36 protein-coding genes (1 of these 36 running past the window's edge) are annotated in these 57,671 nt (G+C 40.0%); 15 read left to right on the plus strand and 21 right to left on the minus strand.

The features are described from left to right. Positions 1–683 precede the first annotated feature (683 nt). Both PCIT_RS07520 and PCIT_RS07525 read right to left on the minus strand, forming a co-directional pair. Positions 684–2,675, minus strand: a complete 1,992-nt coding sequence (locus PCIT_RS07520; RefSeq protein ID WP_040697419.1) for a methyl-accepting chemotaxis protein — start codon at positions 2,673–2,675, stop codon at positions 684–686. Positions 2,676–2,902: 227 nt separating this feature from the next. Further along, the gene (locus PCIT_RS07525; protein ID WP_010367281.1) at positions 2,903–5,083 is read right to left on the minus strand and encodes a YgiQ family radical SAM protein; all 2,181 of its coding nucleotides are present in this window, start codon (positions 5,081–5,083) and stop codon (positions 2,903–2,905) included. 277 nt (positions 5,084–5,360) lie between these two features. Here PCIT_RS07525 and PCIT_RS07530 point away from each other — a divergent pair, with 277 nt between their 5' ends. Next, positions 5,361–6,104 carry a spondin domain-containing protein gene (locus tag PCIT_RS07530; RefSeq protein WP_010367283.1) on the plus strand — a complete coding sequence of 248 codons (744 nt, stop codon included), beginning with the start codon at positions 5,361–5,363 and terminating at the stop codon, positions 6,102–6,104. A gap of 80 nt (positions 6,105–6,184) precedes the next feature. On the opposite strand, the gene PCIT_RS07535 is transcribed toward PCIT_RS07530, so the two are convergent. Beyond that, positions 6,185–6,754 (minus strand): hypothetical protein, encoded by a 570-nt coding sequence (locus PCIT_RS07535; RefSeq protein WP_010367284.1) that lies wholly within the window; start codon positions 6,752–6,754, stop codon positions 6,185–6,187. 585 nt (positions 6,755–7,339) lie between these two features. Continuing rightward, positions 7,340–7,675, minus strand: coding sequence for a zinc ribbon domain-containing protein YjdM (locus PCIT_RS07540; protein ID WP_010367288.1), 336 nt, complete (start codon positions 7,673–7,675; stop codon positions 7,340–7,342). A 204-nt stretch (positions 7,676–7,879) separates the two neighbouring features. Here PCIT_RS07540 and PCIT_RS07545 point away from each other — a divergent pair, with 204 nt between their 5' ends. Beyond that, entirely contained in the window at positions 7,880–8,953 is a 1,074-nt protein-coding gene (locus PCIT_RS07545; protein ID WP_010367289.1) for a type 1 glutamine amidotransferase domain-containing protein, read from the plus strand. A gap of 133 nt (positions 8,954–9,086) precedes the next feature. Next, positions 9,087–10,910 carry a serine hydrolase domain-containing protein gene (locus PCIT_RS07550; protein WP_010367290.1) on the plus strand — a complete coding sequence of 608 codons (1,824 nt, stop codon included), beginning with the start codon at positions 9,087–9,089 and terminating at the stop codon, positions 10,908–10,910. A 150-nt stretch (positions 10,911–11,060) separates the two neighbouring features. On the opposite strand, the gene PCIT_RS07555 is transcribed toward PCIT_RS07550, so the two are convergent. Continuing rightward, positions 11,061–11,900 (minus strand): GNAT family N-acetyltransferase, encoded by an 840-nt coding sequence (locus PCIT_RS07555; RefSeq protein WP_010367291.1) that lies wholly within the window; start codon positions 11,898–11,900, stop codon positions 11,061–11,063. Positions 11,901–12,701: 801 nt separating this feature from the next. On the opposite strand from PCIT_RS07555, the gene PCIT_RS07560 reads away from it, so the two are divergent. Then, positions 12,702–13,121, plus strand: a complete 420-nt coding sequence (locus tag PCIT_RS07560) for a BLUF domain-containing protein (RefSeq protein ID WP_010367293.1) — start codon at positions 12,702–12,704, stop codon at positions 13,119–13,121. Between the two features lie 15 nt (positions 13,122–13,136). After that, positions 13,137–14,828, plus strand: coding sequence for a methyl-accepting chemotaxis protein (locus tag PCIT_RS07565; protein WP_010367295.1), 1,692 nt, complete (start codon positions 13,137–13,139; stop codon positions 14,826–14,828). 123 nt (positions 14,829–14,951) lie between these two features. Here the strand turns inward: PCIT_RS07565 and PCIT_RS23215 are convergent, their stop codons facing one another. From PCIT_RS23215 to PCIT_RS07605, 8 genes are all read right to left on the minus strand, one after another. Continuing rightward, positions 14,952–15,632 carry an acyltransferase gene (locus PCIT_RS23215; RefSeq protein ID WP_010367297.1) on the minus strand — a complete coding sequence of 227 codons (681 nt, stop codon included), beginning with the start codon at positions 15,630–15,632 and terminating at the stop codon, positions 14,952–14,954. After that, positions 15,625–16,389 carry a thioesterase II family protein gene (locus PCIT_RS07575; protein ID WP_010367299.1) on the minus strand — a complete coding sequence of 255 codons (765 nt, stop codon included), beginning with the start codon at positions 16,387–16,389 and terminating at the stop codon, positions 15,625–15,627. The genes PCIT_RS23215 and PCIT_RS07575 overlap by 8 nt, the downstream gene beginning before the upstream one ends. Next, positions 16,386–17,654 carry an MFS transporter gene (locus PCIT_RS07580; protein ID WP_010367300.1) on the minus strand — a complete coding sequence of 423 codons (1,269 nt, stop codon included), beginning with the start codon at positions 17,652–17,654 and terminating at the stop codon, positions 16,386–16,388. The genes PCIT_RS07575 and PCIT_RS07580 overlap by 4 nt, the downstream gene beginning before the upstream one ends. Positions 17,655–17,664: 10 nt before the next feature. Beyond that, entirely contained in the window at positions 17,665–19,275 is a 1,611-nt protein-coding gene (locus PCIT_RS07585; RefSeq protein WP_010367301.1) for a hypothetical protein, read from the minus strand. A 2-nt stretch (positions 19,276–19,277) separates the two neighbouring features. Next, on the minus strand, positions 19,278–23,987 hold the full coding sequence (locus tag PCIT_RS07590; protein ID WP_010367302.1) for a non-ribosomal peptide synthetase: 4,710 nt from the start codon (positions 23,985–23,987) through the stop codon (positions 19,278–19,280). After that, positions 23,987–30,121, minus strand: coding sequence for a type I polyketide synthase (locus PCIT_RS07595; protein WP_010367303.1), 6,135 nt, complete (start codon positions 30,119–30,121; stop codon positions 23,987–23,989). Before PCIT_RS07595 ends, PCIT_RS07590 begins: the two co-directional genes overlap by 1 nt. Positions 30,122–30,143: 22 nt before the next feature. Beyond that, positions 30,144–31,076, minus strand: coding sequence for a glycosyltransferase (locus PCIT_RS07600; protein ID WP_010367305.1), 933 nt, complete (start codon positions 31,074–31,076; stop codon positions 30,144–30,146). 820 nt (positions 31,077–31,896) lie between these two features. Continuing rightward, entirely contained in the window at positions 31,897–32,706 is an 810-nt protein-coding gene (locus PCIT_RS07605) for a sulfite exporter TauE/SafE family protein (protein ID WP_010367306.1), read from the minus strand. A 750-nt stretch (positions 32,707–33,456) separates the two neighbouring features. Here PCIT_RS07605 and PCIT_RS07610 point away from each other — a divergent pair. Beyond that, on the plus strand, positions 33,457–34,434 hold the full coding sequence (locus tag PCIT_RS07610; protein ID WP_010367307.1) for a DUF1852 domain-containing protein: 978 nt from the start codon (positions 33,457–33,459) through the stop codon (positions 34,432–34,434). A gap of 93 nt (positions 34,435–34,527) precedes the next feature. Next, positions 34,528–35,556 (plus strand): methionine synthase, encoded by a 1,029-nt coding sequence (locus PCIT_RS07615; protein ID WP_010367309.1) that lies wholly within the window; start codon positions 34,528–34,530, stop codon positions 35,554–35,556. Between the two features lie 151 nt (positions 35,557–35,707). On the opposite strand, the gene PCIT_RS07620 is transcribed toward PCIT_RS07615, so the two are convergent. The 5 genes from PCIT_RS07620 to PCIT_RS07640 form a co-directional block, all read right to left on the minus strand. Then, the gene (locus tag PCIT_RS07620; RefSeq protein ID WP_010367311.1) at positions 35,708–36,733 is read right to left on the minus strand and encodes a helix-turn-helix domain-containing protein; all 1,026 of its coding nucleotides are present in this window, start codon (positions 36,731–36,733) and stop codon (positions 35,708–35,710) included. Positions 36,734–37,072: 339 nt separating this feature from the next. Beyond that, positions 37,073–37,669 (minus strand): hypothetical protein, encoded by a 597-nt coding sequence (locus PCIT_RS07625; RefSeq protein WP_010367312.1) that lies wholly within the window; start codon positions 37,667–37,669, stop codon positions 37,073–37,075. Positions 37,670–37,694: 25 nt separating this feature from the next. Beyond that, on the minus strand, positions 37,695–38,105 hold the full coding sequence (locus PCIT_RS07630; protein ID WP_010367314.1) for a DUF6326 family protein: 411 nt from the start codon (positions 38,103–38,105) through the stop codon (positions 37,695–37,697). A gap of 530 nt (positions 38,106–38,635) precedes the next feature. Beyond that, positions 38,636–40,159: an EAL domain-containing protein gene (locus tag PCIT_RS07635; RefSeq protein ID WP_010367316.1), complete on the minus strand. Its 1,524-nt coding sequence runs from the start codon at positions 40,157–40,159 to the stop codon at positions 38,636–38,638. A 270-nt stretch (positions 40,160–40,429) separates the two neighbouring features. Further along, positions 40,430–41,893: an FAD-binding oxidoreductase gene (locus PCIT_RS07640; RefSeq protein WP_202889057.1), complete on the minus strand. Its 1,464-nt coding sequence runs from the start codon at positions 41,891–41,893 to the stop codon at positions 40,430–40,432. 446 nt (positions 41,894–42,339) lie between these two features. On the opposite strand from PCIT_RS07640, the gene PCIT_RS07645 reads away from it, so the two are divergent. Then, positions 42,340–43,548, plus strand: a complete 1,209-nt coding sequence (locus tag PCIT_RS07645; RefSeq protein ID WP_192992781.1) for an IS256 family transposase — start codon at positions 42,340–42,342, stop codon at positions 43,546–43,548. 10 nt (positions 43,549–43,558) lie between these two features. Here the strand turns inward: PCIT_RS07645 and PCIT_RS07650 are convergent, their stop codons facing one another. Further along, positions 43,559–44,782: a serine hydrolase domain-containing protein gene (locus PCIT_RS07650; RefSeq protein WP_010362564.1), complete on the minus strand. Its 1,224-nt coding sequence runs from the start codon at positions 44,780–44,782 to the stop codon at positions 43,559–43,561. 393 nt (positions 44,783–45,175) lie between these two features. Between PCIT_RS07650 and PCIT_RS07655 the strand changes: the two genes are divergently transcribed. The 7 genes from PCIT_RS07655 to PCIT_RS07685 all read left to right on the plus strand — a co-directional run bounded on the left by PCIT_RS07655 (position 45,176) and on the right by PCIT_RS07685 (position 56,304). After that, positions 45,176–46,123, plus strand: a complete 948-nt coding sequence (locus tag PCIT_RS07655) for a winged helix-turn-helix domain-containing protein (protein WP_010362563.1) — start codon at positions 45,176–45,178, stop codon at positions 46,121–46,123. Then, on the plus strand, positions 46,072–47,478 hold the full coding sequence (locus PCIT_RS07660; RefSeq protein ID WP_010362562.1) for a tetratricopeptide repeat protein: 1,407 nt from the start codon (positions 46,072–46,074) through the stop codon (positions 47,476–47,478). Before PCIT_RS07655 ends, PCIT_RS07660 begins: the two co-directional genes overlap by 52 nt. A gap of 58 nt (positions 47,479–47,536) precedes the next feature. After that, on the plus strand, positions 47,537–48,238 hold the full coding sequence (locus PCIT_RS07665; protein ID WP_010362561.1) for a response regulator transcription factor: 702 nt from the start codon (positions 47,537–47,539) through the stop codon (positions 48,236–48,238). Positions 48,239–48,240: 2 nt separating this feature from the next. Further along, positions 48,241–49,989, plus strand: coding sequence for a sensor histidine kinase (locus PCIT_RS07670; protein WP_010362560.1), 1,749 nt, complete (start codon positions 48,241–48,243; stop codon positions 49,987–49,989). 280 nt (positions 49,990–50,269) lie between these two features. Continuing rightward, the gene (locus PCIT_RS07675) at positions 50,270–50,698 is read left to right on the plus strand and encodes a hypothetical protein (protein WP_010362559.1); all 429 of its coding nucleotides are present in this window, start codon (positions 50,270–50,272) and stop codon (positions 50,696–50,698) included. An 821-nt stretch (positions 50,699–51,519) separates the two neighbouring features. Beyond that, complete coding sequence (locus tag PCIT_RS07680; protein ID WP_010362558.1) at positions 51,520–55,371, plus strand: S8 family peptidase; 3,852 nt, start codon at positions 51,520–51,522, stop codon at positions 55,369–55,371. A gap of 147 nt (positions 55,372–55,518) precedes the next feature. Beyond that, on the plus strand, positions 55,519–56,304 hold the full coding sequence (locus tag PCIT_RS07685) for a hypothetical protein (RefSeq protein ID WP_010362557.1): 786 nt from the start codon (positions 55,519–55,521) through the stop codon (positions 56,302–56,304). Positions 56,305–56,518: 214 nt separating this feature from the next. Here the strand turns inward: PCIT_RS07685 and PCIT_RS07690 are convergent, their stop codons facing one another. Next, positions 56,519–57,379, minus strand: a complete 861-nt coding sequence (locus tag PCIT_RS07690; protein WP_010362556.1) for an HvfC/BufC N-terminal domain-containing protein — start codon at positions 57,377–57,379, stop codon at positions 56,519–56,521. Continuing rightward, positions 57,376–57,671: the 3' portion of an MNIO family bufferin maturase gene (bufB, locus tag PCIT_RS07695; RefSeq protein WP_010362555.1), read on the minus strand. It continues 691 nt past the right edge of the window; 296 of the gene's 987 nt are visible here — the last part of the coding sequence; its start codon lies beyond the right edge, outside the window — the gene reads right to left on this strand; the stop codon is at positions 57,376–57,378. Before bufB ends, PCIT_RS07690 begins: the two co-directional genes overlap by 4 nt.

Raw genomic sequence — 57,671 nt, forward strand, 5'->3', positions numbered from 1 at the left:
TATTTTGCTCTTGTTGCCAAGAACGAATTGACTGTGCACTATTATTTTTACTTTTAAAAAAGTAAATTAAAAACAGCTCAAGGCTGAATCTATTAATAGCTTATGGTCACTCAGTTCAATTGAGACTCTAAATTTTTTGCTCTCCTTCAATCTAAGAAAGAAGGTTCGCTGTTAGAACTCAATCTGTACGAGTGCCCACACAGATGATTGCTTCATATTTTTAAAGAACGTTGCGATGATTAAGCGCTTTGCTTTACCTCGCTAGGGCTGCGCATATTACGCTTTCCTATTTTTTTGTCAACACTTAAAGTTAAAAGTTTTTAAATTTAAGTTTTACTTGACGTTGACTCGTTTCAATTTGCTTTTCAGCGTGTTGCTCCGTGTCAGTGGGGTCGCATTATAGGGAGATGCAGAAAAAGCGCAAGCGTTTATTTGAAGAAAAGTGATAAAAACAGCGTGTTCGAGCAAAATTAAATCAAAACAGGTGTTTTTGATACTTTTATATACAAAACCTCAATAAAGAGAGGGCATGTTACCCACTCACTTGGTTAAGGGGTCTAATGTTGAACTACGGTTCTATGAAACATAGGGCCGCTTATCTCACTCAAACCTCCTACAGCCCCTTTTTCCATCTATATAAGTCTGATTCAACGAATAAGTACACTGCAAGTTCAAACTGTGGCTTAGCGTTTATTTTCAGCCACATTATATTGTGCAATCAGCTTATCCATATCAATCGCCGAATCAGATATGGCCACCGCCGCCTGTACGATTTGTTCCGCCCCAGAGACATTCTCAGCAGACTTATCAAATATAGTGGCAATATTTTTACTAATATCACTAATGGCATCGCTTTGTTGTTGCGTACTTTGCGAGACCGACTCAGTTACCGTTTCAACTTGCTGAGCCTGTGTTACGATTTGACTCAAAGCGATTTTTATTTCCTGTGCCCGCTGCGCAGCCTGGACGGCATTATCTTGCCCTTGTGTAATAATACTTGATGCTTCTTTTGAGCTTGTCTGTAATTCAGACACCAATGCTGAAATTTCTTCTGTTGATTTTTGTGTTCTACTTGCCAAGCTTCTAACTTCATCAGCCACAACAGCAAACCCTCTTCCTTGTTCACCAGCTCTTGCCGCTTCAATCGCGGCATTGAGTGCTAACAAGTTCGTTTGTTCTGCAATTGAGCGAATCATTTCAACCATACTCGTGATACTTCCGACCCTATTATTCAAGGCATCTACTGCTATTGCAGATTTAGCCATGTCATCAGACGCATCCTGAATGACACTCACAGCATCCGTAACTACCTTCTGGCCCCGAATGGATTCAGTTGCTACCACTCTTGCTGCTTGTGAGTTTTCACTCATTGAACTGGCAATCACTTTAATATTTTTGCTCATTTGTGCAGATGCGGCTGCGATTGTTTTAATACCACCTTGCTGCTCTTCAAGGTTTTGTTTACTGTGGTTAATAGCTAGCGATGCTTCTTCAGTCGAAGACGCAATTCTCTGAGACACTTGCGCAAACTCTACAAGGTCATTCTCAAATTGCATGGTCAAATGATTTATGTCTTTTGCTGAGTCCCCCAATTCATCAGAACTCAAAACAGCAATTTCATGCGACAAATCTTTGTTTCTAATTGCCACTTGAATACCCTGCGCTATTTTCTGTGATTGGCGTCGTCGAAGCTTAATTGCCGTGAAGAGCGCAAAAGTAATTAATAAGCCCACAATTAAAATTATGGTTTCAACAACGAGTACTAATACCGCTCGCTCTTGTATACCGATTGCAGTGATATCGACCAAATCAAGCGCTTGCTCTTCAGCATTTTTCAGTACATTGATACGTTTGGTAGCAGCTGAAAACCATTTTTCTGCATCTAGATTAAAATTGGTGTTCTTTGCAGCAATTAAGCTTCGATATTTGTCCACCTCCGAGAATTCACTTGATGCCAGTGCTCTTTCAAAAAGTGCTTTCATTGAAGGGGGTGAAGCTTCTAATGCTTCTTCTAAATATATTTCTTGCTTAGTAAGCAATCTTACATGTTTTATTTTTACTGCTTGGGTCATTTCATCCATAGATAACACATTAGACAAAATAGCTCGTTCTATCCCTGCTGACTCTTTGGCATTAGAAAAGTTATATATGGAAAACAGCTCAGTGGAAATAATATGGTCATTGCTTAATCGTGATGCAGTTATAACGATGTGTAATCCTTTCAAGTTTATGTCGGTGTAGTATTTTAACGCATCTCCTAACGACATTGTTAAATTGTCAACATCTCGTCTGACCTGCTCTAGCTTGGAGAATTTCCTTTGAAATTCTATCAATTCACGTTGCATAGTCTGTGACAATTGCCATGTTTTAGATTTCTCCTCAAGCTGGGAGACAAACTTATTCGTCAAGTTTCTTTGCTTTGTGAGCGTTGACTTAAATTTACTTCCTTCAGAGCCAATATACCCGGCCGATGCGCCGCGTTCTTTTTGTGTTTCATGAACAACCGATAAAACAGCATGACTAAAAAATGCATTATATTCTGCGTCATAAGCATCGTTCATTCTCTGTAATGACATAGACACATCATAGAAAATGACAGCGCCTAATAATACACAGGGAAGCAGCGCCATTGTTGTTAAGTGGCCTGATATGTACCTAGTTATTGACTTAAACATAGAGAACCCAATTCAACACCCGACAATTGATTACGATTTAAACTATAGGAGAGATCACACAAGCTGGGGAAGTTTTATACATTTATTGCAATTCGATGCGTATCATAATCACGTTGAACCTCGTGTTCTAATACATGGTCACCTAGGCTGAAAACAAAAAACCGCTCATTTGATAATAAGCGGTTTTTAGAGAGGCAAGAATTAATTATGGTCAGCCAATCAGTTTTCTATCTTGGCGCACTTCTTTGACGATTACCCGCTACTTTTGGTTTGGTATTGGCTTTTTTAAACTGACCAAAACCACTATGGCGGGTCAAAGCAGGGCGACCTCCCTTTTTATGTCCAGCTGATTTTTCATTTCGGCTTTCTTCAGGCACCAAACAATTCGGACCCTTACCAATTAAATTGGCTTTACCTATTTTTCGTAATGCTTCACGGATCATAGGCCAGCCCGATGCGTCATGATAACGTAATATTGCCTTGTGCAAGCGACGCTGCCTTGCCCCTTTAGGCACTGAAACTTCTTCTTTGTTATTCTTTATGTTTCGCAGTGAATTCATCTCGGTATGATAAATGGTCGTTGCATTGGCCATTGGAGATGGGTAAAAATTTTGTACTTGATCCAGCTTGAAGTCATTACTTTTCAGCCAAAGCGCCATATTCACCATATCTTCATCTGTGGTGCCCGGGTGCGCAGAGATAAAGTATGGGATCAAGTACTGCTTTTTACCTGCTTCTTTTGAATATTTATCAAATAGTTCTTTAAAGCGATCATATGTGCCCATACCAGGCTTCATCATTTTCGATAATGGGCCCTGCTCTGTATGCTCTGGTGCGATTTTTAAATACCCGCCAACATGATGGCTCACTAATTCTTTTACATATCGAGGGTCTTCAATGGCTAAATCATAGCGAACACCTGATGCGATAAGGATTTTTTTAACACCCTCAACATCTCTTGCTTTACGGTAAAGGTCAATCGTTGGAGTATGGTCGGTATCCATATGCTTACAAATATCAGGGTACACGCACGACAATCTACGACAGGTACTTTCAGCTTTTTTGCTCTTACATCGCAATTTATACATGTTAGCCGTTGGGCCGCCTAAATCTGAGATCACCCCAGTAAAGCCAGGCACCTTGTCACGAATTTGTTCTATCTCTTCAATAATCGACTCTTCAGAGCGACTTTGAATGATACGACCTTCATGCTCGGTGATTGAGCAAAAACTACATCCACCAAAGCAACCACGCATAATATTCACAGAGGTTTTGATCATGTCATAAGCGGGAATTTTTGCATCACCATAGCTTGGATGTGGCACACGTTGATAAGGTAAACCAAATACCATATCCATTTCGGCTGTTTCTAACGGAAAAGCTGGCGGGTTAACCCACACCGAACGGTCGCCATGACGCTGAAACAGCGCACGAGCACAACCAGGGTTGGTTTCTTGATGTAAAATACGTGATGCATGAGCATATAAAGGCTTATTTACACTGACTTGTTCAAATGCAGGCAGTTTTACATATACTTTTTCCCAAGGCTTTAATCTTGGTGGCTGGACTGTAATCGGTTTTGCAGCTTCTTCAGCAAGGTTAATTCCCGCTTTAGCAAATTCAGATTTACCACAGCCAACATCATCCGCACCATAAGGGTTGGGAATAGGATCAATTTTGCCGACTTTGTCTATCGCCGTTGAATCACTCCCGCGCCACTGAGGTAAAGGCTCTTTGCGAATAACCGCTGTACCACGAATATCTTGAATTGACGCAATGGCATCTCCCTTTGCTATTCGATGAGCAACTTCCACCAGCGGGCGTTCGGCATTACCGTAAATCAAGATATCAGCTTTAGCATCAAAAATAATACTGCGTCGTACTTTTTCCTGCCAATAATCATAATGTGCAATACGACGCAAACTTGCTTCTATGCCACCAATAACTAATGGCACTTCTTTATATGCTTCTCTACATCGCTGACTATATACCACAACCGCTCTGTCAGGGCGCATCCCACCCACATTACCGGGCGTGTAAGCATCATCATGACGCATACGTTTTTCTGCAGTATATCGGTTGATCATAGAGTCCATATTACCGGCAGTAACACCAAAAAATAAATTTGGTTGGCCAAGGGACATAAATGCCTCTTTACTAGACCAGTCCGGCTGGGCAATTATACCGACTCTAAACCCTTGCGCTTCTAACACCCTGCCAATAACAGCCATACCAAAGCTTGGGTGATCAACGTATGCATCCCCAGTAACGAGGACAATGTCGCAGCTGTCCCAGCCCAACTCATCCATTTCTTGACGCGTAGTAGGCAGAAATGGTGCAACACCATAACATTCAGCCCAATATTTAGGATAAGAGAATAACGACCGTTCAGCTTTAAGTGCACTCATAGAGGGGACCTGCAGGAAAAAAGAGGCGAATTATAACTTAAATCACACTTTGGTCATACCATAGAATATTCTAATATTACGCATAATTAAACTCACTCCCAGCTCACCACTCTTCCACCACTTTAACTGCTTGATAAAAAATACTTTTATAACTATTTAATCAATGAAAAAATAATACACATGCGCTTTTATTATGGTGTTCTGGTGTACAGTGAAAGTAAATAGCACACGAGCAGGTCTAGGTATTGGTGGTATTCATTAATTGACCAGGTGTAATATGAATCGAGTTATTAAATCTGCAGTACTTTGTATATCATTTTTTTTGGTGGCATGTGGTGGCAGTAGTAATACTGAACAACAAGCAACGACTAGTTCACCTGCAACACCAACGCCGCCAGAGGTAACAACGCCAGCAACCTCTGTGATATACCAACTGACCTTTACGCGCTCATGGCAAAGCAGTAGTTTTCCTACAAACTTCCCTAGTAACTCTCATTTCTCTCCAGTTGTTGGCCTAACGCATAGCCAGCCTAATGCCTTATTTGAATTAGATGCACTCGCATCACAGGGGATCATTAGCATGGCAGAAACAGGATCAAAAACAGCACTAAAAAATGAGATTAGTACTATTCAGAACCAAGGCGGGTCAAACTACTTGATTGATGAAGGCGGAATTTCTGGCAATGCCACCAGCGTAACAATGACATTTGAAGCAAGCCAAACATTTCCTCTGTTAACCGTAGTGTCTATGGTAGCACCAAGCCCTGATTGGTTTGTTGCAATTAATAGCTTACCTTTATTTAATAACAACACATGGCTTCAAAACCAAACAATTCAACTTAAAGTCTATGATGCAGGCAGCGACAGCGGTCAACGCTTCTCCTCCGCAAATTTAGCAACAGCTCCACCAGAGAAAATTACCTTGCTTACTAGTGAGCGAGCAGATTCAGATTTTGACTTAGGCGTCCACTTCACTACAAACGCGCATATCGGGTTTATTGAAATAAAATTATTGGAGTAAAAAAGTTGGTCACATTTAACTAAGCAGCAAGCGACTAAATTGAGATGGAAGTGGCGCATCAACGCGCCACCTGAAGGAATTTATGGTTGAATCGGAACTAAATCAGCACGTTCAATTTTACCTTCTAAATTACGATAGGCATTTATTTGTGCGAAGTACGCTTGGCCATTCAATGTTGCCGGTTTAACCACTGCGAAAAATGCAAAGTTCAGGCCCGCAACAACTTGCTGCTGTGCCGCTAAAATATCGTAATGAACACCGACTAATGACTCAATTTGCTCTGCGGTTTGGGCTTCTGCATCTGTGAAGTTTGCTCGTAGTGCAACTGCATCAAATGATCCAATCGGTGGGAATAGCACTGGTTCACTGATAACTCGACATGAGGTTTGTGTATACTCACCCCCTTTCTCATATACCGTAATAAGCTCTAAGTTGCTCACTTTAGGGAAGTCAGGCGATGTAACCTGTTCAACAAAACAATAAAATGCGAAGTTAATGCCATTTACCACTTGAGATTGGCCTGCAAGTGGGGAGATATTCACGCCTTCGCGTTTATTAATATGTTCAAACGCACTGATAAACTCTTGATTAAAGTCTTTTGCCAATACCACTGAACCAAACGCGCCTAAATTATGAATTGCTTGAGACATAATATTTTCCTTTGCTATCTCTAAGGTTATGCTTTGGTGCTCTGCGAGCACCTCGAAATTGCTTTAAGTTTAGAGAGCAAACGCCAATTCACAGTATCACTTAGGTATCAGTTTGGTATCAGTTTGGTATCAGTTTGGTATCAGCTTGATAACGCACTCTGATAAATGTGTCACGTGAATAATTACTGACACAGTGTATACAATCCGTAACAGCCTCTATTGCAATGAGAAGTGGTGGCCCAGCAAAATAGCAACTAAGCTTGGTTTTTATTTTTGAAGGGATCAGAACATGAATGGACGCGTTAAACTAAATACGCAGAGGCTAAAGGAATTACGTAGAAACATGGGATTAAGCCAAGAAAAATTAGCATGCGCATGTCAAGATAAAGCCCTATGTGTATCGATCGCGACCTTGAAACGAGCCGAGTGTGGACTTAATGTGTACCACCGTACAGCGAGGGAGCTGGCATTGTTTTACCAGATCCCAGTTTATAATTTGCTCAACGATCCTCTATGATTTTTAAAGTACTCTGGTAACACCGCCATGCGTCATTAGTTATGCACTATGATGACCACAACACCCCTTTAGGCTTTTTTCACAAATTTAGCAGTTACCATCATCTCGCCTACGCCATCAACTTTACAGTCTAATTGGTGGTCTTTGGCCTCTTTGATTCGTCTGATCAGCGCACGAGTACCAATTTTAATAACCTGAGAACTGCCTTTAATCTTTAAGTCTTTGACCACCGTTACCTTATCGCCATCAGCCAGCAAGGTACCATTTGCATCTTTCACTGAAATAGTATCTTCAGCTAATTTTTCAGCAGGGTTCCACTCAAAAGCACACTCAGGGCAAATTAAGTTAGATTGATCTTGATAAACATATTCAGATGAACAACTCGGACAAGGAGGGAAAGACATAAGCAACCATGAGTAATAAATAATGCGCCGCATTCTAATAGATCATTACGCGCTAAGCGAGTTTATTGCGTCAATGTATACGCTCTAACATAGAAACCCCTAGGTTAAACACATTATTTCCAGCCCTTTTTAATAGTCAATTTCACATTATCTTCACAGTCCCTTGTTTATCGTCGGAGTAATATTATTGGTAGGAGTATATCTATGTTGAAAAAAATCATATTCACATTAATTACCTTGGTCATACTCACAGGTAGCCTAGCCTACGGTGCGAAAAGCTGGATCAAGAGCTTACTTCCTGAAAAAGCGCACTTTCTAGCGCTAAAAGAATCACAAGTAAGTGACTTACCCTATTTAACTGACAACATTCCTGCACCCAGAGGGAAAATCCTCGCAGTAGTAACCAATGTCGATAAAATGGGCGAAAACAAAGCAACAGGCTATGAACATACCGAGCTTGCTCGCGCCTATTGGGTATTTATCGCAAATGGTTTTAGCGTTGATATTGCCAGTCCACAAGGCGGAAAGCCGCCGGTTGTCATCGATGGTGAAGACATGGGCGCCTATGATTATGCTTTTTTAAACGATAAAGCCATTCAGCAGCAAGTTGCAAACTCCATCCCACTCGCAAACATCAACCCAGATGACTATGAAGCGGTATACTTCGTCGGTGGTAAAGGCACCATGTTTGACTTTCCAAACAACCCACATATACACAATATTGCAAAAACCTTATATCAAAATAATAAGGTCGTCAGTGCGGTATGCCATGGCCCTGCTGCACTTGTTAATGTGAAGCTCGACAATGGTGAAATGCTATTAAGTAATAAAAATGTCAGTGCTTTCACCAATGAAGAAGAGCTATTCCTCATACCTGATGCAAAACAAATCTTTCCATTCTTGCTACAAGATAAGCTCATATCACAAGGCGCACAATTTCAAGCTGGTATTACTTACCTAGAAAAAGTAACCCAAGATGGTAAACTCATTACGGGTCAAAACCCGTGGTCGGTCTGGGCATTAGCGGAGCTAGTAGTCTCTGAACTTGGCTATGAACCTAAAGCTCGGCAACGTACTCCTGAAGAATATGCGATTGCACTGCTATTAACCTATGAAGAACATGGTTTTGCAGCAGCAAATAAAGAGCTAAAAGCGCAACCTAAAGCATATCAACGCGTGTTGATTGTGATGCACGCAATACTCGCCTTCATGCAATTCGATATTAATAAAGGCATTGATATATTGAGCTTAGCGAATCAACTAAAGCAGTTAAGTTAGCCCTTAAGATAAATAGCTTCGCTACTACTGCGGCTTATAGATATAGGTCGCAAAGGCTGGTTCAAAATGATCAACACACTCAAAAAACAATAATAATAAACACAGCTTTATTAGGCTGAACCTTAGGACACCGATGCAAGTTAAATCACTACTACAAATAATACTGTGCTTTTTCATTATATGTGCAATCAATCTCGTTTATGCGAATGAGACTAAAGAACTTGAACAACACGTCGCCACAACCCTTATCGAAGAAAACCTAGTTGGCATAACATGGTCAATTGTTTCAGATAACAAACACTATTCTGGTAGCGCTGGGATGGCTGATATTGCAAAGCAACAGCCGATGGGAAAAGCACAAAAAGTGCGAGTGGGATCCGTTACTAAAACCGTTTTAGCGATGGGAGTGCTTAGGTTAATTTCCGAAGATAAACTGGCTTTAGACTCAGAAGTGGCACCTTATCTACCTAACCTGTCATTTAATAACCCTTGGGTAAGCGAAGCCCCTATTCGTATTCGACACTTGCTTGAACATACCGCTGGTTTAGACAACATAAAAATGCGCCAACTATTAAATCCCACTTCTACTCCTTCGGCCCCATTGAACCATGCATTTTCGCAAAACCAAAAAAGCTTACTCACTCTCAGAACCAAACCAGGTACACATTATGCCTATTCAAATATGGGCTATGCGTTACTGGGTATGGTCATTGAAAAAGTCACCCAGCAGCGCTACGAAACCTATTTAGACGATCATCTGTTAAGTGTGCTGGAAATGCACGATAGTACCTTTGAGTTTACAAGCCAGAGTGAGCAAAACACACCCCATTCATTAGCAATGGGGTATCATGAAAACAAGGTAGTGCAACATTCAGTCCCCATCAGTTTAAGGCCCGCCGAACAGTTCACAACAACAGCGCCTGATATGGCAAAGTTTATGGCATTTGTGTTAAGTGATGGCACAATTGGCGATGACGTATTCATAAAAGCCGATTTAATGGCGATGCTTGCCATGCCTCATAATACCGATGCAAAAAATGCAGGCTTACTGATGGGGCATGGATTAGCATTCGCAGTCAGAGACCGCCACGGCGCAGTTGGGATGTGTCATCCTGGTCAAACCTTTGGCTTTACCGCCTACATTTGCCTCTATCCAAAAGAAAAAAAGGGCTTTTTTTATAGTATTAACACCGATGACGAATCTGCAGATACCGAAAGGTTTAATGCACTTTTCATACAGCACTTAAACCTTTTACCGATACCACCTTTACCCAGCGCGCACATTGATAACCAAAATAAGCAGATCGACGGCCTCTATGTTTTAGCGCCAAATGGCCTGGCTGAATTTGCTTTTGTCGATATGCTCTTTCACTTTATGTGGGTTGAGCACTCACAGCAGCACTTAGTACTTAATCCCCTACAAAGCTCAGCAAAGCACTTAACCGCGCTGGGTAATAACTTATACAGACAAGCAGGAAGGACCCAAGCCTCACACGTAATTTACACCAATGAGAAGCAAGAGGTGTTTATCACTAACGGCTTAAAAACGTATAAGAAAGTGAGTATCACTAAGCTTGGGCTTTATTGGCTCAGTATGCTCGCTGGTTTACTAGGGCTAGTGTCTATTTTTATCGTTGGCGTTATAAAATTATTTACGCCGAGCCGTTTCAGCCGACCTTATTGGTCGTTTATTAATTTGTTGCTATTTACAGTACCTGTGTATTTCTTCTGTGAACAATCATTCATCGAATTTGGGCTGCTCAATAGTGCCAGTATTTCATTGATTGTCATCGCGACCCTACTCCCAATGACATTAGGGTACTCATTATTTTATCAACTTAAGCAGGCTCAGGGTAATTACAGAGAAAAAATGTATACCCTTGCACTAGCATCAGCTCTGCAATTTTGTGTAATACTTATTTGGTGGAAACAATACCCGCTCATATTTTGGATCTAACTTTTGCCGCGTTAACATATAACTTGCGTCACACATATACTTTGTAAGTAGCATGACAACCTCGTTCCTTTACTACTTACAAAGCCCTAAAAAAATTCATACTGCGATAATATTCATACAACTGAAAAAGCGCAGATACCTATATAATACTCACCCTAACTCAAATGTTGTAATGCCAAACACTTTATGATGTGCAATATCAGGCAACCCGCGCTGATACATTCGAGACGTTGCAAAAACCACTTCCATATTTTCATTTAATGCTAATTCAACGGCAAGAGGGTTGTTCTCGGGTACATCTAAAATAATAACCTCGCCAGCTATGTCTTGCTGCAAAGCGCTAAATAATTGTGCAGCAACCTCTTTGGAGTCAGCAAACAACGGCCCGACCTTATGGCCCTCAGCGCATTGACGTCTTACTGCATACCCTCGAACTTGGCCATTTTCAATCACGCTCACTGATTTACCTTGTGCTTGCTGTAACCACCCTTTTAAAAAAGTATCGCGCTGAGCTGGAAAGCACTGTCTATCATAGTCAATAATTTCAGCAATATGTGATTGTTTAATCTCGTGCGTATTAGATGAAAATGTTTGAGCTGTCGCTCGCTTTTGAAAACGCTTATTTTGGTAATAAGGCCGATAGCCTACTCGTTTATATATCTCAACATTGCCTAATACGCCATCAATGCCAATATTACGAGTGCCACAGTGTGCTAGCCTGTGCTTAGTTAAAGCCAGCCCATACCCTTTTCCTCTATGTTGTGGAGCTACAATGTAAAGCCCACAAAAAGCAAACTGCGCGTCATATCTTACCGCACTGCCAACGGCAACAATTTCACCCGCAAGCTCAGCAACAAAAAAACCCTCAGGATCTGCTTGGTAAAATAATGCCGCATCCTCAATTCCAGGATTCCACCCTTCATCACGTGCCCATTCAATGGCAATTTTCAATTCATCGGGCTGCATAGCTCGAATAATTAAATCAGGCATAGCTCTTTACTCCTTTTTACTCACGCTTTATTTGATGGTTCAGCCCAGTTTACTTTAGGTAATCAGGCACTCTTTTATTAAAAATATCCTTTGTTTTATGATGTTCCAACATTTACTTATGATTCAAAAGTGAGCCTACAGCATACACGTAGCATAAACTATTAGTTAGTAACCATCCTCCTCTTAGAAACTGTAAGCCAAGGCACTTTTTTAGACAAAAACTACCAATCCGTTTCATCATATGGATCCATATAAACCGAATAAATGCGCTATTTCGTTTAATGCTTATTTTAGTAACTGAAATTTAGGGTCTATCTTATCTAGAGAACTAACCATTCGAAAAAGGTAAAATTCAACACATATCAGTAATTGAGCATACTAAATTTGGTAATAATTATATTTTATGACTAGACTGAATTATCTCGAAATTGTTTATTACGTGAAAGGAGATACACAAAATATAGAGACTTGATATGTTTTCATCCTCCAAAGACAATAAAGTGGCCCCAGTAAACGCACATCTAGACGTTGATGTGCAAGTACTTGTTAATAAAGTCGTATTATCGAGTAAATCACCACCGTTTTCATTAATACATAGCCTCCTAGAAAACATAAAAAAGGTGCAAGAAACTGTGTCGATAAAAATACACGAGACGATGTACCCTCCTAACAATGTGTGTAAGCCACTTATAAAAATAAAGTTAAAATGCCACCGTATCAATAAAAGCAAACTATCATTTACTTAGCAAATATCGGCTCTTTTATATATCGCTACTGGTAGAGTTTGAAGAAGAGGTTGAGATGATTGAATTAATGTATGTAAGCCGAGCTCAGCAACGCTTTACCGAACAACAGCTAACGGAGTTACTTGCTATATCACGGCGAAATAATACGCTCAATAATATTACGGGGCTATTACTTTATAATGGGTTTGGCAGTTTCATACAAGTGATAGAAGGGGATGAGAGTGAGGTCGAGCGACTATTCAAACATATAAAAAATGACAGTCGTCACACTAATATAAACCGAATCGCTTGCCAACCAATTAGCCAAAGAGGATTTCCAGAATGGCAAATGGGTTTTAAAAGGTTATCTGACGATAATATAGCAGGCCTTGAAGGGTTCAGTCAGTTTATGCAGGCAGAGCAAAAATTTGAGCACCTCTCATACGAACAAAGTTTCGCAATAAAAATGTTGCGTTATTTTAGAGACAGTCAGTAACAGGATAGAAGACCCATGCTAAATAAAATTGATATAGCCAAAAAAATCTACTTACTCGGTTTTATCCAATTTCTTTTAATGTTCGTACTAGGCGCTTATTCCATTGCTCAAATGGATAAGATAGGCAAATCATTAATGGATATCGCTGAAGAAGATATTCCATTGACCAAACTTATCACCAGCGTTACCGAACATCAACTTCAACAAGCGATTCTCTTTGAACGAGCAATGATAAAAGCCATTCGCCACGACCAAGGCCTGGAAGAGCAATCTGTGTTTGACAATGCCATTACCGACGTTCAAAACCTGATCCTTCAAACGGAAAGAGAAATTATTGAGGTAGAGAACTTTATTGAAAATGCGATCCCTCTGCTTCATTCAGATACTGCAAAAAGGGAATTCAATAAACTACTGATTGAATTAAAACAGCTAGAAGGTACTTATAGCGAACTGATTGTTAAAGTAAATGCGGTTATGGCTCTGGGTAGTAAAGGCCAAATAACACAGATGCTAAAGCAGTCTCATGATGTTGAAAAAATGGAAGACTTACTCGATAAAAAGTCAATAAAGCTATTAAGTCAGGTTCAAGACTTCACTTTAAGCAGCGCCCTAAAAGCAGAACATGATGAGCAAACAGCCATAAAATGGATGATTGCCATTTTTGTTTTCGCTTGTATCGTTGGGGTGATTTTAACCTTTATTATCGCAACCGCTATTCGAACACCCATTCAAACAATGACTAATAGATTAACGCAAATTGCCAGTGGCGACGGCGATTTAACAATAAAACTTGATGATTCTCCAAAAGATGAAACAGGTGCTGTCGCGGGAGCGTTTAATCAATTTTTATCTGTATTAAGCGGTATGATCGGGCAAGTCAATTTAGGGGCTGAAGATCTTGGTCGTTCAAGTGAGAGCGCACTTTTTGCTATGCAACGCACCCTTAAGAACGTTGAGAAGCAAAGAACGGATATTGAAAAAGTCGCCGCATCAATTAACGAGATGAACACCACCACAAGGGAAGTTGCACAAAGTGCTGGTAACGCTTCAACTGCTACCGAAACCGTAAAGCAACGTGTGATTGATGGTCATAAAGAAGCTATGGCAACACAGGATGTGATCCGTAATATGGCTGAGGAGGTAACCGAAGCATCATCGGTGATTGAAAACTTAGTTGCTGAAACGAATAATATTGGGGTCGTGCTTGACTCAATCCAAGGAATTGCAGAACAAACTAATTTACTGGCATTAAATGCGGCGATTGAAGCCGCTAGAGCGGGTGAAACTGGGCGTGGCTTTGCTGTTGTCGCCGATGAAGTTAGATCGCTCGCACAAAGAACGCAAGAGTCTACGGTTGGAATACAGCAATTAGTCGAGCGTTTAAAAACGGAAGCGCAGAATGCCATAAGTAGCATGAATAAAGGCACCGAGAGTGCAAAAGTCTGCCTTGATAGAAGTACCGAGTCTGCTCAACGCTTTTCCTTAGCAGCTGATTCAGTCAATGAAATTGCAGATTTAAATCAACAAATTGCATCTGTGGCAGAACAACAGAATGCCGTGGCACAAGAAATTCATGACAGTTTAGAAAGTATCCGCGAAGTGGCTGAAGTAACAAGTAATGAAACTAAAAATACAGCAGATGCCAGTGAAAGTATTGCTAAAAGTGTGATTGATTTACATAAAAACCTAAATATGTTTCAGGTGTAAACTATTTAATTGTTCATGAAGTAACTCATACCATTGAGTTACTTCATGAACACCATCATATCAGTCGTGTTCAAACAAATTAAATACACCCACGGTTGCGTTATGGATAACGTATAACTTTTACTAACTATTACCTTTAATTAGCTTTGCCGGGTTTCCAGCAACGACCCCTCCAGAAGGCACATCACAATGAACGACACTCCCTGCGCCAATAACTGCATTGTCGCCAATCGTGACCCCTTTCAAAATAATAGCACCATAACCAACCCAAACATCATCACCAATCAAGACTGGCCTTACTGATAGCCGCGCAACTTCATCTTCATTAAATCGATGCTGTAAAGTATGTCCATCACAGTCCATAATAACCACATTAGATCCAAATAGCGCATTATTACCGATACAGACAGATCCATAAGCGACAATACATGTGCCCTGTAAACACGCATTGTTTCCAATCACTATTTTACCCGTATCAAAGTTTGGTCGTTTGACGCTTGTAAGCTTAACAACATCGTTCGGAAAAGGGGCACCACTTGTCGAGTCCATAAAACATTGATCGCCAATAGAAATTGCCCCCTTAAAGTCTACTAAGGACACTGCGTCTGGAATATCGTTAGTGCTTGTTTGCTCATATACTTGTGTAAATACCACCCTTGGTAAACCAACAAAATCACCATCTTTTCCAATAATCACACCTGCTTCTTGTAATGAACTTTGAATCAAATCACTAGACACCGTTTCACCATGACTTGGCGCAATCTGACATTTCTCCATCACATTGTAATTTAAGTATCTAGCCACTAACCCTCCTTTTACTTCTCACTAATAACCTGCATTGCGCCCGCAAGATCTCGGATAATGTATTTAATTGTAAATCAACGAATAAATGATCAGCATTCGCTAGAGAATAATGAGTAAATTGTTCGAAGTACAATTCCCAGCCCTGGCTTTGTTCACTTGATACAGCAACATCAGCCTCAGCAGAGATAGCAATACCCTGAATAGGTAGTGCGCTCAATATTTGATTTTGAAAACTATCAACAAGCGTAAAATCTGCGCGTAACATGGGTAGATATATATTTCTGATCTGAGGATCATCTAGCAAAGTACTGCTTGGATCCCCCAATTGACGAACCCGAGCAATAAACGCATCATCATCGAGGCTTGCGTAGTGTTGATGTAACACTGACAAATGTGGTGCTCTCGAGGCGCCAACAATGAGCATGTCTGGTAATATCGCTTCTCTATCATATAACCTCGAAGCTAATGCATAAGCTAGCCTTGCTCCCAAACTATGCCCATAGAAAATAACAGGGCACTCTGCATTGTTTGGATAAAAATCCAGCATATCAGCTACCAGCTTTTCAGCATCTGTGTAGGCTAACTGATGTGCTTTGCTGCCGCGTCCAGGCAAATCTAAAGTGACAAGTTGAACCCAGCTAGGTAAGCTCTTTGCGAGTCGTTGATAACTCGATGAGTTTCCACCAGCATAAGGAAAGCACACTAATCTAACCTTGGGTGTTTGCTTATTCCCATGAATTGAAAATAAATCCGTCAAACCGATAACTCCTTCACTTTACCCATCCGTCGTATTCTTTTGGACAATAACCCGAAGCAACACAGCAAGCCTGTACAAAGCGCTAGTACAGTGGTTAACTCCGGTATTGAAAACAGCTTGATGAGCATTCCAGTAAACATTGCTGAGAGTGGTATTAGCCCATGTACACAAAATAAGACTACACCAACGATTGCTCCTAGAATTTTCGGCTCCACATGCGCTTGAAACCAAGTCATACCAGCAACCATCACAAAGCCAGCTATCACCCCCATCACTAATAATGCAATACACATAACCCATAACGATTGTGCCGCACTGCCCAATACCCAAAGTGCACATGCAGCAATCGCGTCACCTATTAATATATAAAAGCCCAGATGTCTATGCTTTGGCTTAATCAGCATCACTAAACCCGCACCACATACTGCACCAATACCCTGCGCAGCATATAGCCAAGATAGACCTTGCTCTGCTAACTGTAATTGTGTTTTTGCAAACAAAGGAATAAGGGTTACTAGTGGTCCGTAAAGCAAAATAGAAACAAGCATTAAGTACCCCAAAACCACTTTAAAATTATAATGTCGAGTACAATAAGTGACTGAGAATTTCAGTGCTTCGCTAATGCTCTGTTTAGTTTGTAATGGCACACTCTCCCATCTAAAGTGCCGGGTAAAGATGCATAAACCACAAAATACCAATCCCGCATCAATCGCAAAAACCACAGCAAAATAATCATAGGAGCCCAACGAAGACACCGAGAACACTTCCTTTACTTGCCAGATAACAACTCCTGCAAGCATGGGCCCTATAACTTGACTTACTTGCATAGACCCCATCAAAACGCCATTGGCCTGCAGTAAGGCTGAAACAGGTAGTATTCGTGGCAATAACGATTGGGCGGCAGGATTGCCCAATGCAGAACAACACCCTAAACAAAATGCACTTACCGCTAGCCAGGTAATAGAATAGAAGTTGAGCCATAGGCTACACGCAAATATGAGCGTAAAAACCACAAATATAACGCGACTCATAATGAGTAACTTAACGGCACCTATTCTATCAGCTAAAACCCCTCCAACCAGCAACAGAATACTATGTGGTAAGCCCCAAGCAGCTAACACTATTGCCAATATTACGGGATCATTATTTGATACTTCGAGTACTAGCCAAGGCAACGCAATTAGCGTAAAGAAGCTACCCAACTGGGTAAATAGCACACCAATCCAGTGTGCTATAAAAGGCTTCGATTGTATTAATTCACGCACGAATTGATTCTCATTTTATACTGCCCGCATGGCACCAACCAATGAACTCCCACACATCATACCTATTTGAATTACTGGGAGATTCAGCTTGAGTCCACCATTTAGCACGGTATATTCCATGCTGATAAACCACGTGATGGTCTTTTTTATACGCTTGTTGCTTATCCCAACTTGGCCGTGAATTACAGTCTTGAAACAAACTAGATTGGCCAGCCCAATCTGTTGTAAACTCTGGCCAATCACCAATCGTAGCTACCATACTATGAGGTTGGGATACTGTATTCTTTTGCTCTTCAGTCCAATGCCTTTCTTGAGCCTGATGACAATTAGCACATACCATAGTCTCATCACCCCAACGACGCTTTTTAGACGTAACAAATACAGGATCATCTGCCGGATCGTCATTATTCCAAAGCTGGTGGATTTCATGCGCATTGGTTTCTAACTCTAACCATCGTGCTTGTCCTGATATCCATTTATCCCATTGTAAATCAGGCCAATGTCGCGCATTTAGCAGCATCTGTGCAGTGTTAAAATCTCCAAGCTTAATCATATGTTCAATAATGCCTTGAATAAATACCAGCCTATTAAAAGAGAATCTAGGATCATCAATACAGCTTCTAAAGCTCGGTATTTGATTGCAAAACTCACTGCCTCTCATCCATGCCCCTAAGCCGGTATAAAACTGTTCTGGCTCAGAAAAATAATCACTCCCCAATGTCACCGCATGAAAGCCTGGGTTAACGTTACCCCAAAGCTGATGCTCAGCTTCAATTTTTTTCTTACTCAACTCATCATTATGAATGCCCGCGAGCCAACGTTTTGGTAACGCAGACCACCCTCCCAAAATAGATGACAAGCGCATCCGAGCATACTCATTGGGTTCCTCTTGCCATTTACCTTCAATTTCTTGACTCAACAAGATGGCACGAGTGCTAAAAAAGCTAGTCAAAACATAATATTCCAACACTTTAGGGTCATCATAAGCCACTTGGCCACCTAACCATAAAAATGCCCCAGTGATCAACGTTGTCGTCATAACATTGCTTGGATCACTGATAAGTTCGTTTAATAGTTTATCTGCCGCTAGCTGCGAGTTTTGAGCGCGATAATTAAAAGCATCATGAAAGAAGTTATGTGCTTCTATGGCTTCATTGACGTGCAGTTTTCCATAGCTTAAATGCCTTCCGATCTGCTGTTCAAGACGCTGTAAAGCACTATCAGCCCAACTTACTGGCGTTGGTGATAACAACTTTAGCCTTGTTAAAAAATAAGATGCCAAGACACTGTGCTTTAAGGCCTCCCCAGAAGCTGACGATGTCACTAAAAATGATGCCAATAAATGATGTAATGCATTTACTTTTATGATGTCAGTGGCACTTGGCGTCTCTAAATATGCAACACTTAAATAATCAGCATACTGCATACCTGCGCGTTTCGATGCTAAGTCATTACTCACTTTCATCAAGTGTTGATAATCAGACAGTGAAATTTCCAGCTTTTGATAAATAACATCACTGTGATAATAATCTTCTAAAAAAGTATCGCCATCGACTTGATCAGATTGCGCATATGACAGCGAGCTAGCACATAGCATCAAAGACATAATGATCTTTTTCATTTTTATAACCCCTTTAATTGATAAATATAATTGTCCGCAAGTTGCTTGATTGTTGTTTTAGCGAACAATTCTTTACTATAACGAATAAATATTTGCTGATGACTTCCGACCGTAGAGGTCGATATATATAAAGATTGAGGACTTGTCATATCCCTATCGCAATGTACAAAAGGCATATTCTGAATAACACTATTAAACACTGAATTAGCGCCATCGAGCACTCTGCTATCTAAGCGCTCAGTATTAAGCTCACCTTGATAGTTAAAGTTAAATTCAGGGAAGAAATCCGCTGTTATGCTCGCTATATTTCGCTTTTCTGAATGCACTCTCAATGCAGAATTAAACCCACACCCACTGTGCGGCATTGTATGCAATTTATCCGAAATAGCTTTAGCACAATGGCTAGCCTGACAAATAGCGGGATATTCAACAACCACTGGGACTGGTGCAACTACATACCCAAATAAGGCTTCAGAATTAACTGGTGCGATGCTATTTGCCCGATTGAAGTTCGATAGCTCTAGCGCAATGTTGTTTAACTTGAATACCTGGTGAATTGCCGTTGCTAATGCACCGGCATGGAAATCACTCGCTAATAAAGATGCTTGTGCAGTCAGCTGTAATATATGTTCAGTGACATAACCAGGTATGTTAACTGTGATTGAGTCCATGTTATCTTCAAGGTTACTCACCAATAAGGTTTGCACATCAAAAAGACGCTCAATTGCGCTAAAGTTGACTTGTTCCCAATATTCAACTTCTCGCGCTATATCGTACCCATCTTCGGTGAGATACTTACCATCAGCATACTTTTGATGATAATCAATAAAAGACAAATAAGGATCTTGCGGTAATTCAACTTCTGGTGTTCGAGTTAGCTCAGCTTTCAATAATAAGGAGAAATTACGCGCCAAAACACTCATGCTATATCCATCAAATACCAAATGATGCAATGACAAAACTAACATCACTTGTTGTTCTTTTTGTATATAGAACACCCGTACTAAACCCTCATCTAAACGCACTTGGTCTAAGACTTGACTAATTGAGGTTATCGTTTGTGTATCGGCTTGACTTGAAAGATCATAAAATATTGGCTTATCTAACAAGGCACCAACACTCATAATTTGCTCTTTTAATGAATGAGGATTTACATAAGTACGCAGTGCGGGGTGATGAACAAATAAAATAGATAACAATTTCTTTATGAGTGAAAAGCTGATTGCACCATCATTGTTATCCAATACTAAACATTGATTTACCATCCACAGGTAATTTGACCCTTTACGAGAAAATAAATTTACTCGATTAGCAAGACTCTTAACTTCAATGGGATCATGCCGCCAATATCGACTTTCCTCTAAAGGTTTAACTAAAGAACAAAGCTCTAAATTACGGTTTTGTGTGCTTTTAAGTAAATTATCCATTGCCACTAATGTTGGAGATTTCAACAGTGCTGTGACATTTAGTGTACGCGAGAAGCACTGATTAACTGTCGCTATCAACTCAACAAACTTAAGTGAATTACCTCCTTGAGAGAAAAATGAAGCATTTGGGTCAATTTCAGTCATCGCAAGGCTTTCCTGCCACAGTAATACGAGCTTTTCTGCATATAACCCCAAGTCATGCTCTGGTTCGATATGGTTTTCCGTAGATATCAGCTCTGTAAGTGCTTGCTTATCTATTTTTTTGTTAAGCGTTTTTGGCAACTCAGCTACAAGGGTCATTGACTGTGGGACCATAAAGCTGGGAACGGCTTGTTGAACTGAATTAAATAGCTGCGATTTAAGTCGTTCACTCATCGTGTTAGCTTGGACAAATGCATGTAAATTATTTTGCTTTTTATCTAACAGCACCACAGCCTGCTGCACTGCGTCGTGCTGCTCTAGTACAAATTCAATTTCAGTTAATTCGATACGATGACCATTTAATTTAACTTGATGATCTTTACGCCCTTGATATATCAACTGATTGTCATGTGATACCTTAACCAAATCTCCCGTTAAATAGACCCGTGTTTTAGTCCCGTTGATCATACACACAGTGCGAAATTGCTGTTCTGTCAGTTCACTTCTTTGCCAATAACCACAAGCTAAGCCTTTGCCAGCAATCGCCAACTCACCAGTTACTCCTGGGGGGACTAGTTGTAGGTATGGATCTAAAACGTAAAACTGAGTATTAGCTATAGGCATACCCAAGTGCGTTGGCGCACTGTAATCAACTTTATCCACACTTGACCAAACCGTCGTTTCAGTTGGGCCATACATATTCCATAGATCGGTATTATATTGTGCAAAGTAAGACTTTAAGCCTCTGGATAAAGCTTCACCACCACATAAAGCGGTGAATGGAGTTGGAGGCTGCCAAGAAATTGCTTTTAGCATATTCCATGTGGCTGGCGTTGCTTGCATATAAGAAATAGCGCTACTATCAATGTACTGTGCTAACGCGTAAGGGTCTTTACTTTGCTCTGTAGCAGCAATGTGTAACGTTGCTCCCGCTAAAATAGGTAAAAACAATTCTAAAACATGAATATCAAATGTAATTGAAGTAACGGCTAACACACAATCCGTTTGCCGGATCCCAGGCTCATTAACCATAGCGGCTAAGAAGTTCATCATAGCTTGATATGAAATTACAACTCCTTTTGGTTTCCCGGTAGAACCAGACGTAAAAATCATGTAAGCAGTATCTTTGGGACTAACCGATTGACGCAAGCTAGTCACTTCACATTCTGTATTTAAATCATTAAACGTAATTGTATTTTTTTGGAATCTACGTACATTTTCAACGCCATCAAAATCACAGACAACGCAAGTCAATTCAGCTACATCAGCCATATACTGTATACGCTTTTCAGGGTAGCTTGGGTCTAGGGGGATATAAGTATGACCAGAGCGTAAGATTGCTAATAATGTACAAAGCATATCAATAGAACGGCCACAATAAACCCCTACCCGCTGTGGTTGATTGCCAACCAAGCGGATCAAGTTATGACAGTAATGATCTACACGATTTTCTAACTCACAATAGGTTAATGAGGTGCATCCGTCAGAGACCGCCACTTTATCAGGGGTGATAACAGCCCAGTGTTGTAACTGTGTTTGCAGGTGATATGGTTGCGGGACCTGAGCTTTTTCTCCTGACCACTTCGCTTGCCACTGCGCTACTTTCACAGGTTCTATTAAGCTAACCTGTGAAAAGGTTAACTCTGGATTAGTCAGGAGCAGCTGTAATACATGAATATAACTTTGACTAAAACCAGCTACTGCTTCGCTGGTATATAGATCAAAATTATAATCCCACTCTAGGGCCAGCTCCCCATCTGATTCGTAAATATCAAGCACTAAATCAAACTTGGGTACTCTAGGCATATCCTCTTCAGCAGTAATTTTAACGCCTTTCAATCGAGGTAATAAAGGCTTCATATTATGCACAGCTAGCATAACGTTGAATAAAGGGGGCTGATTGTGTAAGCGTTCTACATTTAACGCTTCTAAAATCCCCTCAAATGGCATATGAGCCATTTCAAAAGCTTTATTACTAGAAAGTATGCAATTATTTAAGTAATCACAAAAGCATTGTTCTGGGTCGATTTTACTCCTTAAGACCAGCGTATTTGCCACAAACCCTATGAGAGACTGAACCTGCTCATGCTCTCTGTTTGCTACAGGGCAACCAATAACAATATCCAGTTGGTTACTATATTTTGCCAATACAATATTAAATACCGCATATAACAAAGAAAAGCGTGTACACTGCTGCTGCTTTGCAAAAGCACTTATTTTTGCATCAACAGCTTCAGGAATAACTTCTCGATAAACTTTGCCATTTGACCCAATATCATCAGGGCGAGGAAAATCCAATGCGAATGTTGTGTTAAATACCGCTCCCTCTAAATACGTTTGATAAGCTTGGGTTAACAACGAAAAACTACTTTGTTCCACTTTATCCTGCTGCCATGCTGCGTAGTCTAAATAGCGCAAAGTCGGTTTTAGTAAAGGCTGGTAGGTATCTTCAAGTAATTTCGCATAATTTTGTGAAATCTCTTCACATAACAACGAAACTGACCACCCATCTACGGCTATATGATGAAAAGCAATACAAAAATAAGCAATATCAGGTGCCAAAAGTAATAATTTACACCGTAATTTGGGGCTCGTCGTTAAATCAAAAGCAGCACAACTTTGTGCATTCATAACGCGTAAAATCTCCGCGCGTTGCTGTTTATCATTAAGTGACTGCAACTCAACGATTTCCATGCATGATGACACGTTATCAGCAACCTGCTGTCTTGCCCCTTCAGGGCTCAACACATAGTCTGTATGTAAAATATCATGACGCGCTACAACCGCATCAATTGCATATTGCAGCTTTGTAACATCCAACTGCCCCTCAAGTTTCATAGCTCGAGCTAAATTATATTGGGCATTACCTGGCTGCATCTGCTCTAGCAACCAAAGCCTTTGCTGCTGTAGAGATAGTTTTCCTACCAAAGCCGGTGTAACTGGAATTGGAGACAACATGCTCTGTTCTAATTGATTGAGCTTAATCTGCTTGAGATGCTCAATAATTTGCGCTTTGTGTGCCGACAATCTACCAATTAGAGCTGAAGGGGGTTGCTTGGTTGCATGTAAGTCCAAAACCCCTTGCTCCCCCAATGTCAACGAGATGCCTTGGCGTTTACAATCCAATAGAAGTTGCTCAACCATTAGATAGTCACCTTGAACGATTGTGTTTCATCGACGTCTGTGATTTGCGCTCCATCATTGCCATATAGAGTTTCTAAAAACAGTGCGATTTTTGCAATGCTCCCTTGCTTAGTGACCATAGATGCAGGTAAAGGGTGATCAATTAAAGGTTGAATACGGTTTTTAAACTCAACAGCCATCAGTGAGTTCAAACCATAGTCAAATACACTTGTATGTTCATCAAGCTGCTCCCCTGTCCCCATACCTAATGCTGCGGCTAAAGCGTTACGCACTTCAGTAAGCAGAACAGGTAAGCGTTGTTCTGCATTCATTTGTGATAATGTTGCTTTTATATCACTCGTTTTTGTATCATCAACATCTACTAGGTTAGAAAACACTTTGAGTAACCGTGCTGACAACCCCAACTCTGCCATTTTCTGCCAATCTTGAATAAACACACCTGCTTGGGCAATTGAACTGTTCATAATTTTTGACATTTCAGACAGTCCTTGCTCTGTTGAAATACCTTGCATCCCGGCGCTTTGCATTCGCGCTATTTCTTGTTCTTCAAGCTCAGCAGCCATGCCGGCATCAGCCCATGGACCCCAATTTATAGCCGTTGCACTCAACCCTTGATTACGACGCATATGGCATAAACCATCCATAAATGCATTAGCAAAGGCATAGTTTGCTTGGCCGGGCCAACCCACAACCGCAGCAATCGAAGAAAAACATACAAAGTAATCGAGCTCTACTTTCTGAGTTAACTGATGTAAATACCAAGAGCCTTGTAGCTTAGGAGCTAGTACTTGTTGGAACCCCTCGACATTTTGCTGAGCAAAGGTTGCATCCGCCAACACGCCTGCGGAATGAAATAGGCCAGAGAATGACTCTGGTTGATGAATAATATGTGAAATTGTCTGATGCATATCATCATAACTTGCCACATCTGCTTGTAAATAATGGACCTTTGTACCCGCTTTCTCTGCAGATACAATTAACGTCTGCAAACTCTCTTTTAGCGCACTACGGCCAGTCACATAAATTGCACTGGCATTATTTTGAATCAACCATTGCACTACAACTAACCCAATTCCGCCTTGTCCACCAGTTACTAAGTAGCTCTTACCTTTCATATTTCCTGAGTAATCAAATTCCTTTTCTAGATAAGCTGGTTTTTTACTCATATCGATAGCATAACGGGCATGCGTAAATTGGCTCTCTTGTATATTTGCAGGCAAAGCGCTTGCAGATATCGAAGCCTCATAAGCTGGCTGATATAAATCAACATATTTCATCAAACATGTTAATGCAACTTGCATTAATTCAATAAAATCGGTGTGAGTATGCTTGGCTAAGCGCTTCAAATTTAGTCTATGTAACGTCAATCGACTTACTTGTTCAGCAGCAACTTGTCCTTCAAATAAAGTAATAAAATCTACACCATGAGTAAGTTGCTCAGTTAATGACACAGCTAAAGGCCGCTCTAGACAATACACCACTAAATCTACATTTAATTTACTGATGTCAGCTCTATTTACATAAACAATGCCCGTATCGTTTTCAGTACCAGTTGGCTCAGCCTCGACTAAGCATTGCACACCTAAGTGCTGGACATAATCAAGTAAAGCAAAGTCCACCATATTAGACGGTTCTACAAATAAAATTACTTTTGGTTTAAGTCGCAGAATAGGCTCTAATATCGACAGAAAACCATGAATATCATTTAAGTAAGCTAGCGCGAATTCAGTTTGCTCAGTGTTAAGCCCAATCGATAACTCAGCAGCACTTAGGGAGCTACAAATACCTTCAGTAGACAAACTAAGGTTATACTGAGAATCAACATAGCAAAGGTATAGTAAAGCCTGTTCAGCAACAGGGATCCCACCTTGACATGCAATATGAGAAACACAATTTTGTGTATCACATTCAAGGCTAGACATAGCAGAAGCTGACCAGTTACTCCCTTTTAAGCCATACCTGATCTGCTCTGTAAAATCAGGCAAAATTTCAGAGCTTTGCGATTTAACGCAGCCAGTATCCTCTAAAGGCAGTAATTTATTGGCATACCAGTGCCCTTCCTTGACCGCCATTTCTGGCTCAATAAAGTCAGTGGCTAAAAGCTGATTTAAAGGTAAATCACTATCGTGAATATCTAACATTGTGACTTTAAATTGTGGATTTTCACTTGCGAAGACCCTTACAAGGCCCCACAAAGCACTCTGCATGGGCTGTACTTTAACAGCACCATTAACCGGCCATGCATACTCTGTTAGTAACACCACATCCAATGGTTTTTTCCAAGCAACCGCTTGTATGGCCTGTAAAAACAGCAATACCACTGAGCTATCTGTTAAAGCCACGTTTTCTATCACTTCAACTTCAGGTAATGCATTGATTTTACGGCAGTCAATGATAATTCTTTCTAAGTATTCGCTATGAACCTGACACTTTTCTACAAAAACTTTTGAGGCTGACCGCAAATCTATATGGTCAACAACTGTACTCATATCATCGGTTAATGTTTCTTGGAAACCTGCACTTAATATGGAGGCAGTTATACCTTCGACATGCTCAAGCGCAATACTTTGCCATTGATACTTGTACTTCAATGAGGGCTCTAGTAACTCTTCGTACTGCTGAGAGCTTTGCATTTTGAGGTGAACCCCCCGCATTTCAACACATTGCTGTCCTACTTCATTCAAAATTAGAATGTCACCAATGCATGCCTTCTCCTGTTGCTCCTTCACAGTTAAGTAGCTATACATTCGTTTTGTAACAGGGGCATGTAGAATCAAGCTTTCTATTCCAATGGGTAGGTATGCGATATCTACCAAGCTAAAGAAAACCTGAAAAGCACCATCTAGCAGTATTGGCGGTAAAATGCCTTGGATCTCATCAACCTCTATTTTTGCCAGGGCATAACCTTTTCCCTTCCAAACCTGAGTTACAGCTTGGAAGCGATCTTGATATTCCATTCCTATTTGATGGCAATGGCGATAGAAATCGTCCTTGTTATAAACCTTATCAGCGCTCTTTTTATATGACGCAATATCTATTTCATGTAGTGTTTTTGGTTTGTATTGCGCTATTTTTGCAGTGCTTTGCAGGTGCCATGCCTCTTGCTCAAGTGCAAATACTTGATATACACCTTTGCCACTATCCCATCGAGTTTCTAACTTTAAATTATGCCCTTCTTCCAAATATAATGGTCTTAAAAACTGGATATCATGCAAAGCCAACACTCGCCCATTAAGTTTATCCGACTGGGCCGCCTGCAACATTCCTTCAATATACCCAGCTCCAGGGTAAATTACTTCTCCATCGACTTGATGACCTCTTAATTCTGGTAGTTCATTTAAGTCAATTCTGCACTGCCACACTGGTGCTTGGCTAATTAATTGAGAACCCAAAAACGGGATGTGTTCATCATAAAAAGCATCTTGCTTTTGTTTACCATACAAACGCGCATTGGATACATCTTCATGCTCAACCCAATAATGAGACCTTTGCCATACATAGCTGGGCAACTTAACCTGATTATTAGACTGTAATGCCCTTTGCCAAGGAAGCATAACGCCTGAACAATAAAGCATCGCCAGACCCTCTTCGATACAACTGAGTTCATGGTTGTTACGTTTTAACGTATGTGCTACTGCACCTCTTTCATCCGCACTCAGTGTGTTTATTGAATGGCTTAATACCGAATGAGGAGCTATTTCTAAAAAACAGCTATAGCCATCAGACAACATATTTCTAATTGCTTTTGAGAAGTAGACTGGCTCCCGAACATTGTCAGCCCAATATGTGCCCGTCCATAAATTATCAGTAGAAAGCTCTCCAGTAACCGTTGAATATAAATCAATACTTTCAGGACGGTTCTCCAAGCTTATCAGCGCATCGATAAGTGGTTGCTTAAGTTGGTCCATAATTGGACTATGATAGGGCACATCTACATTTAAAAATTTTGCGAAAACACCTTCACTATCAAGTTTTTCAGATAATTTTTGTAACTGTGCTTTATCGCCAGATAATGTCACGGCTTCATCACTGTTTACCGCCGCAATAGATACTGTGTCTAGAATATCAGCACAATAGCTCAACGCATCTCGTTCGCTTAATCCAACGGCGAGCATCGCGCCTAAGCCTGAGGTCGTTTGCTGCAATTGACTGCGGTGGTATATAACTTTTACTGCATCAGAAAAACTATACACTCCCGCACAATATGCTGCAGCCACCTCTCCTGCACTGTGGCCAACAATGGCCTCTGGAATGACACCTCTGGCCCTTAAAGACTCATACAAACCGACTTGTGTCGCAAAAATTGCGGGCTGTGCATAATGCGTTTCGTGGATATTGTCATTATCATTTGCAAACATAACGTCACTAAGTGACCAATCTACGTATTGCTGTAACTGAGCATCAACTTGATCAATTACTCCTTGAAATATGGGATCTTCTTTGTAAAGTTGTTTGCACATCCCTTTCCAGGTAGTACCCATTCCTGAGAAGACAAAGGCGATAGGCTCATCATCTTTAAATTTAGTGGTCCCGCTTACCACTGATGATTTAGGATCATTCTCAAGCCACCCTGTTAAAGCTGCGATTAGATCGGCCCTGTCTTTGCCGGGTACAACTAAACGATGGCGAAAATGGCTCCGATTTTTGGCACTATTTATACAATAATCTTGTATATCCTGTTCATTTAATAGTGCTAATTTTTCTATATGCGCCTGGGCTAACCCCTTTAAAGCACCTTCTGATTTAGCAGATATAAATAAGTGTTTAACCGGTTGTAGTGAAGCTGGTGTATCATCATGGTGCTCTGCAGATTCCAGTACAACATTCGCATTCGTACCACCAAAACCAAATGAATTCACTATTGCACGCTTGGGTTTACCTGCTTTCACTGGCCAAGGTGTATTTTCCCTAACAATATCAATATTGAGTACTTTAGTCTGAATCGCAGGATTGACCTCATTACAGTGAATATTCTTCGGAATAACACCATGGTTCATCGCATTAATAGTTTTTATCAATCCCGCGATACCAGCTGTGGGCTCAGTATGACCAATATTGCTTTTTACTGAGCCTATTAAACAAGGCTCACTTTTGTCTCTCCCTTTTGATTGACCAAGTACTTTACCCAAAGCATTGACCTCAATCGGATCTCCAACCGCAGTGCCTGTGCCATGTGCTTCAGCGTAGTCAATATCAGCCCCAGATAAGCCTGCCGCTGACAACGTTTTTTTCAGTAGTTTCTGCTGAGATAGCCCATTAGGTACGGTAATTCCACTCGTCTGGCCGTCTTGATTTGAGCCTGATGACTTAATAACCGCTAAAATATGATCACCATCTTTTCGTGCATCAGCTAAACGTTTTACAACAACACAGGCAACCCCCTCACTGCGCACATATCCATTTGCTGATGCATCAAAACTTTTACACAGACCATCAGGGGATAACATAGACGCTTTACAAATAGACATCGTCAATTCAGGCCTGAGTAATAAGTTAACGCCACCAGCCAATGCCATATCACAGTCTTTATTTAACAGCGATTTACACGCTAGGTCTAACGCGACTAATGACGAAGAACACGCAGTATCAAGCGTTAAACTCGGACCTTTAAAATCAAAGCTATAAGAAACCCGGTTAGCTGTCAGTGTCATTGAAGAACCAGTAGATGAGTGACTGGTGATCAAATCATGGGCGTTTGAGTCTAGTTGCAGTTGTTCAAAGTCGTGCATAAACTGGCCCATAAATACGCCGGTTTCAGAACCTCTAAGCTCATCTAAATTTTGACCAGCATTTTCTATTGCTTCATAACTTGTCTCTAGTAACCAGCGGTGTTGCGGGTCTAAATAAGGTGCTTCTTTAGGAGATATTCCAAAAAAACCTGCATCAAAGTCAGCTAACCCAGAAATAAAGCCACCTTGCTGCACATACATTTTTCCATGAATGTCATTGTCAGCGTGGTAAAATCCCAGCTTATCCCAGCGATCTTGCGGTATCGGCCCAATACCATTACCACCGTTAATTAAAAACTCATGAAACGCTTCAGACGAATTTACTTCACCAGGAAGCCGGCAAGCCACCCCAATGACAGCGATGTCATTAATGCCTGCTTTATGTTTATTATCGATATGCTTCATCTGTATTCCTTTTATTATTAAATCAAGCGATGCTTTGATGAGTAATGTTATGAGATAAGTTCTGACTACCTAGCCAGAGATCAGGTTTCGCCGTTTGAGATTGGGTTGGAGTTGAAACTATTTGCTGCCAATTCATGCCTTGATCCAATAGATATGTCGCAAGTGTGCAGTGCTTTTTATGAATATATGTAATATTATTTTTTGCTGTTTTTTTCACTTCAGCTTCAGATTTTTCATGGGGGTAATGGATAGCTTTAGCTGCGGTGATCAAATCAAATCGAACACCAATACCTTTTAATCGCAGGGCCAATTCAACATCTTCTCCACCCCAGCTATTAAAGTATTCATCAAACCCGCCAACAAAAAATAATTTCTCCGTCAAACAAGACACATGGCAAGTCCAATACAATAACCAGGGTTCATCACACTGATGCAAACTGAAGTTCAAATCACGACAATACTCATATCGACAATCTTGATAAGCTTGTAAACTCTCTGGATAATCAAAAACATCTGGGTTATCAAATAACTTAATATCATTCTCTGAATCTAACTCAGCAAATTCATCAAAGCCGAAGCACAAACCAATTAATGCTTGAGCATGGTCATTTTTATAAGCTAAAAGATGTTGCTCAACAGCATCAGGAGCTAATAGCACCCCAGAATCAATAAATAAGGTAACGTGGTACCGTGCAGCTTGAATTCCTAAATTTCGAGCCTTCGCAACTCTAAAACCCTTATCCTCCTGATATATATAACAAATATCCATAGTACTATTAAAGCTTTTAACGAGTGACTCCGTACTGTCTGTGGAACCATCATCAACCACAATCACTTCAAATTTACTTTTACAGAGTCTTTGTCGACTTAAACTTAACAGCGTTTTTTGAAGTAGTTCCTGCCGATTATATGTAGGAATTACGATTGAAATTCCCCACTTCCATTTATTGTTCATACACAACCTTGCTGAATAAACAGAACCTAAAGTGGGCACATTGTGCACATATTAATAATAAAAAATAAACATCACATTAAAAAAACTCACAATAATGAAGCGCATAAAGCCTGTAAATTTCATGTTATCAAAAGCTAATGAATAGTGAGGGAAAGAAAAGAAGTAAAGAGTAAATAGATGTTTAATATAATTAATATAATAAGTTTATCCATATAAAAAAAATAAATACCAAAACGAATGCTTCAAAAGAAAACATGTATTCTTTTGTAACTATTCCATGCTGTATTATTTTTATTCAATTTAAAACACTAAATATCGGTGTTTTTCTTTTTCCCTCTATTTTCATTGCTGAAATAATGAACATAAAAGTAGTTATTACAACGATTGGAGTAAAGCTTTATATCAGCACTACTTGACCAGTTTATGGGAACCGTGGCGCTGAAAATTAACGCTCTTAAACTAAAGTAATTAATGTATTTTAATCGGTACTAAACTATATTGTGACCAGTCGCTAATTTTCCGACACTTTATAAATAATGTTACTAAGATGACTAAAGAATAAGAACGAGATTGGCCTACTAAAGTTCAGCCTAATGTCTCTAGAAGCAGGTATTGCCACATTATGCAGCTCTTAAGTTGCTGGTATTTGGCACCCAGAGTAAAAAACTGAGCATAAAGCCAATAAGCTGTGGTATCGAATCATAAAAACCTCACACTGAATGGCGCTGAAACCATTGTTTGTGAGGTTTTATTCACTTGTTACGAAGACGATTAAGTGGATAGGCTATCTACCGATTTATCCTTCATATATAACTGTTACTTAACCTAGCACCATGTTTACAGCCATAATTAATAGTAATGCAGAGAAGATTTTTTTAATCGTGGGCACCGGTAAATGATTGGTTGCTTTTGCACCCAAAGGCGCTGTAAACCAAGACGTACAAACAATTCCAAAGAGCGCAGGTAAATAAACAAAGCCCGCAAACCCATCCTTTATGGCAAAGTAAGCACTGCCTGAACTGATATACCCAATAGAACCAAACAACGCGATCACAATACCGCAAGCAGATGCACACCCTATCGCTTTTTTCATATCAAGTGAAAAGAAGGTCAATAAAGGCACTAATAATGCGCCACCGCCTATGCCTATCATTGCTGACAAACCACCTGTTATGGTCGTTAAAGTTGTTAGCACCCCTTTATTGGGGAGCGTGCGCTCTGTCGGTTCATTATTTTTACTGCTTAAAAACATTTTTATCGCAATCAACACGACACTGACTGCAAAAATGATGCGTACAACTTGCTCAGGTAATAGCGCCGCCATAAAGCCACTGAACAATGCACCTAACGCCACCCCAGTCATGATCCATGGCGCTAAATCCCATGGCACATTGCCATTTTTGTGGTGTGCAAGCGCTGAAGACGTTGATGTGAATAAAATAGAGGCCAGTGACGTTGCAATCGCCACAATTACCACCTGTTCAGGCGGTAATATCGCTAAGTGAAGTAAAATAGCGCTTAATATGGGGACTATTACCAGCCCCCCACCAATTCCCAACAATCCAGCTAAAAAGCCAACGCCACAGCCTAATACCGCACAATATACAACCAACAATACCAATTCACTCATTGTGTCTATCTCTTATTATAATTAAGGAGCAATCACACTATCTGAAAGCCGTTTTATGGGGGAAACTAGGTATTAGGCTAATACTATAATTCACGAAAGATATTGAATGGTTCACTGGCAAACCCAAACTTTTACTTGGGGTATCGGTAAAAATACAACCAAAGCTATAACGCCAAATTAGGTTTCTGATCCAACCTCACAACGTATTCTGATTTTTAGTGCGTCGTCGTACTGACACTTTTCTTAGCACCTTACTTAATCCAACATCATGAATTAAAAGCTTTATATCTAAATTAACCACATCTGGTCGAATTATATCAATATAACGAAAGACCATTAACACTTTTACTAATCTTAGGCCGTGAATATTCCTCACGTTTTACATGAGAAAAATAAATTTAGAACATCCAGACATCCAGACACCCAAACCCCTACGAGCAAATTTATCTCTTTTTGCTCAAGATCTGTTCCCTCAAATAGGTCTATACGCTTAATTACATTTAACTTGAATATGGCTCATGTTGTATCTGAAATTAAACCGTTTTTCTTCAAGTCGCGAAGCACGTATAAATCACACTATGCTCTTAACGCTAAACACCATAACGGTGGATTCTGAACGTACATAGACAGAATAACTATACTACTTACCGAGTATTACCTACTGAGTAACACAGGGAAGTAGATTAGAAAGACCAGAAAGAGCAACAACTAATTCAGGTTTTATCTCAAAAAATTGGATACCAGATCACAATGAATAAAGAATTTACATTTACGATTAAGAGCATAAGTCTCGACGAAAATTATCACCCATCTGACAATACGCGTATCACGACCAATTTTGCGAACTTAGCAAGAGGCAGTCATCGTCAAGCCAATTTACGTAATGCGTTAAAAATGATTGATAACAGCTTTAATGCACTGGCTAACTGGGATAACACCAAAGGAGACCGTTACTCAGTTGAACTTGAGATTGTGTCGGTAAACATGGATATCGAAGGCAGTGGCCAAACGTTCCCATCGATTGAAATCTTAAAAACACACATCATCGATCATAAAACAAATAAGCGTATTGAAGGTATTGTTGGCAATAACTTCTCTTCTTATGTTCGAGATTACGACTTTAGCGTGTTGCTCCAACAGTACAATAAAGATCAGCCTAAATTCAGCATCCCTGAGAACTTTGGTGAATTGCATGGCAAGCTATTTCAGTACTTTGTAAATTCACAAGTGTATAAAGAAAACTTCAAAAAGCCGCCTGTTATTTGCTTAAGTGTTTCAGATAATAAAACTTATCATCGCACTGAAAACCAGCATCCCGTACTCGGCGTTGAATACCTGCCTAATGAATCGTCTTTGACGGAACAGTACTTCAAGAAAATGGGCTTACAGGTGCGCTACTTCATGCCACCAAACAGTGTTGCGCCTTTGGCATTCTTCTTCTTTGGTGATTTGCTAAATGACTACACAAGTCTTGAGCTGATCAGCACCATTAGCACAATGGAAACGTTCCAGAAAATCTACAGACCAGAGATTTACAATGCAAATGCGGCTGCGGGTACATCGTACAAGCCAAATTTAAAGAACTTAGATCATTCATTAACACAGATTATTTATGACCGAGAAGAGCGCAGTAGATTAGCCAGTGAGCAAGGTAAGTTTGCTGAAGAGCACTTTATAAAACCACATCAACATGTGCTTGATAAGTGGTCTCAGAGCTACGCGCTGTAAGCACAGACAATAAACCCACGCCCTCGTGGCGTGGCGATGCTGTGAAATAGTTTACGTTCAGTCATTAACCCAATATATGCGACATCATCAATTATGAAAACATTATTACCGACTTCAACATCAGGCAGTTTACCAAAACCTTTGTGGCTTGCAGAACCTGAAACACTTTGGTCTCCGTGGAAATTACAAGACAATGAACTGATTGTCGGCAAACAAGATGCTTTGCGTCTGTCATTACAAGACCAACAGCATGCTGGTATTGATATTGTTAGTGACGGCGAACAAACTCGTCAGCACTTTGTGACCACCTTTATTGAGCACCTTAATGGCGTTGACTTTGAAAAACGTGAAACAGTAAAAATTCGCGATCGCTACGATGCAAGTGTACCAACCGTTGTTGGCCCTGTTAGCCGCCAAAAGCCTGTATTTGTTGAAGATGCCAAGTTCTTACGTAAGCAAACCAAACAACCGATAAAATGGGCATTGCCTGGGCCTATGACTATGATCGACACATTGTATGATGCCCATTACAAAAGCCGCGAAAAGCTGGCATGGGAATTTGCAAAAATACTCAACCAAGAAGCTAAAGAGTTAGAGGCAGCGGGTGTTGATATTATTCAATTCGATGAACCCGCATTTAACGTATTTTTTGATGAAGTGAATGATTGGGGCATTGCCACACTAGAGCGCGCTATTGAAGGGCTAAAATGTGAAACAGCGGTGCATATTTGTTACGGCTATGGCATTAAAGCCAATACAGATTGGAAGAAAACCTTAGGATCTGAGTGGCGACAGTATGAAGAGGCCTTCCCTAAGCTACAAAAGTCGAGTATCGATATTATTTCATTGGAGTGCCACAACTCTCATGTGCCTATGGACTTACTTGAACTCATTCGTGGTAAAAAAGTCATGGTCGGTGCGATTGATGTTGCCAGTAACACCATTGAAACACCTGAAGAAGTCGCTGATACTTTAAGAAAGGCACTGCAGTTTGTTGATGCCGATAAACTCTACCCGTGCACTAACTGCGGTATGGCACCATTATCGCATACCGTCGCGAGAGGAAAGCTGAACGCGTTAAGTGCAGGTGCCGAGATCATCAGAAAAGAGTTATCAGCTTAACCTCTGCGTTATATGTGTTTGTTCAACAGGCTCAACTTGAAAAACATGAGTTGAGCCTAAGTTAACGAGTGGTGCGCTTAAGACCTGAATTCGCATCTTCCTAAAATGCTCACTTTTAAATGATGCACTAGATCGCATCAAACATACTTGTTCAAAACAGATCTGCTTTCTTTTCGTTCAACAAATTGCGATAGGCTGATGGGCTGCATCCTGCGACCTTTTTAAATGCGGTATTAAATGTCGATTTAGAGTTAAAGCCCACATCTAAAGCAATATTAGTCACGAGTTTCCCTTTATCTTGCAATTCAGCTTTTGCTTCTTCAATACGAAAACCATTAACGAATTGGAAAAAGTTAGTCTGTAAAAGCTGAGACAGAGTTTCTGATATATGGTTTTCGGTTTCCGCAATCGATTCTGAGAGCTTCTTTAAAGATAAATCATTGTGTAAAAACAACTTACCTTCTTTCATCGAATGCTCAAGTTTTGACGCAACCCGTTGCATTTTTTCATCGCTGAGTAACGCCGCTCTACCTTGACTCGCACGCGGTAAACCTTTATCTGTACTAAGCAATCCCTTTTGGCCCAAAGCCTTTTGCACAAAAATAGCCAATGCAATCACTTCAAAAATAGGCAGTACAACGCCTGAGCCAAACCAACGCCACCCCAGTGCGCCTAAAGCAAATTCAACAGCATACATAAACCAAACAGCGCCCCAAATGAGCAATACCGCTTTAAACCACCCCACTGCCCGTTGTTCAATGTCAGAAAAGCGTTCCATCAACTGCTGGCAATGCCTACTGTGGAGGTTAAACGCCATTGCTAAAAATAAAGCCGTAAATGCGATAAAAACAAACGTCGTAGCTAAACAGGTAAACACCGCTATTTTCCAAAGTTCAGGATCCCGTGTAGATGGGGTCGCCAGAGCCAGTTTTTCAGCGGGGCTGATCATAAAAATAAAGGGCAGCATAATCAATACAACTAAAATGGGCCCAACTGATGCCAATAGATACACTCTCTTACCCACTGATTTACCTGGTGACATCATCGCATGGGCATAAAAATATAGTGCAGGGCCCAGCAATGCCCGAAACGGAAATTGAGCACCAGCCAATGCAGGTGCGTAAACATAAGCACCGGAATAGATAAATAGCTCGCCCGCTAAATGTATCAATAGCAATAACAACAATCCTTTCAAAAAAAAAGTGTGTCGTTGTTTTGGTTTGTTAAAAACGTCTATCAAAGCAAAGATTGTTATGCCCAGCATGCAGGAGTATAAAATTGTAGGTAAAAGGTTGACCATTTAGTTACCAAGTATTCGATTTAACTTTACAAAAGTAATTATAAAGTCAAATCGAATACTGGTCTACCGGCAGTGTGCCTCCATTAACTTTCACTGCATAAAAAGTCTTACGCTAAAAAACATGGCACCTTTTGATCTTTTTCATTTTTATTTTCATTTCTTCTAATGCTATCTCTAAATAAAAGTTAACAATAAATATCAATAACTTACATTATTTTATTTTCTTAAAGAAAACCCTAACGCTAAAAAAGCCACCGAAATGACCGCATTAGTGTAATAATCCAGCGACAAACCTGCTTCCATGCCTTTTATACTGCACACCACCAGCATTAAAGCCCACATAGCCACGGGCAATGATAACAAGTACCCTATTTTCCGCTGTGCTTCACTTCGTAAAAATGCAATGGCATAACAGAGAAATGCCAGTACCACTGCAACCATAAAGACTGCGATTAACAGGGTGAACCACTGCGGCATTGGTTGCGGTACTGCACCATACAATAGTGACATGCCGAAAAGCCATGTCACAGCGCTCCCTAAAGAAAACCAGGCCAAAAATGCAAAAGAAACCCCACTTTTCGCCAAGAACGGCGCGTTATTTACAGCGGGTGTATAGAGCTTAAAGAGACCAAATACCCCTGCCGCCAAACCTATAACCGCGGGTATGGCTGGCCATAAAATAGAGAGCTGATGGTCTAGATAAAAACGTGCCCACAGCATTACGGTGTTTATCAACATAAAAACACCTGCAATCATGAAAAAGCGTGCATCCCAGCAAGGTACATTATGTGTGTTCATGGTCAAACGGTTCATATTTCTGCTCCTTCAATACTGCCATCTACGACGTTGATTCTTGTTGCCAAGTGGCTGCCAAATAAATAATGATTAACCCCGTACAAATCTCGAAAAAGCTAAAGAACATATAATGAAGTGTGCCGCCCATTGTCACGGTATAGGTTTGAACTGAGGTGGTAATAAGCCCAGCAACGATATTACAATATTTGCTTAGTCTGAAAGTTAACACGCTCGACAAAACAATCATGATCATAGGGATTTGCAATACAATAGCAAAAGCGAGCAAGAATTCTTCGGTGATGTTCATACCACCGACTTCTCCTGACAAAAATGCTTCTAGATATTGGGCCAGATGTAATGTAAACACATCGCAATAAATGTAATTCACTGTTAGGAAAACCCACAGTAAAGAAAGTAACTGACTGCGTGTGCCTGACCATTCAAAAATTTTCATATCATTTCTCTTTTAAATATTAAGATTCGATATGAACAATGTCTCAATTGCGTCCGACTGTCGTTCCAATGGGCCTATTCGAACGACTTTTTGCAATTTATTTTAAAATATTTACCGATTTATGCTTTTCACCGATTGCTAACAAGAGTTATGAGCACTTTTCGAGCAATAGCTGGCGCTTTGAAAATAAAGCAGAGATAATTTCAGAGAAAAACGACAGGTCATGTCTGTGAACAACAAAAAGGTGTGACGTAATTAGTATAGCCGCCTTATAAAGGCGCTCAGTAAAAGTATGGATGGTTTCATTTTGATATCAAAAATGCAGCAAGACTAAAAAACAAAACTTTAATTTCAAAAAGTTAAGATAAATCCTGTAATTTAAATACCATTAGCGTAAAACTTTTATGCCACGATAATCAGCAACTTCTTAGTGCTAAGCAAAACGTGTATCAATACAACCCCAGCTATTTTATAAAGTTCAAGCTAGGTTACCGATTAACCTAGCTTAGGATAAGAGCCACAGGATTAAACTAGCTATGCTTCATCGTAAGTAAGTTTTTAGCGACTTTCTTCCACTCCACGAGCTCATTAAATGGCATTGGTTTAGCGTAAACGTACCCTTGTATTTTATACACACCATGCTTCGCTAAGAACTCTACCTGCTCATTGGTTTCTACCCCTTCGGCAATGGTTTTTTTAGATGATGCCTCTGCAAATGCGATGATTGATGACAGTACCGAATTTTTCATATCATCCGTCCCAATCACATCAATGAACATCTTATCTATTTTAATGGTAGAGATACCTAACTCCTGAACATAAGAGAACCCGCCATAGCCTGTACCCGCATCATCGAGTTTGAGTTCAATGCCCAATTCATAAAACTTTGACAAGGTCACTTTGGCTTGTTGTAGGTCTTCAATTTTGCGCCGCTCTGTGATCTCTAGAGATAAATTTTTAAAGTCCCATGAATCATCGGCCTTTAAATCTTGAATATAATTATATAAATCATCACTATAAAGATGCTCAGGTACAATGTTTACACTCATAAACTTATCTGTGCCCGCCCACCCCAGCTTTTTGATATCGCGTACAACCCGATAAAGTAACTGCTCTGTGATCGGGATAATTAAACCAGAGTCTTCCGCATAGGGGATAAATTGATAAGGTGGGATCACCGTGCCATCTTCTTTTACCCAGCGAACCAATACCTCACAGCCAACAATTTTTCCTGATTTAGAATGTAAAATAGGTTGATAGAAAGGCTTAAATTCATGAGCTTGAAGCCCCTGCTTTATTAATGCTTCCATTGTTTGGTTTTGACTCAATAACCACTGCATTGCAATCACCAACAATAAACCTACAATCCCACCAATCCCCAAACTCACCGCCCCACTCCAATGCTCTATGGGAGATAAGTAGTTTTTAGAAACAGATAGAGACAAAGAAAACGGATATTTCTCTGAGTAAATAAACGAAGACAGTGCTAAATTGTCTGCTTGGCTATCAATATCACTGACTAAAATATCAAAGTTATCCAGTTGTACCTTTAATACCGCACATTCATCACAAAATGCCCGAGGAATATGAATAGGCTCAATATCTGCGATAAGTCTATAATTCGGGGTTTTATAGATCACTGCTAAATCATGTGTATGAGTAATACTATTAAGCTCTGAGCCGATGAATACATTATCACGCAACGCATGCCAAGACGCCTCTTCACTTTGCTCAATGGCTTTACCATGACTGGAGCATTCTTTCCCATTTTCAATATGCACCTCAAACAACCGTACATGAGGACTGGTAAATGCAGCCCGTTGCATTTGCGTCATATCTGATGCTGAACAGTCAAATGCAAGTGTTTGTGTAAACTGTTCATTCATATTTATCGCTTCGCCGACGTGCGTTTCTAACTTTTCTAATAAAAACTCTAACTCTGAATCAATGGCATGCTTAACATACAAACCAGCAATATTATGATGAAAGACTACAGTAATTCCGACACACGCTAACAATAATAAAGCTGACGCCCAAGGACGTTGAAATTTCATAAAATCACCCAGTATTATATTTTATTTTTGGATTGCCAAAAATTGCTCCTTAATAGGGTTGTCTAGAATGCGACAGAGGTCAATGTTTGTAGGCTATTAGATACCACCCTAAATATCTAGAGCACGCCGCAAGCTTCCCTCTTGCTCACTCTGGAACTTTGATTTTCAGATGTATTCAAAATGAGACAGTCCCCCTATGATGATCATACTCAAGCCTATTCGCTCCCATCATAATATCCATATAATTGAGCACAAAAATACTTCTCAGGTTTAATTATCGTAGTGCTGCTCCCATAACTTATTGGTAAAACGATTATTAGGATCAACTTTATGCTTTAATTGAAAAAACTCACTGGCTCTTGGGTAGGCTAAGTGGAACTGTTCAGTGGTCGCGTGCCTTTGATATGGTAAATAATAAGCGCCGCTATGCGCTATAACTTCACCTACTAATTCTCGACTCCAAACTGCGACGGCCCTTCTGTCCTGTACTGATGTCCCCTGACGATAATACACAACAAATGCAAACACTTCTTCCTTTGCCCAAGCCAATAGTGAGCCTGTATCAGGCAGTGCATGGCGCACTGATACGTTAATAACATTGACTTCATACTTTTTAAAAATTTGCGACATTGCTCGCGCAAAACTGTCAAACTGCGATACGGGCACAAAATACTCTCTTAATACGTATGTTTCTGCGTCTCTACTTTTTGGCTCTAGCTCTTTAACATCATAGCTTGCTTCATAGTTTCGCCATTGCACCGTGTCAAAAGCGTATTTAGCTGGTTCTAAAACATGCTGTCTTAACCACTTCCCAAAGTGTGAGTCAGCGACAAACTTAGCCACTTTAGGTTGCCACCAATAACTTTTATCACGAGGTATAAGGTCAGTTGTTACCGTGAGTGGCTTTTCAGTACGCACCCAGCTTACACTATTTATATGAGTATAATCGGGCGGGTAAATATCGGCGTTATGAAATACAATATTAGCGTTTTCTTTGATTTTACCTGCAAAGAACGCGCTATACTCGTCAACTTTCATATACGTGGTTTCTCTGGCTACTTTTACGTTGAGTCCTAGCTCAAGTGTTGCTTCAACTATAACCCCTAACCCGCCGTAGCCACCAATAACACCATAAAATAGTTCTGAATTCTGCTGTGCAGAAGCGTTAATAACACTTGCATCTGCCATAACCACCTTTACTGATTTGACAGAACGAATGATCGGCCCTTCCCCCATATATCTGCCATGTACATTCACACTTAATGAACCGCCAACAGTAAAGTTTGAATAAGATTGCATGATCTTAATTGAGAGACCATGCGGGTCGATAATATCTTGTATATCTCGCCAGCGCATACCACCTTGAACGGTAATTTCGCGCAGCTCAGGGTGAAAGGAAATGACTTGATTGAATTTTCTCATATCAAGGTGAAGGCTCTGTTCCTTTGCAATTTGCCCACCTTGGCTATATCTTCCCCCACCTACAGAAATTTCGCCATTCGTTGATAAAATAGCACGCTGTATATCTTCTATTTTTTGAGGCTCAACAACCTTTGCAACTCTGATAGGGTTTAACATGGTCACATCATTAACCATGTTTTTGTCATTTACCCCCTCCGCTTGAGTTGGGTTAAATGCAACTAAAAAATATAGCGCTATGAAGGTAAGTAACACAACAAAACCAATAAAGGCCATGTGCGTGCCCTTCAACTTTCTTTCCTTAGAATGTCTCATATACGTCTTCTGATTTTTATACGATTTGGAGGTCGCTTGCCGAAATAGATGTAATTTACAAGCATATTTACTATTCTGAGAAAATAAACTGAAAGACACTTAATTGCAAAAAAGAAAGATTAAATACAAATACCTAGACAGAATACTGCCATTCAACTCGTTGACGCTATGCAGTGAGCATAGGTAAAAAATAGGCACTTCCAACCCAATCGAGAAGCGTTTAATACGACATAACTTAAAAAGCGCTACCGACAGCTTGTTTGTTATAACAACGGATAGCGCATGCATGTTCTGGTGAGGGATGATAAAGCTTTGTGGCTAATTTTCAGTGCACTTTTAAATCATAAAACAAATGCTGGTATGACACGTTTTGCGATCTGTTGAGCCTGTAATTTAAATTGTGTATCTGCTTATAATTAAGCCAGTAATGGCTGAGGATAAGCAATATGGATAAGAAAGCTCTAGAAGCCTTCGCTCGCGAAGCAGCTAAGTCGATTAAGACTCCTTCTGATCTTGATGACTTTAGGAAAATGTTAACCAAGGTGACGGTTGAGACAGCCTTAAATGCTGAACTTAATGAGCACCTCGGTTACGAAAAAAACTCACCAACTAACGATAGTAACAGTCGAAATGGCTACTCATCTAAACGCCTAATTACAGACGATGGTGAGATCCAGTTAGAAGTCCCTCGTGACCGTGACGCGTCCTTTGAACCCAAGCTTGTTCGTAAACATCAAACCCGATTTCAATCGATGGACGACAAGATCTTAAGCCTATATGCCAAAGGAATGACCACCCGTGAAATCGTCGCAACATTCAAAAAAATGTACGATGCGGATATCTCCGCCAGTCTAATATCTAAAGTTACAGATGCTGTTTTAGAACAAGTGGTTGAGTGGCAATCTCGCCCGCTTGATACGGTCTATCCCATCGTTTATCTCGATTGCATCGTCGTGAAAGTACGCCAGAATAAACAGGTTATCAACAAAGCCATTTATCTCGCACTTGGCGTAAATATGGAAGGTCAGAAAGAACTTCTTGGGATGTGGATGTCCGAAACCGAAGGAGCGAAGTTCTGGCTTAGCGTGCTCACCGAACTTCAAAATCGAGGCGTGAATGATATCCTCATCGCGTGTGTAGATGGCCTGAAGGGCTTTCCTGATGCCATCAACGCTGTTTATCCAAAAACTCAAATTCAGCTCTGTATCGTACACATGGTGCGAAACTCAATGAAATACGTCCCATGGAAAGACTACAAGGCAATTACCGCTGACTTAAAAGAAATCTATCAAGCAACAACGGAAGATGAAGCCCTGTTGGCGTTAGAGCACTTTGGTGATAAATGGGATGAAAAGTACCCTCAAATCAGCCGCTCCTGGACGGCTCATTGGGATAATCTCAATACTCTATTTAGCTACCCTCAAGATATTCGTAAAGCTATCTACACGACAAATGCTATTGAATCTCTGAACAGTGTGATCAGAAAAGCGACCAAGAAACGTAAACTGTTCCCGACAGATGAATCCGCTAGCAAGGTGGTGTACTTAGCGATAATGGATGCTTCCAAGAGGTGGACAATGCCTATTCATAACTGGAAGCAAGCTCTAAACCGTTTTATGATTATGTTTGAAGACCGACTAACTGAATACTTGTAACTAAGAGCAGTTACACAGAATTATTTACAGGGTCGATCTGTTCGAAAATCTTATCCTCTGCATCATGACCGGTGACTACAATGGTTAAATCAAGCTCGTTAACAATAATTAAGCGCTGACCACCCCCACCCCATGCAATATGCGTACTATATGACTTATCGTGAATTACAACATCTGTTTGATACCAAAAGTAGCCATAAGAATAGTGCTCTGGGATCCAATCGCTAACTGGCTTAGTTAACTTTTGCGTTGCCTTATCTAAATAAACCGCAGATATAAGCTGCTCACCTTGCCACTTACCATTATTACTTACTAACTTTGCCAACTTAACCATATCACGTGATGTTAAACTGACTCGCCAACCAGCTTCTGGCAAACCACTAATCGCCGTCATCCATCGATAATCGGTGATCCCGAGTTTATCTAGCAGTTCATTTTCAATAAACTTATCAACATTCCCCGGAACAACGGCAGCAATAACTTGCATAACCAATGTCGGATTATAATTACCATAAACAAAACTCTGGGAAGCTGGGGTAATGGGTTTACTATGTACTAGTAGCTCTTGAACAAGGCCTTGACCATGAACTCTATTTGCAACAGTACTCGAAAGCTGACTATGGCGTTTAGATAACTCACCGGCTTTTTCTTGATTTATTCTTAACCCACTACGCATCGTTAAAACTTTATGAAGCGTGATGTTTTCAGCCCCTTTTACCAGCTGTTCTGTGTCTAATTCCTTCAAAAAATGCACTAAGGGCTTATGCAGATCAGCCATACTTAAATACCCGAGCTGAATTGCCCTACCTAATAATAAACTGGTATACGCTTTCGCAGCAGATGCTTGATCATGCGGCAAGTTAACCCTCCCACGATGATAGTATGACTCAAATACCAACTTACCTTTGTGAGAGATCAGAATACTATCGTATTGGCCATACTTGTTTTCAGCGATTGCTTTAGCAAAGTCGATGATGCCTGCCTTAGTCGTGTTATCAAGGTCTAGCTTGCCCACTGTAATACCATCTTTTCTATCTTCTGGTGCAGAGTTAATAAAAGCTTTTTCAAGATACGGTAAATCCCAAAACCGCCCTTTGACTTCAGTATTTGTGGCCTCAGGTGCTAATTGCAGACTTTCACTCGTTGTATTTATGTCGCTTGCTTCGACTAGCCCACTGGTACTCATGAGTAATGCGAACATAACAGCGCTTTTAAATTTTAATTTCTTGCTCATCTTAACTCTCTTGGTTGATTAACTTCAGGTTAAACCTCGTTTTTTTAAACGCTACAAGACTTTGCAATTTGTACAAGTTAAAACACCTAAAATCTTCCAAAGTTTGAAAATCGCCATAAAAGTAAAAAACTAATTATTACAATCAAATAGTTAAAACCCTCTGGATTTATTTTGAACAATCTCAACTTTGCAGTTTAATAATTCAGTACTCTCTACTTTGCTTTTATCTTATCTGTTTATTTTTGATATTCGTGCTCTAAACCTGCACAATGACATGGGCATTCTTGTTTACCTACTTTATGGACAAACATTACTACCCAACTAAAAAATAATAATAAAAAATGGATCGTACTCGGGTGAAAGTAAAAATTAGTTTAGTGGGTAGGTATAAGCATGGCGTATAACCAACTGTACCAACTTGGCCCTTGGCGCGTTTACCCTAATATTAACTGCCTTAAAAGTAAGTCAGACACCCGTCAACTTGACAATAAAAGCATGCAGCTTTTACTGCTATTAATTCAAGAAGCAGGCAGTACCGTTAGCAAAGAGCAAATATTCGAACACTTATGGAAAGGCAAGTGTGTGAGCAACGACATTTTATCGGTCACAATAAGCAAAATACGAAAAGCACTTGATGATAACGCGCGCCAACCTATATATATAAAAACATTACCCAACGAAGGGTATATATTGGTCGCATCGGTTAAAGAGATAACAAATACTCGTTCACGTTATATAAATAAAACACGCCTATTAACGATATTGATAGTAATGTGTTTACTTCTCATCGCACTTGTTACAGGTTACTTTACTCAGTCCATCAAGACGAATGAAGCTCCTGCGTTAAATATAGGCTCTATCGCCGTACTGCCTTTTGATGATTTAAGCGTGAAGCAAAATAATCAATACTTTGCCGATGGCTTATCAGACGCCATTATTAACCAGCTTTCTCAAATTAACTCGTTAAAAGTGATTTCCCGTTACTCCTCGTTTATTTATCGAGAAAAATACAGTGCCCCCGAAATTGGTGACGCATTACAAGTTGACGCATTACTTGACGGCAGTGTACAAAAACTTGATGAAAAAACACGGATCACGGTCAGAATAGTAAGTACACAAAACGGCCAACTACTTTGGTCAAATGCTTTTGACAGTGACAATCGCAATAACTTTCAGCTACAAGATACAATTAGCGAAGCTATATATACACTCATTCAACCAAATATTGACCGAGCAAGCACTCACAATACAGCACGACAGAGCCAAACTATTAATGCTCAAGCTTATGAATGGTATTTAATGGGCAATATCATTGGCGTCAACGCACGCCACACGCACTAAATAAAGCGGTCGATTACTTTCAACACAGCCTAAAACTTGAGCCTAGCTATGCCCCAGCACATATTGGATTAGCCATTAGCTACGCATTTTTACATACTTTTGGCAGCTGGGAAGAACTTGACGCAATTGAGGCTGCGCTCCCGCATATAAACACAGCACTTGCGCTAAATCCAAGCTCCCCGCTTGCGCTTGCCACTCAAGCCATGATCTTATCAGATAAAGCAAAAGCGACGAGAGACAGCTCACTTTATCGCCAAGCTGAAGCTTTATTTGTCCGCTCATTGAGCTTGGAAAGTAATGCCACAACTTACCTTTGGTATAGCATCTTACTAACGCGCTTGGGTAGGCAGCAACAGGCTATTGAGTATTTACAGCAAGCTATCACACTTAACCCTCTATCCTCATCACTAAAGCGTTCACTGAGTCACTTATTAAAATCAATGGCCCAGCTGGATACCGCCCAAACGGTATATCAGCAAGCTATTGAGTTAGAAAATGACACCGCGATGCACCCTTTTCAATCAGCAAAAGTTAATAGACATACTCCAACGTCAATTTTAGCTATGGCTGATTGGCACACAGCCACCACAGCTCTATTTACCAACTGTTCGAGCATTGAAGTCTGTGAACAACAAGTGCTGGCATACCTGAGTGTTGGCGCAAACAAAGCAGCTGAGCAGCTGCTCGATAAAATGCGACCAATACACGGTCACTTCATCCATAGTATGAACTTAATTGAGCTCAGTGCACGGGGCAAAGACGAGCAAGTCCTCTTAAATATACAACAACGGATTGCTCGTATACCTTACACTCAAGAAGCGCAATTAGAACTCGCCAATGCACAATTTCGCGCTGCGCGTTTTAGCTCAGCCAAAAGTACCCTACTAAAATTACATCCTCAGTGGCGTAACAAAAGTCCTTTAGCGCATATCGAGATCACCGCTGATAACTATCCAGCAGTCATTTTATTTGCTGCATCTACCCTATATTTAAATGACACAAAGAACGCCGAAATACTGTTAAATAAAGTACACACATTCCTTCAGCAAGGCCATGTCTTTGATAACATTCAAACCCAATTTTCTTTAGCGCAAGTAGCAAGTATGCTTGGAAATACACAGCAAGCGCTACATTATTTATCGAGTGCACTAGAGATGGGTTGGATAGAATCATTTAATATGCAGTGGTGGACGTTACAAAACGACCACCTACTACAAGCTTTGCATGAGACACCCAAGTTTAAAGTGCTACTCACACAACATAATAAACAGCGGAAAATACTACGTGAAGATATAAGAAGTAAAGTCCTAAAAGTCAGTACTTTAAGTTCATATTTTTACAAAACTTTGCATTAGTGTATTTGAAAATAATGATATAGTCAGTCTGAATACGCTAGGGAATAAAAAGCATAAAATGAATATAAAACCCACTTTACTGATCGTAGAAGATGAGCCAAGTATATTACGAGGTCTAACTGACTTATTCACCTTTCATGGCTTTGCAGTCGACAGTGAAATGGATGGTAAAAAAGGATTAAACCGTGCTATTGAGGGCCAATACAGTTGCATTATTTTAGATGTGATGCTGCCATCGATGAATGGTTTTGAAATATGCAATGCAATCAGGCAACACTCTCAGGTACAGCCAATTCTCATGTTAACTGCAAAAAATGCTGAAGAAGATATTATTAATGGCCTTACCCTTGGCGCAGATGATTATGTCGCTAAACCCTTCTCTGCTTCAGAATTGATATTGAGGGTAACCGCTTTGATAAGGCGTTCAGGCCTTTCAGGTAATGACAATAAACTAAAAATTGGCGACCATGTCAGTATTTGTACGCAAAAATTAACTGGGACTTCTTATGAGCAAGAAGTACGCTATACCCGCAGAGAAGTGTCTATTTTAAGTTACTTAAATCATCAAAAATCCCCCGTTTCACGCGACGAATTGTTGAGAGAGATCTGGGGCTATAAATCAACTGATCATATAGATACACGCACGGTCGACATCCATATCGCCAAAATACGTAAAAAAATTGAGCGCGACTCTAAAACACCTGTACATTTGGTTACTTTACGAGGTGAAGGATACCAACTATTTAGTACTCCGTCGTAAATATGAAATCACTATTCTCAGATAAATGTGTACTACGTTATCAACAACGCATTAATCGTCTTCGCGGTTTTACACTGGTTTTCTTAACCTTACTCCTCACTCCAATCAGTTTGGTGTTGTATAAAGGTTACACTCAGTTTGAACAAGACCTTTTAACTGAATACCAAAATAAAACGCAAGAAATAACATCTCAGTTAAACCTTAGACTGTTTAAGCGTATTGTATTCGATAATGCCTTAAGTACACGCGAGTTTGATCATTACCAGCATATTTACAATCCCAATAATAAGCAAATAAGTCGAGTACCATCCCCTCTTGCAAACCCAAACTACCATACAAGATTTACAGGCTTGATTGGATATTTCCAACTAGATAAAGAGGGTAACTTCAATAGCCCAGTATGGCCTCATACCATCAAAAGCTCAGAAAGATTAATAAGCCCGCAAGATGATAAAGAAATGAGAGAGCGTAAAAAAATCGCTTTAAATTTATACAACATTACAGCAAAATCAAATGAGCTAAAAACACTCATTGACCATAACCTATCGGCAAATAACGAAAAGTTTCTTTTATTATCAGATGTAGCTGGATATCTTATTTTTTATCGAATTGTATCCGTGAACGACAAAAAGCAATTACAAGGCTACATCATTGATGTAGAAGCCTACTTAAACGAGCAAATTGCCAATACGTTAAAAACAGTGCTATTTAAAAATACCATTGCTGTCACTGTCGCTCCCAATAGAACGAATGCAGATAACGTTTATTTGATCTATAAGAGCAACCCACAAGGCACATCAAGCATTACCTCAACTAAGCACCTAGACGACCAATTAACCCAACAGGTATTAAATAGTCATGCATTGAGATGGCCCTTTAAGGACTATAAGCTCACTTATTCTACCTCACAACTCATACTGCCTTTAGCAGCAACATATAGCCTAGGCTTAATGGCACTCTTAGTGCTTGGCATTGTGCTTGGCTGCTATGGCTTTTACCATCTTGGGGTTAAACAACTCAGGCTTGCCGAACAACGACTCAATTTTGTGTCTTCCGTCAGCCATGAGCTCAAAACCCCTTTAACTTCAATTCGCATGTATTCTGAAATGCTAAAGTCAGGCATGGTTCCCTCAGAAGAATATAAATTAGAGTATTACGAGTTTATACACTGCGAAAGTGAGCGCTTATCTCGATTGATTGACAATATATTGCAGTTGTCGAAGCTTAGCCAACCGCAACACACTGTTGAGCCGCAGTATACTAAACTCAGCATTTTAATTGATATCATTCACTCAAAAGTATCCTCGCTGGTGGTTAAAAATGCGTTTCAACTTGATATGTTGAATGACTTTAACGATCCTGACAATGTACTCGTGTTGGTTGACTTGGATGCATTTTCGCAAGTCGTGATCAACATAACCGATAACGCAGTTAAGTTTTTCGACCACGACACCATACAAGATAAAGCACGGCAAAAAATTGATTTTATTTTTAAAGTGGATCCAAAAAACAAAGATCAACTATGTATGGAGATCCGTGATTATGGTGATGGGATCAGCGCAGAACAACAGAGTAAGATTTTTGAATTATTTTATCGTGGTGGCAGCGAATTAACACGCTCGACACAAGGAACAGGAATCGGGTTGGCGTTAGTAAACGAACTTGTATCAGCGCAGCAAGGCACCATTCAAGTAGAGCGTATGTCGCCAGGTTTATCAATGAAGGTGTGTTTCAAATACAAAACATTATGAGCATGCACACTTTAAGTTTTTCATATAAAAAGGCTGAGTAAAGCACCTTACTATAAGACTCTGTTGTTTAGCCCAAACAATTAAGCGACAACCCCCATCATCACTTATGTTTAAGTGATGATGGGTATTAACTCAAATGCACCGCTCAAAGCGAACCGCGATTTCGCCACCTTATTTGATATGTTCCTTTCCCGCTTCAGCCTTAATCACTGTGCTTTACAGCCCTATTGCGCTAAAATCCCGTCCCAATATTATATACTTACAGCAGCATAGGTATTAAATGCATCATCAAGAAGTCACGTTCGAATCACAAGGCGGGTTCAAAGTAATGCAACTCATTTGGCTTGGTTTACTTGTCATTGTGATGCTCTCGCTTGCCATTTCAAGTTTTATTATGAACCAACAGGTTTGGTATTTTAATGTATTGTCACTGTGCATGATGGGAATACTGTTACGCATGGGATATATGAACTATCGGTGTTGTCAGTATTTTAATACACGCTTAGTAGTAAAAAACAACACGCTTTATCGCCACACCGGCTTAACTGAAACACACTATCAGTTACATGACGTGACATGCAGCGAATGCGCGGTATCAAATGTGTATAAACTAACAAATGCTCAAGGGCAAATTATCGCCTACCTAAACGGCTTTTTACCTAATTCAAAAAAGCTGACCAATAAAATACTAGCAGCCGCCAAAGAGTAAGTTTGAGTAGTAGCAATGGTATTAGCTTAAAAAGATACGATTACCCAATCGTGATATTGGGTGCCAGTGTGCTCATACTTAGCCTCTGGAGGGCTCATTAATTCCTTAATCATGACAAGCTAAAGCCTTCCTTTACACACCCAGTTAAAAATGGAGGGCTTAGCTATTTGTGTCATAACTTTAGCGTATTCGTTCACCATTACTTCTGCAGGTATAGCTTACTTGTAGAGTATTCCATTCGTTCATTTAACTACCAATGCGCTGTATATCTAGGTGGAAAATCCAGTTCACGATTGCTTGTATAGATTAATACCTCTAACTTAGCATCATCATAACCTATCGAAAACGCCTCTTTCGAGTACACATTTTTGTACTGACGCTAGCTTGACCTGTAGTGTTAAGTTTAGTCTTGAGTACTCGGTATATTCACCTTTATATCATCTGGAAATTGATTATCTCTGTCAAGCTTCAGTGACCCTGCGGTAAATCCAACCTTCCGAGCACAGCTAGACGTAAAAGCATTTTTACTTATCGCTATTTAAGCATATTTAGAGTTAAGCGAGAAAAATAGATAAAAGCCCGTATATACCGCAACACATTAACAAGTATTTTTTCATAGCCTTTTAATTTAAATTATAAAAATGAAACTTTAATTGCAAAATTAAAAATAAAAAAAACAAAAATAGCACCTTAAAATATAGGACAAAACACCTTAATATCATATAAAGTTAACACTTTGCTGTTTCAATGTTAATTAATTCATGTTATAGCTATTATATCTAGTTTATAGTCTCTTTTTATTAAATAAAATTAGGAAGGTTATGAGGCGTATATTATTTATTTTTCTACTCTTTTCCGCTTCGTTAGCAAGCAATAACCTGCTCGCCTCACCAATTATAAATAAGCAAAACGTTACACACTCTATTGCTTCACAACGAGTTGAATCAGCAAATAACGTAAATCCCCCCCCAAAAAAAAGAAGGATGTTTATTGAGCTACATTCTCAATTTTCACCACCTTCTATTAATCAAGATTACGGAGTTACACATTCAACACGAGTTGCGGCACGTACTCAACAACAAGTAAATGTAGTAAATAAGTTAGCGACTCAACTCCCTAATGTCTCCATTAAAGCAAAACTGACCAAATCACAAAGTACATTGGTCGCAGAATTATCACCGTATGAAATCAGCGTACTCTCCCAATGGCATGAAGTAAAAAACCTGTACCCCAGTTATGATTTAAAAACCCAAATAACTCAAAGCAACGACATTATTAAGGCCGACAAGGTTTGGCATTTAAATGGATCAGATTCAATAACCGGCAAAGGTATAACTATTGCAATTATCGATACCGGTGTCGACTATAATCACCCAGACCTTGGTGGTTGCTTAGGATCGTCTTGTAAAGTCCGTGGTGGTTACGATTTTGTCAACCAAGATACAGATCCTATGGATGATAGTGATCATGGTACTCATGTAGCTGGTATTATAAGTGCCAATGGTAAATTAAGAGGCGTAGCACCCGATTCATCACTCATAGCATATAAAGTGTGTGACGAAAATGGTGCTTGCCCTGATCATTTAGTAATAGAAGCAATAGAAGCTGCAATCGATCCTGATGGCGATCCTAACACTGACGATAAAGTAGATATTATAAATTTAAGCCTTGGTAGCCCCTTTGGTGCACCGGACTCTCCTTTATCAACCGCCGTTAATGCCGCATCAGAGGCTGGGATTTTAGTTGTTGCAGCAGCTGGTAATGAGGGCTCGAAAACTTACACAATCGGTGCACCTGCCAATGCGGAGCAAGCCATTACGGTAGCAGCTTCATATAAAACGGCTTCTATCGCAGACTTCAGCTCTCGTGGGTATATTTTAGAAAATGGTCATGCTAAGCCAGAAGTAACCGCGCCTGGTGTTAATATTAACTCCACAGTAGCTAACAATCAGTATCAACAACTCAGCGGCACAAGCATGGCGGCTCCAATGGTCGCAGGAACTGCAGCTCTCCTATTGTCCAATAATGATACCTTATCAAGTAAGGAGCTAAAAAGCGTATTGATGGCCAATGCAGACAATATATGGAACGCCCCTTTTAATAGTCAAGGGGCTGGAATAGTTGATGCACTTCAGTCAGCCCAAGTAAAAGTTATTTCTGACCAAGGAATTATAAATTTAGGTTGGTATCATAACCTCCAGAGCTCTTCACTTTCTAAGTCACTTAAGTTAAGGAATATTTCAAATATAAATCAAAGTATTGACCTGAGTATTAGAAAAAATCAAGAAAACCCTATTAGTTATAACCTTTCCAGTAACTCTATTAGCACACAGTCTAATAGTACAACTGAGATTCAGCTCACAATTGAGATCCCAGCGACATTGGCCGTAAAGCCTAGAGATGATGTAGCATATATTGCTTGGTTAGACATCAAGACAGGTAGCGCCATACAGTCGATTCCTATTACCTTATTACATGGTAAAACAATCAAAGTAAGTCACCCGGATTTCAGTGACTACGAAATAGAGTTACAGTTAATAGATAAAAAACAAGGTTTAGTTAGCACTTACCTTTATGCTGGAAACAAAAAAAGAGAGCATACATTCATTTCAGGGAGTGGAGATTTCGCTATTAATTTCAAAGCTCAAAGTACCATACATAACAAAGATTATTTAGGTGCTAAATTAAACCTCACAGGTGGAGAGCTAGTTGCCTTCTCACTTTCTGATAATTGGCACCCCGTGGAATATGATATAAGCCTAAAAAATGGTAAAAGACTCGATGAACAAGGTAAGTTAAACTACCCACTTTCAATACGCAGCACCTTAGTACTTCCGGAATACGGTACAAAATTCAATAGCTTTCAAGCCTCTTGGTTTGACAGATATTCACCAAATGTTCTTCATATATTACCACCAACAAATGAAGTATTTTACGATACTTTCATAGGCATGGTTCGTAAATACTCTAAATACAAAGATCAAAGCTTGGCATTAAGTAGGCGACTAAGTACATCAAACATTCAAAGCAATGGCAGCGTGCTATTTGAACTCACTCAAGACGAAATAATAGCGATTAATTTTGCCTATGCAAAACAGGGAAATAAGGCTTATGATCTACTTACCCCCTTTACCTACTTTTCTCATAAGTTCCCAAATAAAGATCTAATTGGTTCAGGATCGAGTTTTGTTTTGGATAACCCGATTCAATTAAGACAGATGACAATGTCAACACGACTTGAAGATGACTTTAGTTATATAGGTGAATCCCAAACCTACTCAAACTCAAACGAAAAAATCTCTTCAGCTGACGACATTGCCTTTAGTACCGCCTTGTACAAAGTTAATCGTGATAAAGAGCTTGAGCTAACTAACTTTCTCAGTAAAAAGCCTTGGCTGAAAAAAATTCCTCTGAATAATGAGCCTTTTAACTTTAAAGTTGGTCTCTTACTACCAGCGTTCAAAGCCAAAATGGTTGAAAAAGAGGGTATTTTCACACTTAGTTACGACAATGCGAACAGCACAGGGCTGTTCTCCGATAACCTACTAACGATTTATCAAGGTCAAGTGCAATATACCACTGAAGGTGCTAATGCCACACCTAATAAAGAAATCAAAAACAACGCAATTACAATTGACGATATGTATTTTAGACCTAAAAGCCTCTACGTTATGAGTACTTCTAATGGTAGTCGCTTTGAGTTTAACCGCTTTGCGATTGATGAAACCCCGGTATCTCTCATTGCAACACTTGAATACGACCTAAGCGCAGCTGACTTCTCACCCCCAGTTATTAATGAACTGACTATAAATACATTAGGCGGCGAGCATGTATATCTAGCACAAGGAACTGGTGAAATATCACTTAAAGTCAGTGATGAAAGTATCGAAAGTTCGGGGGTCTATATAAAAGAGTCAAATGCACAAGACTGGAAATACTTAGCGGGCTCTACTACTGACACAGTTACGGGAAAACTAACAGACCTCGCAGTCGGCAGTTATGATCTCAAAATAGAGTCTATGGATACGACGGGAAATAAACTCACATATACCGCTAAACCGGCCTTTTTTTCAGTAGAAAACTGCAAATATGATAAGGATTGCGATGGCTACTGGAATCAATTTGACGAAGATGCAGATAACGATGGAGTTAATGATGACAAAGACAGTTTTCCGCTTGATCCGTCAGAATGGTTAGACACCGACGGTGACACCATAGGGAATAATACTGATGACGATGATGACAATGACAATTACGCTGACAGTAAAGATAAATTCCCACTAGATGCCTCAGAGTGGCTAGATACTGACCATGACGGGATCGGTAATAATGCGGATACTGACGACGATAATGACGGTTATGCTGACAGCGATGATGCGTTCCCACTAGATACATCAGAGTGGTTAGATAGTGACGGTGACGGGATTGGTAATAACGCAGATACAGATGATGATAATGACGGTATTGCCGACAGCAAAGATTTATTTCCATTAGATGCAAACCGCTCATCAAATGACAATACTGCAAATCAAAGTAATAGCCCTAGCAGTGGTAGCTTGTTTTGGCTAATACCAATGATGATCATGGTGGTGGTTAAAAACGAATTACTCTCCAATAAAATTTGGCACTTAATCCCTCAAAAAATAAATAAGCGTTTTAGCTTTAGGGAGTAGGCTCACGACGTAAAGCAGCCTAAACTAACTAGCTAACATAATAAATCTACTCATGAGGTATATAAAGTAAGGGACCGATATACTTGTTCCCTTATTTAATTTACCATTAATTGAAAATATGAATACCATATAAATTAAGGAGCTAGGATGCTCAATATTAATAATACTCAGCAAAAATTGCACAATGTTGATATAGGTAAAAAAGAGAAAAGTAACGACTCTCAAATAGCCCATCAAAACGAGTATCCTAGAACTCAGCCTTCGCTATCGACGCTTAGCAGCAGTGCAAAAAATATAGTGAATGTCGTTAGTAATACAACAAAACAACTACACGACAATATGCCACCTAGATATATCCCCTACCAACAAAGATTAGATATAGTCAAAAATTCGTTAACAGCGTCACTTTCAAAAGATCACCCTGAGATCAATGTAGGTGAAAGTACATTAAACGAAATGGTCAACGATGTTGCGAATACTCTTAATATTAGGCCGCTAGCTGAAAGTGATTTAAATGCTTCATCTGGTGATACATATTCCTACTTAACTCAAGATGATAAAAAAGCTCTAGGTGAAGCCTATGAGCAAATCGGAAATACCGAGCTTACTGAAAAAGATTTAGATTCCCTCGCCTCTCATTTAGCCATACAGCGCAGAATAGAAACTGCACAAAGAAATGGTACTATTTACGAAATATATGATCCTTTAAAAGAGAAAAAAAAGACCGCTTTAGAAAATGACGTATCTAAACAAGCACTAGCCAATATAGACGAACAGGTTGCACTACGTGGTAATAATTGGACCGATCATGATCAGCGTGTAATCGCACTAAACGACACCCTGCTTCATTTGAACAACGAGAAAGTAAATGAGTTGCTGTCAAAACTACGTTATACCGATGATTTATATGAGACAAACTTAACAGAAAGTTAGAAGGAGCCATAAAAAACGTGCCACTAAGACCCTGTCTTTTGTATCACCCTTTATATCATCCTTATGGACTATAACATCAGAGGGATCCATTAAAGAGGTCTGAGTCGTTTATATTACAACTCTAGTAAACAAATATTAAAGACTCCTCCATTTCCCTTTCTATCATGCTAAAACGTAACAGCAAATCTAGGTATAACAAATGTCATCGTAATATCTAAGTTTTCTGTAACGTAAATAGCCCTATATTAACTGCACTGGGGAGCCAAACAGCCAACTGTGACTGCAATGCTTGCGCCTCTAAATGCATTCGGTTAGCACAGTAGATCACGGCATCTCGGTAGCACCGTGGTTTTTCTTTCAGATGAAGTAATAAGTCTATTTGCCAATCGTTTAACGTATTGACTTTTAAGCGGTATTGTTGACGTGAGATTACAATATGCGTTTGCTCTGGCGTAGGTATAATACACGGCTTAGCTTGCTCCAGTTGCGCTACCAGAGGCAGTAGAGGATAATCGGTTTGAACAAGCAGCACAGACTCAGGCACTGCTATTATAAAGTCTTCCGCGATACCGCAAAGTAACTCAATCTCGCTAACAGACGAGGTCCTTTGCTTCTGTTCAGGCCCAGGTTTCAAAAGTGCTAATGCTTTTGCTCTTTCAAATTTAGCCAGCTCTGCGGGCAAACTAAACATAGCTTGCTGATGCGCATTAAAATCCCCGGTGGGTTTTGTATGCGCTAAAAAATCAGCAAAGCGCGAGCCCAGCTGATGCATAGTCCAAGACTCTGATGGCAAAGTAACAATGAAGGCTTTAGCGAAGGTATCAAATACTTCCTCACCCATAAACTGGCAAAGTAATGCAAATTCGCCCCTAAGGCACTCAACTAAGCGCATCACATAGCCCGCAGCGTAGATATCTACCCTTCTCATAGCATCAAGTGTGTCACTGCTTTTAACACACTTATCCAGAGTTAAGCCTTGTGCCGCAGCAGTATTAAGCTTTTGTGGCAAATCACCCCGCACCATCAAAACGGTGTTCAGCCACTGCTGAGTTTGTGTTAAGTCTGGTGTTTTCATTGTTCTAACTCTACTCGCTTAGGCATGATGTGGTGTGCTGCATCTAAGCGCTCGTTAACTATGGGGGTTGAAAGCGCGCTTGTGTTAGTAACCGTCTCTTGTTCCGGAATATAACCTGCTAGTACCAGCTTTGCTTTGTTTAACTCTTCAACGAGTTCAGGAAAGCTGGGAATATTGGCATCCCACTCGAGCAAGGTCGATTTACCTCCAGTTAAGCGCTGCGCTAATTGGTAAAGTTGCCACACCTTAGCGGGCACTGGTTGATCATGGGTATCTATCAAGCAATCTTTAC

The sequence above is a fragment of the Pseudoalteromonas citrea genome (assembly GCF_000238375.3).
GTDB lineage: Bacteria > Pseudomonadota > Gammaproteobacteria > Enterobacterales > Alteromonadaceae > Pseudoalteromonas > Pseudoalteromonas citrea.

Coding starts and splice junctions, on each gene's coding strand:
- PCIT_RS07645 (WP_192992781.1), top strand. CDS start 42,340: ATGGATAAGAAAGCTCTAGAAGCCTTCGCTCGCGAAGCAGCTAAGTCG.
- PCIT_RS07685 (WP_010362557.1), top strand. CDS start 55,519: ATGCTCAATATTAATAATACTCAGCAAAAATTGCACAATGTTGATATA.
- PCIT_RS07690 (WP_010362556.1), bottom strand. CDS start 57,379: ATGAAAACACCAGACTTAACACAAACTCAGCAGTGGCTGAACACCGTT.
- PCIT_RS07545 (WP_010367289.1), top strand. CDS start 7,880: ATGTTGAAAAAAATCATATTCACATTAATTACCTTGGTCATACTCACA.
- PCIT_RS07550 (WP_010367290.1), top strand. CDS start 9,087: ATGCAAGTTAAATCACTACTACAAATAATACTGTGCTTTTTCATTATA.
- PCIT_RS07675 (WP_010362559.1), top strand. CDS start 50,270: ATGCATCATCAAGAAGTCACGTTCGAATCACAAGGCGGGTTCAAAGTA.
- PCIT_RS07560 (WP_010367293.1), top strand. CDS start 12,702: ATGATTGAATTAATGTATGTAAGCCGAGCTCAGCAACGCTTTACCGAA.
- PCIT_RS07665 (WP_010362561.1), top strand. CDS start 47,537: ATGAATATAAAACCCACTTTACTGATCGTAGAAGATGAGCCAAGTATA.
- PCIT_RS07660 (WP_010362562.1), top strand. CDS start 46,072: ATGGTATTTAATGGGCAATATCATTGGCGTCAACGCACGCCACACGCA.
- PCIT_RS07605 (WP_010367306.1), bottom strand. CDS start 32,706: ATGAGTGAATTGGTATTGTTGGTTGTATATTGTGCGGTATTAGGCTGT.
- PCIT_RS07590 (WP_010367302.1), bottom strand. CDS start 23,987: ATGGTTGAGCAACTTCTATTGGATTGTAAACGCCAAGGCATCTCGTTG.
- PCIT_RS07585 (WP_010367301.1), bottom strand. CDS start 19,275: ATGAAAAAGATCATTATGTCTTTGATGCTATGTGCTAGCTCGCTGTCA.
- PCIT_RS07525 (WP_010367281.1), bottom strand. CDS start 5,083: ATGAGTGCACTTAAAGCTGAACGGTCGTTATTCTCTTATCCTAAATAT.
- PCIT_RS07530 (WP_010367283.1), top strand. CDS start 5,361: ATGAATCGAGTTATTAAATCTGCAGTACTTTGTATATCATTTTTTTTG.
- PCIT_RS07615 (WP_010367309.1), top strand. CDS start 34,528: ATGAAAACATTATTACCGACTTCAACATCAGGCAGTTTACCAAAACCT.
- PCIT_RS07630 (WP_010367314.1), bottom strand. CDS start 38,105: ATGAAAATTTTTGAATGGTCAGGCACACGCAGTCAGTTACTTTCTTTA.
- PCIT_RS07655 (WP_010362563.1), top strand. CDS start 45,176: ATGGCGTATAACCAACTGTACCAACTTGGCCCTTGGCGCGTTTACCCT.
- PCIT_RS07535 (WP_010367284.1), bottom strand. CDS start 6,754: ATGTCTCAAGCAATTCATAATTTAGGCGCGTTTGGTTCAGTGGTATTG.
- PCIT_RS07540 (WP_010367288.1), bottom strand. CDS start 7,675: ATGTCTTTCCCTCCTTGTCCGAGTTGTTCATCTGAATATGTTTATCAA.
- PCIT_RS07595 (WP_010367303.1), bottom strand. CDS start 30,121: ATGAAGCATATCGATAATAAACATAAAGCAGGCATTAATGACATCGCT.
- PCIT_RS07640 (WP_202889057.1), bottom strand. CDS start 41,893: ATGAGACATTCTAAGGAAAGAAAGTTGAAGGGCACGCACATGGCCTTT.
- PCIT_RS07565 (WP_010367295.1), top strand. CDS start 13,137: ATGCTAAATAAAATTGATATAGCCAAAAAAATCTACTTACTCGGTTTT.
- PCIT_RS07670 (WP_010362560.1), top strand. CDS start 48,241: ATGAAATCACTATTCTCAGATAAATGTGTACTACGTTATCAACAACGC.
- PCIT_RS07600 (WP_010367305.1), bottom strand. CDS start 31,076: ATGAACAATAAATGGAAGTGGGGAATTTCAATCGTAATTCCTACATAT.
- PCIT_RS07520 (WP_040697419.1), bottom strand. CDS start 2,675: ATGTTTAAGTCAATAACTAGGTACATATCAGGCCACTTAACAACAATG.
- PCIT_RS07625 (WP_010367312.1), bottom strand. CDS start 37,669: ATGAACCGTTTGACCATGAACACACATAATGTACCTTGCTGGGATGCA.
- PCIT_RS07635 (WP_010367316.1), bottom strand. CDS start 40,159: ATGAAATTTCAACGTCCTTGGGCGTCAGCTTTATTATTGTTAGCGTGT.
- PCIT_RS07650 (WP_010362564.1), bottom strand. CDS start 44,782: ATGAGCAAGAAATTAAAATTTAAAAGCGCTGTTATGTTCGCATTACTC.
- PCIT_RS07610 (WP_010367307.1), top strand. CDS start 33,457: ATGAATAAAGAATTTACATTTACGATTAAGAGCATAAGTCTCGACGAA.
- PCIT_RS07680 (WP_010362558.1), top strand. CDS start 51,520: ATGAGGCGTATATTATTTATTTTTCTACTCTTTTCCGCTTCGTTAGCA.
- PCIT_RS07555 (WP_010367291.1), bottom strand. CDS start 11,900: ATGCCTGATTTAATTATTCGAGCTATGCAGCCCGATGAATTGAAAATT.